Raw genomic sequence first — 42,607 nt, 5'->3', positions numbered from 1 at the left:
CAAGGAGTTGCATATAAGAATTTTAAAAATATTAATTTAATAATGTGGATAGATAATTTTCATATCTCAATTTATTATAGTAAATATGCAAGTAATAAAAGACATGTATTATCCTTAATATTACCTTTTATAATACTTACTATTATACCGCTATTTATCATAGCTTTTTTATATGATAGTATAGTTTTAGTTAGTATTGTCTCTGCTAATATATTAATTTCATCATTAGATTTATATAATTTGTATAGATTTATAAGATATAATAATGATAAATTTATTTTTAATGGCATTGATATTATAACTAAAGATAAGCATAAAGGCTTATCTAAACATTTTAAAGAAAATACTAAAAGTGAAGATACAAATATAGAACTTAATTTAGATTTAAATAAAATGGCTTAGAGAAAATACTCTAAGCCATTTTATTTAAGAATTTAAAACTTTATTTAAAGCAATTAATACACCAATTTTAGCATGATCAAATGTAAGCCCACCTTGAATATAAGCAATATAAGGTTCTCTAATAGGAGCATCTGCAGATAGTTCAATTGAAGAACCTTGTATAAATGCTCCAGCAGCCATTATTACTTCATCTTCATAACCTGGAGTTGGAATTGGAATACAATGAACAAATGAATCAATTGGTGATCCTTGTTGTATACCTTTAATAAATTCAATTAATTTTTCTTTGTTTCTAAATATAATCGTTTGAACTATATCTGTTCTTTTCTCTTTTGCAGCGGGTTTAGCTTCAAATCCAGCAAGTTCCATAACTCTTGCACAAAAAATAGAACTTTTTACAGCTTCAATAGTTACATGAGGAGCCAAGAAGAATCCTTGGAATAATGTTCTCATAACTCCAAGTGTGGCACCACATTCACCACCTATTCCTGGAACAGTTAATCTATATGAAGCATTATCAACATATTTCTGCTTACCTACTATATATCCACCAGTTGGAGAAATTCCTCCTCCTATATTTTTTATTAGAGAGCCGGCCATTAAGTCTGCACCAAAATCTGTAGGTTCTATTATATCTACAAATTCACCATAACAATTATCAACAAAAACTATTATATTTTCATTTAAGCTTTTAACTAATTCAATCACTTCTTTTATTTGATTAAGTTGAAGTGAACTTCTAGTACTATATCCAGTACTTCTTTGTATATGTACCATTTTTATTGATAAATCATTTAGTATAGCTTTTTTTATTTTTTCTAAATCAAAATATTTTTCATCTATTAAGTCAATCTCATTATACTTAATCCCGTATTCTATAAGAGATCCCATTCCAGTATCTTTACTTATTCCAATTACTCCGTGTAATGTATCATATGGTTGTCCTGATATTGCAAGTAATGTATCTCCAGGACGTAGATTACCAAATAAAGCGGTACCAATAGCATGAGTACCATTTACAAAGTGTGGTCTAACAATAGCAGCTTCAGTATTAAATACTCTTGCATATACTTTGTCTAAACCATCTCTACCCATATCATCATAAGCATATCCTGTAGTATTTGTAAAATGGCTATCACTTATTCTTTCATCTTGAAATGCAGAAAGAACTTTTAATTGATTATATTCCCTAATTTCATCTAACTTTTTAAATTCGTCTTCTACATCTTCTAAAGCTTTTTTATAAAGCTCAAATGCATTATTTTTTATATTATGTTTTTTTATAATTAATTCCTCTGTTGCTTTTAACATATTAGCCTCCTGTATAAATTAAACACAAAAATAAATAGGCAACAATGTGCCTATTTATTAAGCGTTATCTACGTCATTATTTGCAAATAGAATAGGTTTCGCTGGAGTTATTGTTGTAACAGCATGCTTATAGACTAACATTTGTTTACCATCACAATCTAACACAACTGTAAAACTGTCAAATCCTTTAACATATCCTTTTAGCTTATATCCATTTGTAAGATATACTTCTACTGAAATTTTATTTTTTCTTGCACCATTCAAAAAAATATCTTGCAAATTATTTTGTTGTTTATTCATAAGACACCTCCAAATTACCAATACACCTTAAATATATTATACAACTACTTCATATTAATGTCATTACTTATTTTCTCTACTATTTCCTCTTCTGTCATAATATCTTTATCTAGAAAAATCACTCTAGGATCTCTTCTAAACCAAGTTAATTGACGCTTAGCATAATTTCTTGATCCTTTTTTTATCATTTCAATAGCTTCATCTTTTTTAATCTTACCTTCAAGATAATATAACATCTCTTTATACCCAATACCTTGCATTGATTGCATAGATGAAGTATATCCCATTTGCTTTAATTTTATGCATTCTTCTTCTAGACCTCTATCTATCATGATATCTACCCTCTTATTTATTCTAGAATATAAATTTTCTCTATTCATTGTTAATACATAATAGTAAATATCATAATCAGATTTATAAAAATCATTTCCAGCATTAAATGAACTAAATGGTTTTCCAGTAAGCTTAAAAACTTCAAGAGCTCTTATAACTCTTTTTCTATTATTATAATGTATCTCCTTATAACTTATAGGATCTATATCTTTTAATAAATAATGTATATATTCATTTCCTTTTAAGTTAGCCTCATTTTCTAAGTAATTTCTATAATTCTCATCAATTTCAGCATCGGTAAAATCCATATTACAAGTTAATGCATTTATATAAAGACCAGTTCCCCCAGTAATTATAGGTAGTTTATTTTTATCCACAATTTTCTTTATAAATTTATCACCTAAATGTTTATAATCAGATACTGAAAATTTAACATTTGGATCTACTATATCAATCATATAGTGATTAATATCTTCCATCTCATCTTTAGTAATTTTAGCAGAACCTATATCCATGTATTTATATATTTGCATTGAATCTGCTGAAATAATTTCTCCATTCAATTTTTTTGAAAGCCTTATGGATAGAGCTGTTTTTCCTACAGCTGTAGGTCCACCTAAAACTAATATCTTTTTCTTTGTCATAAAAAATTTCATCCTTTTATTTTAAACTATTCTTCTAAATTTCTTCTCTAATTCAAAGTTTGTAAATTTTATTATTGTTGGCCTTCCATGCGGACAATGAAATGGATCTTCAATAAATCTTAAGTCTTCAATTAATTTAATCATTTCTCTTTCGTTTAAGAAATCATTTCCTTTTACAGCAGATTTACAGGCCATGGTTGCAATTTTATTATATTTTATATCAATTGTTTTTCCGCTTCCTAAACTTTTCAAATCATCTATAATACTTAAAAATAATGATTTAGAATCTAATTTACCTAAAAAGTAAGGAACTTCTTTTAATGCTAAAGTATTTCCACCAAAATAATCTATTTTAAATCCAGCATCACTAAAAACAGTGCTGTTCTCTTCATAAAAAGCTAATTCATCTACTGTTAATTCTATAATAGTAGGTACTAGTAAAGGTTGAACTACAATTGACCCATTTTTTATTGAATTCATATATTTTTCAAATAATATTTTTTCATGAGCTGCATGCTGATCAATTAAATATAATGTTTCATTAAATTCTCCTATAATATACGTCTTGTTAAATTGTCCTATTATCCTTAATGGCGGAAATTTTGCGATCCTTTCTACAGTAATAGAACTTTCTGTATCTGTATCTGTATTTATATCTATAGATACAGTAGGTTTTGAATATTCATGTTTTTCATATAATATATTCGAAGAACTATCATTAGTATCTATAGGAGAATGATTTGTATCATAGCTATATTCAATATTTATATTATCGTCATTTAAACTATGTATAGGAATATCTTTATTTATTAGTTTCTCTTTTAATTTATTAAGTTCTTCTTTCTGCTCAGTTATTGCTGCTGAATAGTCAAGGGAATCTCTATTTAACTTTTCATTTTTTTCAAATGAGTTAAATTTAATATTATCATCATTTATATTTAAATCCATTTCAAAGTTTTCTACTATTGTAGAGTTAGCAATTGTTTCTTCTGGTAATTTAAATTCATTAAATACATCTTCTTTAAGTGCTTTGTGCACTGCATCAAATACACATTTAAATATAGCTCTATCATCTTTAAATTTTATTTCTGCCTTAGTTGGATGTATATTAACGTCAACATATTCAGGATATACATTAATGAATAATACAAAGAAAGGAAACTTATTTACTGTACTAAAAGATTTAAATGCATTTTCTACCGCTGCAACTAGTGTTTTATTTTTTATATACCTTCCATTAACGAAGATACTTTGATTATTTCTAGAACCCCTAGCTATCTCTTCTTTCCCAATAAAACCATCTACTGAAATAAAATCTCTATCATTCTTAAAATAAATCAAATTATCGCTAATTTTTTTTCCATAAATAGCTCTTAGAACATCTTTTACATTTCCGTTTCCAAAAGTATTTACAACTTTTTTGCCATTATTAAATAGTTTAAAACTTATATCAGGGTTAGATATAGCTATTCTATTTATTATATCTGTAATAATAGATCCTTCTCTTGTAAAAGACTTTAAAAACTTTTTCCTTGCGGGTACATTAAAAAATAAGTCTTTAACTTCAATTGCAGTTCCATTATTAGTTCCACAATCAGTTTCTTTTAAAATTTCTCCACCTTCTATATATATTTCTCTACCAAATTCATTATCAGAAATCTTAGTTTTTAAATTAACTTTAGAAACAGAAGCAATAGAAGCTAAAGCTTCACCTCTAAATCCTAAAGTATTTATTGAAAATATATCTTCAACATTCTTTATTTTACTTGTTGCATGAGGAAGAAAAGCCTTCTTTATATCATCTGGATGTATGCCATCCCCATCATCGATTATTTTGATTAAGTTACAGCCACCTTCAATTATTTCAATAGTTATATTTTTAGCCCCAGCATCTATACTATTCTCTACTAATTCTTTTACAACAGAAGAAGGTCTTTCGACTACTTCTCCCGCTGCTATCTTATTTGCTGTATTATCATCAAGTAAATTTATTCTTTTCAAAGTTTATCAACCCCTATTTTAACTTCTTAGCATCACTAACTAATTTATAGAGTTTATTCATAGCTTCAAGAGGATTTAATTCTAAAATATCCACTTCTGAAAGCTCCTTTATAAGATTTTCTTTTTCCATGAAAGAGAAGTCAAGCTGCATATTGTCATTGTGAGTATTATTAATTTTTTCATTTACAATAGGTTCTTCTACTCTTTCTTCTTCAATTTTTTCAACTGCAATTTCTTTTTCATATTCTTTCTTTAATACTTCTTTAGTACTATTTTCATAAGTATTATTTCCTTCTAACTCATCCAATATTTCTTTTGCTCTATCTATTACTTCTTTTGGAAGACCAGCAAGTTTAGCAACTTCTATACCATATGATTGATCTGCTCCACCCTCAACAATTTTTCTTAAGAATATTATATTATCTTCTAGTTCTTTAACTGCAACAGAGTAATTTTTAACTCCTGATATTTTACCTTCAAGTTTTGTTAGTTCATGGTAATGAGTTGCAAATAATGTATTACATTTTAAATTATTATTTTTTGAAATATGTTCTATAACTGACCAAGCTATACTAAGTCCATCATATGTTGATGTACCTCTTCCAACTTCATCTAATAATACTAAGCTTTTGTGGGTCGCATTATTTAAAATATTTGATACTTCCCACATTTCAACCATAAATGTAGACTTTCCTCCTGCAAGATCATCAGAAGCACCTATTCTTGTAAAAATCTTATCGCATATTGATATATCTGCTTTCTTAGCTGGAATAAATGATCCTATTTGAGCCATTAATGTTATTAGTGCTACTTGTCTCATATAAGTTGATTTACCAGCCATATTAGGTCCAGTTATTAATAAAAGTCTATTATCATTACTATTTAGTAATGTATCATTAGAAACAAATTCACCTCTGCCGATTACTTTTTCTACAACAGGATGTCGTCCATCAGTTATTTTTATTAATCCATTCTCATTAATATTAGGTCTTACATAATCATTTTCTAAAGCAATGATTGATAAAGTTGATATTGAATCTAAGTTACCAATGATTCTTGCACTCTTTTTTAATTTTGATATTTTTTCAGATACAATGCTTCGTATATCTAAAAATAAATTATACTCAAGATTAACTAGCTTTTCTTCTGCACCTAAAATTTTATCTTCCATTTCTTTTAAGTCTTGAGTAATGTATCTTTCAGCATTCGCAAGAGTTTGCTTTCTTATATATCTACCTTCTGGTATTGATGAGTAATTAGCCTTTCTAATTTCAATATAGTAACCAAAGACTTTATTGTATCCAACCTTCAAAGATTTAATTCCAGTAATTTCTCTTTCTGAGTTTTCTAAAGATGCAATCCATTCTTTACCGTGAAGTTTTGCTTTTCTTAATTCATCAACTTCTTCTGAATAACCATCTTTAATTATATTTCCTTCTTTAATACTCATTGAAGGATCATCTAAAATAGCATTATATAATAATTCCTTTAAATCTTTTAATATATCTAACTCTTCATAGTATTCATTAAGCAAACTAGATTTACAATATCCCAAAGTTTCTTTTATATATGGTAATTTATCAAGTGAAGCTCTAAGAGAAACTAAATCTTTTCCATTAACATTTCCATTTGCTATCTTTCCTACAATTCTTTCTATATCATATATATCTTTAAGTGCAATTCTGATATCTTCATTTAGACTTATTGCATTATAAAGTTCTTCTACAGCATCTAGTCTATTTTCTATTTCAAACTTAGATATAAGAGGTTCATCTATCCATTTTCTTAAGACTCTTGCTCCCATTGAAGTACATGTTTTATCCATCACCCAAAGTAAAGAACCTTTTTTATTCTTCTCTCTTATATTTTCAGTAAGCTCTAAATTTCTTCTTGAGCTACCATCAATAGTCATATAATTAATTATATCGTATTTCTCAAGAAAATTTATATTTGCAAGACTCATTTTTTGTGTTTCATAAACATATTTGAGTAATATTTTACATGCTGTTTTACTGGCACTATCTAACTCTGAAAGTTCTGCTTCACTGAATTGTGATACTAATTCATCATCAGTAGTTCTAAAGCTAGATAAATCCTTTTTGGTTAATAATGCAGTTGTATAACTTGATAATTCATCTGTAAATTTATCAGTTATATTTATATCAACTATTATTTCTTTTGGATTAATTTTTGTTATCTCATCAAATAATGTACTTTTAATAGTAGTAAATGATGTTGTTTTAAATTCTCCAGTACTTATATCAGTTAATGCAATTCCAGTATCATTATTTTCTTCATATATAGCTAATAGATATGTATTAGAATTATTTTCACTATTGCTATCTACATATGTACCTGGTGTTATAACTTTAATTACATCTCTTTTTACTATACCTTTAGCTACACTTGGATCTTCAACTTGCTCGCAAATAGCTACTTTATAACCCTTAGCAACTAATCTTGATATATATCCTGAAGAGGCATGAAATGGTATACCACACATAGGTGCTCTTTCATCTAAACCACAATCTCTTCCTGTTAATACTAATTCAAGTTCCTTTGATGCAGTTTTAGCATCATCAAAGAACATTTCATAAAAATCCCCTAATCTAAAAAAGACTATACAATCTTTATAATTTTCCTTTATTTCAAAGTATTGTTTCATCATGGGAGTTAACGCCATACACTTTCACTTCCTTTAACTTTTTTATACTTAATCCTTTTAAAATCAAAGATTAGAGACACTTACCATATATTTCATATGGAATAAAATCCACTTATTTTAACGTTTTTTACTAATTATTTATGACGAATGACATAATTTGAGAAATCGTCATAAATAAGTACTGAATCAATGATATTTACTTATTTCTATAAGATTATAACATAATGAAGTATAACATAAAAATTTAATTGAATAAATAAAAGCACCTTTAAACATAGCATTTTCAAATTATTTTAGGTAAAAAACATATAGTATAATATATTTTCTTTTTATATTATATAGTAATATCTATTACTTATATTATATAGTAATATCTATTACTTATATTTATTTAACACCTAATTTATCTTGTTTTAATTATACTATAATTTAAAATTCTCTGTATAAATATATGAAGTGCGATTTTTAGATAATTTAAAGCTTTATATTCACTTATTGATATTTTAAAGTTATGTTATAGTGCAATTCCTCTTACTTCTAAAACAAATTTAGCCTAATTAATAATTTTAGATTGGTTAAACTATCTTGTAATAAAAAACAAGACAATACCTTAGATTCGTAGGTATTGTCTTAATCTAATGAAATTTTATGAGTTTTTATAAAACTCTATCAAAAAGTTTTAGTATATTTTCATTAGATAGATTACTAAATAATTTATTATTTAAAGAATCTTTTCCTATAAGATTCTCAATAAGTTCTCTTTTACGATCTTGAAGATTGATAATTTTTTCTTCAATAGTACCTTCAGAAACAAGTTTTATAACTTCAACAATATTTTCTTGACCAATTCTATGAGCTCTATCGGTAGCTTGCTCTTCTACAGCTGGATTCCACCAAGGATCAAAATGTATAACAACATCTGCACTTGTTAAATTTAATCCAGTACCGCCAGCCTTTAATGATATTAAGAATACCTTTGTATCATCTTTATTAAACCTATTAACCAATTCTTGTCTAGTAGATGATTTCGTAGATCCATCTAAATAATAATAAGATAACCCATCACTTTGCAACATCTCTTTAATTTTATTTAATACAGAAGTAAACTGAGAAAATACTAATATTTTATGTCCATCAGAAGTCATATCAATTAATAACTCCCTTAATGCAGATAATTTACCACTAGCACCTTTATAATCTTCCATTACAAGAGATGGATCTAAACAAATTTGTCTTAGTTTAGTTATATATGATAATATCTCAATCTTACTTGTATTAAGTTCATCATTTTTAACCTTATCTTCTATTATATCATTTATATATTTTGCATAAGATGCATATATCTTTTTTTGCTCTTTATCCATATCTACTTTGATTATCTTTTCAATTTTATCAGGCAATTCATTTAAAACATCCTTTTTACGCCTTCTTAAAATAAATGGGGATATTAATAATCTTAATTCGTTTAGTATAACTTCATCTTCATCTAGAGTTCTATTAAATTTAGAGTTGAAACTATCTTTATCATATAAGAAACCAGGCATAATAAAATCAAAAATAGACCATAACTCCATTAAATTATTTTCAATAGGGGTGCCTGTAAGTGCAAATCTATTGGTTGCATTAACTCTTTTACATGCTTTTGTATTTTTAGCTGAAAAATTTTTAATATATTGAGCTTCATCTAAAAAACAAAAATCAAATTCAATATTTTTATACAACTCATAATCTATTCTAAACAAGTTATATGTAGTTATTATTACATCATACTCTTTAATATTATTTAGAATTTCTAACCTTTTTTTCTTAGTATCATTTATAAGACCTACTTTAATACTTGGAGCAAACTTTAAGAACTCATCTCTCCAGTTATATATTAAAGAAGTTGGAGCTATAATTATTGACTTGCTTTTTTCTTTTGATAATATAAAGCTAATTGCTTGAAGAGTTTTACCTAATCCCATCTCATCTCCTAAAATTCCACCAAACCCAAGATCTGATAATTCTTTAAACCAATGCAACCCATAAACTTGATAGTTTCTTAGATTAGCATTTAATCCTTTTGGGATAATTGATTTTGATAGATTATTAGAAGACAATCTATTTGATATATCATTTAAAATAGAATTTCCTTTAAATACTCCAAATAAATCTGTTAACTTTTTATTTGCATATAAACTTTTTCCTTTTGTAAAAGCAATTGTATCATCAGAGAGTTTTTTATCATTTAAAGTATCAATTAATCTTAAAAATTCTTTTATTTGGATTTCTTCTAAATCTAAAAAATCTCCATTTTTTAATTTGTAATATTTTTTATTTTCTTTAAAACTTTTTAGTATGTTATAAAATTCTTCTTCTGATATATTTGATATTGAATATTTAAATTCAAAATAATCATTTTTGCCTCTGCGAACCTCAACTTCAAAATTTTTTTTATTAAGTTTTAGTACACCTTTAAAGCTTTCAGAATAGAATACTTCCCCTAATTCTTGCAGAATATGCACTTTGGTCTTAAAGAAATCAAATATAACATCATCATCACGCAAAAATGCAAAAAGCTTATTATCGATTTTTTCTATACCAATACTTTTTAAACTATTTATAACTTTAGTCTCATTTACAGTATCTCTATAAATATATACATCTTTAATTTCATCGAATATATTGAATTCATAATCACCATATTTAACATTTACTTTTAAAAAAATCATTTTATCTCTGTCAAAATAAAATTTAAATTTTACAGGAGTTGATACAATATTTTTAGTTATATTTTTATCAAGTATTACTGTATTAGATAAATCATTAATAGTAGGTATAAGGTCTTTATATACTCTATCTTTCTGGCTTTCTAAAAAAGTAATCTCATCTGTATTAATAAATGTGTTAATAAGTGGATATAATTTTTCACATTGCTTCATTGATGGTATATATATTATAGTATCATAAAGAAATACATCACCACTTCCTCCTAAATCTTCTGGAAGTCCTCTAGGAAGTATAAAAGAAATAAGATTATTTTTTTCTTTTAATTCTATAGGAAGAGGAATATCATCAACAATTATTTCACTCTCTATTTTTCTAGAATAAAAACCATTATTTAAAAATATTCTATTTTCCTTAATGATCTCAAAAAACATTCTTAACATACCTTTAGGTATCCAAATTTCCTTGCCATTAATATGTTTATCTTGACTTCGTTTAAAGTTATTTGAATTTACATCTATATCTTTTAACAATTCAATAAATTTAAAAAGCCGTACATCATTATAAGAAAATTTTTGTTTAGTTATGTCAAAAGTGAAATCTTTTCCATATGAAATAGGGATAGAATTATATTTATTTAAAAGAAACATATTTATATCTTTTAATAAGTACATTTTTGAATTCCTAGAATTTTTAAACCCAACTTTAAATTCAGCACCTATTTTATGAGACCAAGAATTTCTATTTATATAAACATCAATTTTTAATAAATCCTTATTATTGCATAATGAATCTAGCATAGTATTAGATTTATTACTATCTAATAATTTATTTAGCTCAAAGAAATTATTCTTTTTAAGGTTTTCTTTTAAAGTAGAATCATCTTCTAATTTTTCTAAAAATCTATAAAATGAAGCACAGAGATGTTTACAAGCATAGTTTTTAGATTTAAGCTCATTATTCTCAAAATCTCTGCATGTACATTTGATATTAATAACCTCATAAAGGTTTGAATCTATATTTATATTACAATTATATTTACTATAAAGGTCTTCTGAAATAACATTTGTACTTATATTTATCTCATTTATTGAGCTATTATATAAATAATCTATATTTTCAACTAGATCATTATTTAGCACCCTCATACCATCATTTATCTTTCGTGTAGTTACGCTTCTATTAAATCCTTCTATAAAATTTTGTTTTATCATTAAATTCACCTACATTTTTGAATATATACATAGAATAAATTAAAGTTAACTTATATGCAACCTATATACAATAAAAAGGATAGCTAAATAACTAAGCTATCCCTTATTTTAAATTTTTACAATAATTCTCCTACTAGTGAGAATGGCTGAGCTCTAACAATTTTTAAATTAATCAGTTGGCCTATTAGTAATTTATCACCTGCAAAATTAACTAATTTTCCATTTCTAGTTCTTCCCATTAATTTTGTTTCATCATTCTTACTTGGTCCTTCTACTAAAATTTCTACTATTTTCCCTTCATATTCCTTATTGCTTCTTATAACACCTTCATTAACAGCTTGTACAAGCTTATTAAATCTTTCATGTTTTACATCATCTGGAACTTGATTTTCCATTCTATCTGCAGGAGTATGATTTCTTCTTGAATAAATAAATGTATAAGCAGCATTATAACCTACTTCTTTAACTAATGATAATGTATCATTAAAGTCTTCTTCAGTTTCACCTGGAAAACCAACTATTATATCTGTAGTTATAGTTGCATTAGGTATCTCTTCTTTAATTTTATTAATTAAATACATATATCTTTCTCTATCATAATGTCTATTCATTTCTTTTAAAATTCTGTTTGATCCACTTTGAACTGGTAAATGAATTTGCTCGCAAAGTTTATCACATTCTTTTATAGCAGAAATTACATCTTCATTTAAATCCTTTGGATGTGAAGTCATAAATCTAACTCTTTCTAACCCATCTATCTCATTTATTAATCTAAGTAATTTTGCAAAGTCTATTGTTTCTTCTAAACCTTTTCCATATGAATTAACATTTTGCCCTAAAAGAGTTATTTCCTTATAACCTTTTGATACTAATTCTTTAATTTCTTTTATTATTTCTTCAGACTTTCTACTTCTTTCCCTGCCTCTTACATAAGGAACTATACAATATGTGCAAAAGTTATTGCAACCATACATTATTGTAACAAAAGCCTTAGTCCTATTTTCTCTATCTATTGGAATTCCTTCTATTATTTCAGTTTCTTTATTTAATATTTCTTTAACTTGAACACCTTCAGTTTTTACTCTATTAAGATATTCAGGGAATTTATATGAATTATGAGTACCAAAAATAATATCTACATATGGGAATGTTTTTAATACCTTATCGGCCATTCCTTCCTGTTGCATCATACATCCACATATTCCTATTATCAAATCTGGATTTTTCCTTTTGTATTTTTTCATCATACCTAGGTTTCCAAAAACCTTATTCTCCGCATTTTCTCTAACACAACATGTATTAAAAAGTACAATTGAAGCATCCTCAATACTTTCTGTTTTTGTATATCCTATTCTTTTTAACATTCCAGAAAGTTTTTCAGAATCTTCTTCATTCATTTGACATCCATATGTAGTGATAAAGAAATGTTTTCCTGTATTACTTTTCTTAGTATCTTTGTACTTTTTTATATCAAATTCCATTATATTTCCTCCGACTTATAAACATATTTATATTTTAAAATTACCTAATGTATTATAGCATAAAAAAATGAAGAAATAAAACATAGATAATATTAAATATTATCTATGTTTTATTTAGTTTTTACTTTAATATCTAAATTCTAATTAAAACTTTTATAGTTATATAAAGTAATAAATATTACGTATTATATATACTCTTATTATGCCTTTATCCATGTATTATAATATCCTATAAATTTAAAACCTATTTTAGTATAAAGATTTAGTGCCTTATAATTTGAACAGTCGACTCTTATATATAGTTCAGATATCTTTATGTCATAGGATAGCTTTATAAGATATTCTAATAGATATTTTCCATATCCCAATCCCCTATATTTTTTTAAAATACCAAAGTTAACTACCATATACATATTTTTATTATATACAATTTGTCCATATCCTATTTCTTTGTTGTTTAATAAGATAAAAATACATAAATCTTTTTTATAATACTTCTGACTTTCTTCATATTTAATATCTTTTATATGAAGTGGTTCTCTTCCCGTATCATTAAAAATCTCATTTTGTATTTTACATCGTAACTCCTCATCAGTATTAGGTATAAAGGTTCTAAATGAAATATTAGTATTATTTGATATTTTTATTTTAGAATATAAATCATATTTTAATAATTTCGTTATTCTACTCTTACTAAAACAATTGTTAATAAGAATCTCTTTTGTTATTTCATCTTCATAAGTTTGATAAGCTATAATTTTATTTTCAAATTTTTTTATATTATCTATATTCACTAATTTTACGAACTCATTTTTTATATATAAATCATTAATAACAATAGTATCTAGAGAAGATTGTTCAAAATATATATAACCTATATATTGATTATCAAATAGTATCATTATTATTTGATTTTTATAAAACATTCTTTTTATGAAGTTTAAATCATTATAAAGTGAAATTATATTACATCTATATTTATTTATATAAAAAAACTCATTTACTAACGTTGTAAGATTAGAGAAATTTTTATTATTTAATTTCTCATAATGTACCATATAAGAATACCCACCTCATAAATTATTATTTTAAAATAACCCCTAAAATAGGGGTTATAATATATTAAACATCTTTCATGCTTAAACTTATTCTTTTATTTTCTTCATCTACAGCTAATATTTTAGCTTTTATTTCATCACCTATTTTTAGGACATCACTTGGGTTATTAATTCTATCATGACTTATTTTAGATATGTGAACAAGTCCGTCTAAGCCAGGCTCTAATTCGACAAATGCTCCAAAATCATTTATTCTAACAACTTTACCTAGTACAACTGAGCCTTCAGGATATTTATCTGAAGCATTTTTCCAAGGTTCAGGAGTAAGTTCTTTAATGCTAAGTGACAATTTTTTATTTTCTTTATCTAGTTCAATAACCTTAACATCAATTATATCTCCACTCTTTAGATAATCTTCAGCCTTTTTCACATGATTCCATGATATTTGTGATAAATGAATTAATCCATCTACACCATTAACCTCTGCAAATGCTCCAAAATTAGTAAATCTTTTTACTTCAGCCTTTACTATATCGCCTACTTTTAAAGCACCTAAAACTTGTTGCTCATTAATCTCCTTTGCCTCTTCTTGAATAATTCTTCTTGAAGCTACAACTCTTGAAGGATTTTCTTTATTAAAGTCTATTAGTTTAACAACTAAAGTTTGACCTTTATATTCATCTTTATTATTAACAAATCTCATATCTATTTGTGATGCAGGAACAAATATTCTTATTCCATTATAATAACCTACTAGCCCTTTTTCTTTTATTTCAGAAATTTTTAGTTCAAAAGTTTCACCACTATTAAATAGTTTTTCAAGTGAAGAGACTATTTCTTCTTTTTCATATTCTAATCTAGATAAAACAACAAATCCATTCTCATTGTTGAGTTTAATTACTTTAGCTTTTATTGTATCACCAACATTAAGATTTGAAGCATATTCACTAGGATCAACCTTTGCAGTTAATTCTCTAAAAGGGATTATACCATCAGATTTATAACCAATAAGTGATACAACAACTTCATCTCTAGCTATAGATAATATCTCTCCTTCTATTTCATCCCCAATGTGGAATCTTTTGTCCATTTCATTCATTAATTTTAATTGTTCATCATTTTTAATGTTTTCACCTTGCATAATATCAATAACCTCCCTAATTATCCAATCTGGTGTTGAAGCACCAGCTGTAATACCAATCTTTTTAAAGTTTTTATTTATAAATTCACCTGTTAATTCCAATGAATTTTCAATATGAATAGTATTCTCACAATTTGCTTTAGATATTTCATAAAGCTTTGTTGTATTTGAACTATGTTTACCACCTATAACAATCATAGCATCTACTTGCTTAGATAACTCATATGCACTTTTTTGTCTTACCTCTGTAGCTGAGCATATTGTATTAAATGATAGAAGTTCATCTGTCATAGTAGCTAAATTATTAATAGTATTATTCCAGTTTTCTTCTTTTTCTGTAGTTTGTGATACTACACATATTTTATCAGAAATTTTTGTATCAAATTCTCCATTTGGTGTAATTGTCGCTTTATTATTGCACCATCCATTTATTCCAATAACTTCTGGATGATCTTTATCACCCAATATAACTATGTTATACTCATCACCTGAATATTTTTCAACTTTCTTTTGTATATTAGTTACAAATGGGCAAGTTGCATCTATAACTTCAAGCCCTCTATACTTAAGATTTTCAACAACGTCCTTTGGAACCCCATGTGACCTTATTACAATAACATCACCATTTACTAATTCATCTATATTATTATAGTCTATTGAATAAATATCATTTTCTTCTAAATACTTAACAACATCACTATTATGAATAAGTGGCCCTAAAGTATAAATTTTTTTCCCATACTGATTTTTTATATCAATAGACTTTTCTACTGCCCTTTGTACACCAAAACAGAAACCAGCATTTTCTGCTAATATTACTTTTCTCATAATTGTACTCCTAATATAATACTAATTAATTTTAGATTTTATAAACTCATTTATTTTTTTTGTGACTTGTTCAATATTTAGGCCAGTTGTATCAATCTCAACGGCATCATCAGCTTTTCTTAACGGATCTATAGCTCTTGTACTATCTTCATGATCTCTTCTTATTATATCTTTTAATATTTCATCATAAGAACATTCTATATTTCTATTTACTAATTCCGCATATCTTCTCTCTGCTCTTTCTTCTGGAGTTGCAGTTAAGAAAATTTTAAAGTTTGAATCCTTTAATACAACTGTTCCTATATCTCTACCATCCATTATAACATTATATTTATTTGACATATCTCTTTGTAATTTTACAAGCATTTTTCTAACTTCTGGTATTGAGGCGTATGCAGAAACTATTGAACTAATCTCTGGCATGGTTATTTTTTCTTGTATATTCTCACCATTTAAAATTAAATCATCGTTTTCAAAATGCATTTCCATATTTAATATTAAGTTGCAGATTTCTGAAATATTTTCTGCTTTCAAGTTATTTTCTGATGCTTTTAAAGCAACAGCTCTATACATAGCACCAGTATTTATATACATTAAATCAAATTCTTTCGCTACAAGTTTAGCTATTGTACTTTTTCCGGCTCCCGCTGGACCATCTATTGCAACTGATAATTTCAAATTATTTTCCACCTTTCTAAATAACAACTATAAGTATCATTATATAATTATATTCTTTTTATAACAAGCATTTTAGATACTACTTCCAGCTACATATCCAGTAGATAATGCTATTTGAACATTATATCCACCAGTAAAAGCATCAACATCTATTACTTCTCCTGCAAAAGATAAATTATTTATAATTTTACTTCTCATTGTTGAAGGATCTATCTCTTTTGTATCTATGCCTCCAGCTGTAACAATAGCCTCTTCTAAAGGTCTTAGTCCTTTTACTGTAAGTTTAAAGTTTTTTATTAAATGAACTAAATTTTTTCTTTCTTCCTTAGTTATTTCGTTAACCTTTTTATTTCCATCAATTTTTGATAGATTTATAATTATAGGTAAAATCTTTTTTGGTAATAAATCATCTAAAGAATTTTTAAAATCTTTATTTATGTATTTTTTAAAATCTTTTTGTATTCTTAAATCTAAAGATTTTATATCTAGAGCGGGCTTTAAATCAATTACTACTTCATAATTTTTATTATTTTTGATAAATCTACTTCCACTTAAAACTAGTGGTCCTGATATACCAAAATGAGTAAAGAGCATTTCGCCAAAATCTTTAAATATCTTTTTATTATTCTCATATATAGATAGCTCAATATTTCTAAGAGATAGACCCATTAGATCTTTTACTATTTCATCCTTTATCTCTATTGGAACAAGTGATGGTTTTAATTCTTTTATTTTATGGCCAAGTTCTTTAGCAAATTTTTGACCTTCTCCTCTAGAACCTGTAAGGGGATATGAAGCACCACCTGTACATATTATAAAGTGCTCTCCTTCGATTATATTACTATTATTTATTTCAACTCCAGTTATTTTATTACAATTTTTTATTATTCTAGTTACTTTACTATTAAACATTATTTTTATATTACATTTTGTCATAGCTTTTGATAAACCTTTAATAATATCTGAAGATTTATCAGAGTTTGGAAAAACTCTTCCTCCCCTTTCAGCCTTTAACTTAATGCCTTCATTCTCAAAGAAGTTAATTGTATCTTCATTAGTAAAAGTATACAAAGAACTATATAAAAAATAAGGATTTCCAGGAATATAGTTAAAAAATTCTGAAATATCTTTACTATTAGTTACATTACATCTTCCTTTACCTGTAATAAATAACTTTTTTCCTAATCTATCGTTTCCTTCTAATAAAATCACTTCATTATTTTCACTTGCAGTTATTGCTGCCATCATTCCTGCTGGTCCAGCTCCTATAACTACTACTCTATTCATTTAATCAGCTCCTTAATTAATCGCTAAAACAATTGTACTACACTACAAAAAAAAGTTAACTAAAATAACATATTGTTATTTAGATTTTTTGTTTATATTATATAAATATATTTATAAATTGAACTTTTTTATATAACAAATGACTCTATGAATATTCATAAAGTCATTTGTTATATAAATATATTAATTTCTAAAAAAGTCTATATAAAATACTATGGACTAGTCATCATTTTCACCTATAGTTTTATTATTTATTTGGTATATATTATAGTCCTGCCAAATTGCTTCTAAAGAACCAAATGTATTTGCAATATTCTCTTTCTCTCTCATTCCAACTGCTATAATTAAAGCATTAACTAATGATAATGGAGCAACAAGGGAATCTACAAATGATGCCATATTACTCTGCGCAATTAATGCTAAATCAGCTTTAGATGCCAATGGAGAAATTAAACTATCAGTTAATGCAACTACTTTAGCTCCTTTTGATTTTGAGAAATCTAATGCATCGATTGTTTTTGAAGCATATCTTGGGAACCCTATACCAATTACTAAGTCTCCTTCTTTAACATTTATAATCTGTTCAAATATATCTGAAATTCCATAGCTTACAGTTCTAACATTTTGAAGAATTATATTTAAATAAAATCCTAAAAATTCTGCAATAGCTGTTGAACTTCTTAGTCCTAATATGTAAATGTTATTAGCTTTAAATATTTCATTTACAACTTCCTCAAATACATTAGGATTAATCTTTTCAAGGGTTGCTCTTATATTTTCAATATCTGCTTTTAAAACTCCCTTTAGTGCATCACTATCAGATACATATTCATTAGAAAGCTCCAATCTTTGTACAGTAGTAAGTTTATTTTTAATTAATTCTTGAAGAGCTTTCTGAAGTTTTGGATATCCACTAAAGCCTAACTCGTTAGCAAATCTTACAACTGTAGATTCTGAAACTCCTACAGACGTTCCTAATTTTGCAGCTGTCATAAAAGCAGCCTTATCATAATTATTTAATATATACTCTGCTATTAGCTTTTGACCCTTACTTAATCTTTGAAATTTAATCTGAATTAATCTCATTAAATCTTTATTATCATTAAAATCTTTATCCATTATTATCTACCTACTTTACAATCTTTTGCAATAACAATTTTATCACTTAATGATAGATTTTTCAATAAAAATTTCATATTTTATATATTTAAAATACAGTTTTTTATTTTTGTATCAATTAAATTACTACAATATTAATAAATTTATATTTAACTATTTTTTTCGATAACTACAAGCAATGGTGCCATTTTGCTCCTGTTTAAAAATTGATGGATCATAACTCCATATTCTTTTTTTGATATTTTTTCTAGAAAATTCAATATGCAAGATTGTTCTTTTTTACCTTCATCATGACCAATATAAATGCATATTGTCATAATTCCACCTGGATTAAGAATCTCTAATCCAGTTTTTATACTTTCTAGTGACGTATTATGTTTTGTTGTTATTTCCTTTGAAGCCCCAGGTAAAAAACCTAGATTATACATAATACAGTCAACATTCTCAGTTATATAATTATTAAATTTATGATGTGAATCACAAATTACCGTAACATTATCTTTATTTTTATCACTATATTTTATACAAGCTTGCTCTTGCACGTCAAAAGAATATACTTTATTAAAATTTAAAGATAAAAAGTCAGTGTCATAGCCATTTCCTAATGTACCATCAATTGCTACATTCTTACTTTTTAAATAATTATTAATTATATTATGTGATAATTCACTAATATCACCTACATAATTAAACATTTAAAATCCTCCTTAACATATATCATGTATTAAACCATGAAATAAGTATTTATTATAAAGAATTAATATAATTAAGTTCATCTTTTGTTAATTCTCTATATTCACCTTTTTTTAAATATCCAAGTTTAATATTCCCTACAGAAATTCTCTTTAAGCTTACTACATTATGATTGAATGCCGAACACATTTTTCTTATTTGCCTATTTTTTCCTTCGTGTATAGTTATTTCTACTGTAGAATTATTATTTTCAAAAGAGATTTCTTTAATTTCACAGTTAGCGGTTACATATCCACCAATATCTACTCCATTCATGAATAAATCCATTTCTTTTTGAGTAAACCTTCCTTTTACAACTGCTATGTATTTCTTTTTAATTTTCACTCTTGGATGAATTATTTTATTATAAATGTCTCCATCATTTGTTAAAAGTAATAAACCTGAACTATCATAATCAAGTCTTCCTATTGGAAATACTCTTTCATTAATATTAATTAGATCCATAATGGTTTTTCTTCCTTTTTCATCATTAAGAGATGTTATATACCCTTCAGGTTTATACAACAGTAAATATACCTTTTTTTCTTCTGGTACAATTATTTTATCATTATATTCTACAACATCTACATTTGGAGTTACTTTTATACCTAATTCTTTTACACATAAACCATTTACTTTAACTTTTCCTTCAGTAATTAATAATTCACATTTCCTTCTAGATGCTACTCCGCACTTTGCCATATATTTTTGCAATCTTTCTTCCATGTATAATCCTCCAATATTGTATTTCTTCTATGATTATATATATTAATTTAAGTTTTTACAATAATATAAGTTATATACAGAGCATCATTTCATAAATATATGAATTAATAATTTAATATGTAAATATAAAAACTTAGGTAAAAAACCTAAGTTTTTATATTTTAAAAGAAGCACCCACGACTTAAAATTAATATCCATAGTAATGGTACGCCGCCAAATCCACAACCACAATTACCAAATCCACCATTATTAAATCCCCCGCAGCCGCAGTTGCCAAATCCACGATTATTAAATCCTCCACAACCACAATTATTATTACAACAACAATTGTTACGTCCACATCTTCTTGACATGTTGATCAGCTCCTTATCTTTGGTTATTATATACTATTCATAATATATATAATTGTGTTATTTATTTATAATCATTTACGAGTATATGTAACTAAAGTATAATATAGTTAAGTACTTATTAGGAGGGATAATAATGGATAAAAGGAATCGTATTGTAGCACCAAGAAATGTTGTAAATACAAAAATGTTATACATGTTATATATTCTTAAGGAGCTATCAAAAGGTGAAGTAGTATTTGGAAATAAAATTCTAACTGATTTTAAAGATATGTTTGATTCGACTACTATGCCATTTCCAGTTTCATCAAGTACTGTATATGAAAGCTTATATGAACTTGAAGAAAGAGAATATGTAGTTTCAAAATGGAGTGGTGAGGATATATCAAATAAAAGAAGTAAAAAAGTATATTCAATAACTGACAGAGGAGTTTCTTATTTAAATTCAAACTTAAGTGATTATATTTTAAATTTAGATAAGACAAAATCTACTCTAGATAAATTAAAACAAATGTTATTAAAATAAAAGAAGAGGTTCATAAGGAATATTGCTTATGAACCTCTTCTTTTATTTTATAAACTTGGATATAATCCTGTTTATAATTATATTAGAAATAAGTATAAATATTATTTCTATAAAAATAAATGATGAGATATATTTTTTATTATAAAAATAATTATGCATAAAAATTTCATGTATAATATATGATCCATACGCCCCTATCGCGATAGATGCAAAGAATGTTATTATATATTTAACGTTTTTAAATACAAAGAAATTAGATATACTTTCTATTCTAACCTTTTTATTTAGTAATTTAACTATAAATAAAATACCAAATGATATTAATAGAATTAAAAAACTAATAAATATAGTTATTTTATTATTATCTGCTAAATAATATAAATAGCTATCATTTTGAACTTCATATTGAAAATAGTTTAAATATGATAGAAAAATATCTTTAATACGAATTATATATGTATATATATTATTACTAACTAGATTTGTATTAAAAATTATTTCTATATTAATAATTGTAAAAGTAATCAAAGATACAGGTATCAATACTATTGAAATTATTGTAACAAAAGAATTTGAAAATAGTCTATCTATAAGAAGCGAATATGCAATCGTTAATATACCTAAAACCAATAACTTAAAAGAATCTTTAAATAGAACTTCATAATAATTAGAACAATAGTACAAAACATCACTTTGTTTATATCTAATACATATAGTCAAATAAATATATATAATTATAAATAATACAACTATTCCTATATTACACAAAAAATTATTCCAGAAGATTTCATTTCTAGTATAGGGCCCACTACTGATTACTATCATTTTACTTCTTTTTTTAAGTCCATTTCCAGCAATATATACTAGTATTATTAAGCAAATGAATACAGCTATTGAAAGTAAATCAATTAAAATAAATTTATCACTATTAAATAAAGCTATTCTACTTTTAAAATCTATAATCTTATGGTTGCAAATATTTAAATAAGAATAGCTAGTCCATATAAATGTTGCTAATATTATTGCCCATTTAGTTGTATAAAACCATTGATAAATTAAACTTTTTTTAATTATATTTTTCATCTATACTCCCCTCTTCAACTTGATAAATAAACATATCCTCTAAAGTTAAGTTTATTTCTTCTATGAATATGGGATTTAGTTTATTTAATTTTTCTATAAAGATATCATTGTAGTCTTTAGTGATTAATGTAAAAACTCTACCTATTTTTTTAATAGCGAATACTTCATTAAATTCTAAGAAATCTTCTTCATATATTGGTTTATTAAATGCTACTTGTATCTTTTTTACTTTAGAATTTAAATTCTCAAGACTATCATTATACAAAATCTCACAATTATTTATAATAACTATATCATCACATATATTTTCTAATTCATTTAAATGATGTGAGCTTAATATTATAGTTGAATTATTTTCCTTCGCTTCATTTTTTAATAAATTAAAAAATTTCTTTTTAAAGATAACATCTAGTCCTGAGGTTGGCTCGTCAAGTATTAAATATTTAGCACCTATAGAAAATGCAAACATAATATTTACACGCATTTTCATACCTTTTGATAATTGGAATATTTTTTTATCCAAAGGTATTTTAAATAATTTATTTATCTCTAAAAATTTATCTTCATTAAAATTCTTATATGCAAGTTTATAATATTTTTTTATATCTTTTATTTTAAAGCTAGAAAAGAATGTATTTTCATCTTGTACATAACCTATAGATTCTTTTACTTTTGAATTATCAAAAACATCTATACCATCATATAATATATTTCCTTCTAATGGTTTGTATATACCAGTTAAACAATTTATAAGAGTTGTTTTACCTGCTCCGTTTGGTCCAATTAATCCAACTATTCTTCCTTCATTACAAGTAAAACTTATGTTTTTAAGTATTGATTTATCATCTATACTCATTGAAACATTTCTAATCTCTATCAATTTATCACCTCATTATTAGAATCATCTGAATTTAACTCATTAAACCAAAATAAATCAAATACATAACTTCCCTCTTCTTTTATTACAATAGCGTCAAGGGTTATTGGTATTTTTACTTTGTCAATTACTGAACTTTTTCCATTTGTATAATCATAATTATAAGTTATTCCGTATCCTTTAAATCTAAAGGGAATAATTTCAGTAGATATCTTATAATTATTTATTTTACTAGCTTTATTTATATATTCATTTATTATAGTTTCTTTTTGAGCATCAGATAATTTTATATTCTCTTTTAATTCAACTTTATCATAATTATTTCCTGAATAGGATAGTCTTTTTCTTTTAGATATACAATCATAAAGAGTTTGAGTATCTACATTATTAAATCTATCATCCTGAACACGTAAAAGGCTATTATCAAAAGATTCTATTAAAGAATTTACAGAATAGAATTTATGTTTAGGATTTAATTCTGTTGGCTTTACTATAATTAGTGTTGTTACTATAGTTAGTAAACCTATTAATATTATTATTTTTGATTTTTTCACTCCCCCATCACTCCTATACATAAGAATTTTACATATTTTTCTATAAGTTGTCAATTTATTATTCCTTATATATTTTAAATATTTCTTAATAAATTCAATTGATTTTTTCTTTTATTATATTTTCTTCTGTACATAATTTGTTAAGTGTATTCAATAAATCTTTATATCCATTTTTGATATACTCATTATTACATAAATTTTCATAGGAGATTGTATCAATATTTAAATTCAAAATTTTATTTACATTTCCACCATATATTTTTTCTAATATTGCATAGAACCCCCTTATGACTTCATAATTTTTCTCTTGTGTACCCTTATTATATTTTAATACATCGTAATTTACTTTCTCAATTATTCCATATAATTGATACAAATAACTTAATTCTCTTATATTATATCTATCACTTAAAGTAGAAACTGCACATGAATAATTTTTATTTATTGGTATAGGATAAATATACTTTATATCATTGCTTTTTGATACTATTCGTATACTTTGATATATAGAAGTGCATATATCTAATCTTATAACATTTGCATTTGCACAAAGTTCTTTAATCTTAAATCGTTCTTCATATTTTCTATTATCAGCTATAATATCATGTTCTTCTTTCATTTTTCTTTTGTGCATCTTATTATTTATAAGCCAACTAAACAAGGCTCCTAGTGCTGAGCCAGCTAAAATTGATAATGCCGAAATTATAGATGTAATTACTGGAATAGGCATATATATCCCTCCTTTTTTATATTAAATTTATTATTAGCAACTTTAACTTTTTTATTACAGTATAAAAAAAGCTAGTTATAAAAACTAGCTTAAAAATACTCTTCTTCAATTTTTTTCTTATAACATTCCATTGAACAATATACTTCTCCTTCAATTTCATCAATGTAATTTTGATCTTCAATTAACTTTCCACAATAATGACAAAATATATTATCCTTATTAAATTCATGTTCATGAATTATATCACAATCTATTAGGTTCTTTAAATACTTCTTATATAACATGAAATCCCCCATATAAACTATTACTTAATATATGTTTATTCAAGTAAAATTAAAATATTTTCAATATGGAAATTAAAAACTCAATATTAGCTTCATCATTATCTTCTCTTACATTAATTAAAAAAACTATATTATATAAAAGCAACTTAATTAAATTAATAACTTCTTTTTTAGTTGTTCTTTTAAAATCTTGTAAGTCTAGCTCATTTACAAACTCATATAAACGAATAAGTATAGTTTCTTTTATTATCTTATTTTGATTTAATATTTCAGTTCCTAATCCTTTTCTTTCCTTGATATCAGCATATAAGACATTAATAAACTTTATTGTCTTAAGCTCATTTATTTCTTCTTTAATTAACTCTCTTTTTAATTTATCAAAAGTATTATTCCAGCTTTTTTCTAAGACTTTTAAGAATAAATCACGTTTATTTCCATAATAATTATATAGTGTACCTACTGCAACATCACATTCTTTTGCTATAGCTTTAATATCAACATTATCATAACCGCTATCAGTAAATAATTGCCAAGCAACATTAAATATTTTTTCATCTAGATTCTTTATAATTTTTGGCAATAGACTTCCCCCTTTTATTTATAATACACTTATAGTAAAACATGTTAATAAGTAAATCAACATGTTTAATACAACTTTAATTAAAAACTAATTTTTATATTCTTAAACTTTTATAATATAATTATATTTACTAAAAAATGAGCCTATAAATATAGGCTCATTAATAAAACTTTTTTATATTATTAAGTACTTATAATATTTTTATTTAATATTAATTCAATTTTAAAATCATCAAAGTACATTATTAAATATTTTTTCAACTTGACTTACTTTATATCTACTTACTGGAATAGTTTCATTATTATATAATGTAATAATATTCTTTCTATATTCTTTAATATACTTCTTATTTACTAAATATCCTCTATGAACTTCTATGAATCCATCTTCTTCTAATACTTCTACAAATTTATTAAATTTTATACTATTTGAATAATATATTTCATTTTTTGTATGTATCCTTATCTTTCTATTTTCAATATCAAAATATAATACTTCATTTTTATTTAAGTTTAAGAAACCATCTTTTATTTTAAATGAAATTATACTATTTTCTTTTTTATAATAATCTAAAAAATCTTCTATTACTTCTTCAATTTCATCATTTATTCTATTTTTTCTAACGAATCTAAATGGTCTAAATTTAAAGCTTCTATATACACATTTATCAAATGATGTTACAAAAACAAGTTCAGCATTATTATCTATATTTTTTATTCTTTCAGCAACTTGTAAACCATTTATATTAGGCATGCATATATCTAAAAATATTATGTTATAAAAATTTTTTTTATATGTTTGCATAAAACTTAAGCTATCTGAATACTTTTCAATATTTATATCAACTTGAAATTTTTTAAATATATTATATACTTGTTTTTCGAATATATTTAAAAAATTATAGTCATCATCACAAATGGCAATATTGATCATCTTTATGTCATCCCCCTTTTTTTAATTTTATCATATTATTGGAATCAACTCTTATTAACTTGACTTTTTTTAATATTTGTTCATATACTTAAATTAAAATTTTCTTTTATTAGCTTATTATTTTTTAAATTAAAAGGTATAATAAAAACAGTTGTAAAATATGGAGTGATATATATGATAGTAGAAAACAAATTAATTATTTTAAGTTTAATAGCTTTATTTTTAGCTCAATTTTTAAAAATACCTTTTGGATACATAGTAACAAAAAAAATAGATTTTAATAGATTATTTGAAACAGGAGGAATGCCAAGCTCGCATTCAGCTTTTATAGTTTCACTAACTGTAGGAATAGGTAGAACAAGTGGATTTGAATCTCCTATCTTTGCTCTTTCATTTGTATTTGCATCAATTGTAATGTATGATGCAATGGGCATTAGAAGAGCTGCCGGTGAACATGCTAAACTATTAAATTTAATATTATCAACAGATAATAAATTCAAATTTGATCATACAAAATTAAAAGAGTTATTAGGCCATACTCCATTTGAAGTTCTAGGCGGAATACTATTAGGAATAATCGTAGGATGTTTTTTCCCATTATAAAAGAGTAGATAATAAATTTATTATCTACTCTTTCTTTCTTGAAAATATAATGTGCTTAAATTATAACTATCATCTAATGCATTATGTTGTGATCCCTCAAATAAACTACCATATCTTAAAACTGCATTTTTTAAAGATAATGAATCATCTAACTTTAATATATCCTTACATAATACTTCTTGATAGTCAATATTATAATTAAGAATATAATTAACAATTTCAATGTTCTCTTTTGTTCTATTATTATCATTTTTTAAAACTGCAATATCATTTCCACCCCAATATAAAAACAGTTTATCATTATTTCCACACCATAATTCAAATTCCTTAAAAACATTCTCAAAACTTTTAGCTTTATCTATTTCTTCTTGTTTTAAAGAAGTTATTTCTATACATTTATCTGTTAATTTATGTATTTTTTTAGGTTTTATACATCTATAAAATTTAGCGATTATTTCACCATTTAATGTTGTTTTTACAGCTCCTATACTTATTATTTCTACATCATTAAAATTCACAACGCAATTCATTTCAAAATCAAAAAATATAAGTTCTTTTGTTTTAATAAGATACTTATTTAATTTTAATAATGTACTATTTCTTTTTATAAGCTTTCTATATTCCTTTCCAGCTTTTTTGCATCTAATATATAACGCCATTGAAGGTCTTTTTTCTTTGCTTATTATTTTTCTTACATTATTTATTTCTATACATTTATAATTATAAAACTTATCTAAAAAGAACTGTATATATTCATACTCTTCATCATAAGAAAAACTTTTCTTATTTATTTTATTAACTACATCTTTTTTATCAGTAAAAAAGATAATATTTCTATCTATTTCTATTTCGTTTAAAGAAATAAGAGAAAGTATGTTTTTACAAATATAGTGCAGTCCATGATAGTATGCTATTTTATAAGATTCTTCTTTTAATCTTTTCTTTATTTTTATTAAAACTTTATTATTATTAGGATCTTTAATAATATACTGTAATATAAAATTATTACTTTCCCCTTCTATATAATAATAAGCCTCTATTAAATCATTAAATTTATATTTAATGATAAGATTTTGAGGTGTTCTTATGAATAAATTAAGTAAAAAAATACTAACAATACTAATAATAATCATAATAATTATTATATCACTTTTTATTACATATAAAGTTAGCTTTGAACCTAAAGTTCAAGTAACTTCAATTAATTCTGAAGTTCAAGTTGATACTAAAAATCTACTTGGAAAATTTATTCCAAAGAATGTAGATTTAAATTTATCAGGTATTAAATTAGAATCATCAGCATCATTTAGTGAAGAGGAGATAACTAATTTAATTATTACTTTTATTAAAGATAATTCTATACAATCTGATAAATTAAAAGGTCTACAGACTGTAATTAATAATGATCACTTACTATTATATATTAATTTTGACTATAAAGGAATTCCCCTTCAAGCAGTTATAAATTTTACTATTTCAGCTGAAAATAATAGTGCAGTTCTTCATTATAATTATGGAAAAGTAGGATTTATTAATATTCCTAAATCATATATATTTGATCATATAAAAGATAACTCTATAATATCTAAGGAAGAGGCGAATAACGATATTTTTATATCTCTATATAAAAATTATGGTATTTCTATAAAAGAAGCAAATTTAAATGACTCTAAATTAAATTTTAAGTTTCAATTGAAATTTAATTTCTAAAATAAAAAGACACATATTTATATATGTGTCTTTTTCAAACATATATGCTTATTGGAATGATTTGATAAGGATTGTCTGTAATTTTTACTCTAGGACATTTAGGTGGCGTAATTCCTATCTTATATAGACAGTCAAATGCAGGTATACATTTATATAACATCTCTTCATAAAAATCTTGTTGACCTGTCTTTCTTAAAAAGTGGATGTTATCATTATTACAACATTTTTTAACTATTTTTCCGACTATGTTACAATTACAATCTATATTATCTAATTTATTAGTATTATTATTTAAAAAATAATTATTATTTATTGTTAATACTATCTCCTTATTTTGGCACCTTAATATTAGATCACTTGTATTATTTAGATGTAATCTGGATTGAACATCGTTTAAGAATTTATCTATTATATTAAAATCTAAGCAGTCAATATCTGCTGAGAGTTCATTTAACTTATCACATCCAAAACAATTTATAATAGTCTTCAGTGAATCTACATATTCACTTAAAGACTCACTGCATATCTTTCCATTCACTTGTACATAATCACCTTCATTTACATTACCCGAGCATACATCACTTAAGGTTTTTAGTTCTCCTTTATCTTGTAGGCTGGTTACTATGTTTCTATGAAAAGTAAACATAGTAAAAATTCTTTTTTCCTCTTCCTCTATCCTAACAAATCCTCGTTCTTCTATGGTGCTATCATTATCACATCCATAAGTATATGTACTTGCATCTGAATTAGTATAGCCTTTATATCCCTCTCTTTTATCTTTACTATATCTATCTTCACAAAAATTTGTCTCTTTACTCTCATTGTGTAATTTACCACTTAATGTTCTATCGCATGTTATTCTCTTAGTTAAAACCTCAATAAAGCCTTCTGCTATCAAGGAAGATAATCCTTTTATTAATAATTCATCTAAATAAAGAAGAAAATTCAAAAATATACCCCTCCATTCATATTACTCTTCTTATATATCTATGAATTTATATCAAATATTATTAAAATTAACATAAGTAAAAAATAGAATAAATCTATAAATTACTATGTTCTTGTTTAAGCTAAATATATAATTTTAAAATAGTTCTATAAAGAATTGTGATCAATTTTGTAATAAGGAACGTGCTTAGAATAGGTATTAAGAAATAAAATCTATAAATATAAATGTATCTTTTTGAAAATCTATTGACATAAATATTTTTATATAAAAAAAGTAGGATTAAATCCTACTTTTTACTTTATCTTATTTATAGCTTTAATAAGCCATGATCCAATTTTTTGATTTGTCCATAATGGTAAACTATATTCAATACAAAGACTTGCTTCTTCTAAGCTCCCTTTTTTATATGAACTTATTTCGCCATCAATAGTTGGTATATTTCCAACTAAGCATTCTATAAAATATGAATTATGTTTTAATGCCTTTTTTAAAGATTTTCTCGCGTTTTTTCTATCATTCTTATAATAGTAATATAATACTTTTGCATATTTAAAAAATATGCAATCCTCTTCATTGTATTTTTGAAGAATTGTATTAGCAAATTCATAATCTTTATTTATTAATGCTCTAAAAACTATAGAATGTCTTACATTTCTTGAATCATATTCATCTAGTTCTAGTAGCTCTTTTTCTATTCTAAAACTTTCTTCATAGTTTCCTAATGCAAATTCATAGTTAGATAATGTTGATAATATAGTTAAATAGAAATCACCTTCTGCAGATATTCCTATTTGCCCTTTATATTCATTAAAATATTCTTTTCCAAGCTTATCATTTAGCATTACAGCACATTTTCTAAGTTCTATAGCTCCTTTTTCTACGTCATCTATATTTAATGCTTTATCAAATAAATCAATAACACTATCTTCACTATCACAACAAGATGAACATTTAGATTTATTATCTTTTACTTTCCACTCTTTAGATGTCTTGTCTATATTTAATAGTTTTCTAATTTCTCTTGACTTACTTCCAATGGTTCCTTCTGAAACTTCAAAAAAATCTGCTAACTCATCCATTCTTAGACCTCTTTTATTAAGAGTGTCATTAACAAAGAAAATTGAATGTACTATTCCAGCAGACCATGTATTACTTTTACCTCTTGATAGTTTATTGTCTTCATTATTAGCTAATACTTCAATTAATTTAGCACATATTTCTGAATATTCATCATCTAATACTTTACTGCAAAAATTATTTATATTATTTATTATTTCTTCTACCCGAACGTTTAGTTCATCTGGTACATTTACAATGTATTTCATTTACTCCTCCTAAGTAATAATTTTAGACTTTCTTTTAAATCACATTTTAATATTATAACGTAAAATTTTGTTCTAAACAAATATTATATAAAATTTTATAATATTTCAAGATCTTTTATTCCAAAACTTTGATATATATTACATTTCTACTTTTACTTCATGTAACAATTTTTTTCATGTTTGAACAAATTATTACCTCCTAAACTTTTACTGAGTCGCTAATTATTAGCCTTATTTATATAAACTATAAACTTTACCAACTCAAAATACTAAGTTAAATATTAAAAATAACGTAAATAAAGAACTAGTAGTATAAATACTACTAGTTCTTTATGATCATAAATTAATTTTCATTTGACTTATTATATTCATCAGATAGTTGTTGTAATATTGGCTTTTGAGGAGTTATCCAGCATTTGCATATAGCTAATTCTGTAAGTGCTGTATGTCCTGCAACCATTTGTCCTAATCCATTAGAATAAATCATTCTTAATTCTGGATTACTACTTGTTAATGTTGCATTTAAATACATTTCTGATCCTTCTTTTGCTGCTGTAAGCATAGTCATAGAGATAATATCATTATTTATATCTTTCTTTTCTTTTATCAAATTAGAAATTATATTAGACATTTATTGTTCCCCCTTTGATATTATATCTTCATTTTCTTTAATAAAACCTTTAAGTGCTTTTATTCTTCCTTCTGCGGCTAATACACTTGCTTCTGCTTGTCTTTTAAGATCTTCATCTGTTATTAATAAATTTATAGCTTTTTGAGCTATAACTGCATCATTTTCCATCTTTAATATACCGGTTAAAGATAGAATCTCTACTTGAGAAATTTTTTTCATACTTATATCCTCCATACATAATATATTTTACAGTTTTATATTATGTAAATTTTAATGCAAATAAACTTCCAATTTATACAATATTTTATAATAGTTATCCAAATACTTTAGAAGTAAAATAGAAATTTTAATGTATAATGATAAAATTTTTACTATTAATTTTATTATTATTATTTTGCAGTTAAATACTTATTAGATATTTTTTTACATATAAATTTTTATTATACGAAAATATAACAAAAAGGATGAATTATTCAATCCGTCCTTTTTATTATAAATATTATTTAATTATTTTTTGTTCAGTGAAAGTATTTCTATTATCTATATTTTCACTAAAGCTCTTTACTTTTGAATTTGATAAATTTCCAGTAGTTTCTTTATTTTTTTTGTTTTTACCCATGTTTATCACCTTCCTTTTCATTAGTATAATACCATAATTTACTATTTATTTATTATTTTTATAGTATTTCTTTTTTATAGATTATTTAAATAAACTTACTTTATGTAACTTGCTGTTATTTTGTATTTTAACTTTTAATTTAGCAGTACACATTAGTAGCTTTTTATAGATCTCTTCATAAAAATTTTCAGCTACTTTAAATTTATATTCTATATACTAGCTATTAACTACTTCTCCACCATTAATATGTATTGTTTCTCCTGTTATAAATGAAGCACCTTCACTAGCTAAAAATACATATGCTTCAGCTAACTCTACAGGTTGAGCAGGTCTTTTCAAAGGCACCTTAGATCCAAATTTTTGATAATCACTCTTTTTAAATGAAGCTGGTATTAAAGGTGTCCACACTGGACCTGGTGCAACAGCATTTACACGTATCCCCATATCTGCCAAGTTTAATGCTAGACTCCTTGTAAAAGAAGTTAATGCACCTTTTGTTGATGAGTAATCAATTAGTGTTTTATTTCCATGATATGCTGTAATTGAAGTTGTATTTATAATACAATTTCCCTCTTTCATATATGGTAAAACAGCCTTAGTCATATAAAATGCTGAAAAAATATTAGTTTTAAAAGTTCTTATCAACTGTTCTGAAGTAATTTGTATTATAGAATCAGCAGCATGTTGTTCTGCTGCATTATTAACGAGTATGTCAATAGTTCCAAACTTTTCTATAGTTTTTTTTACAACTTCTTCGCAAAAATCTTCTTCTCCTAGATCACCTTCTATAGTTATTCCTTCGCAGTTCTCTGCTTTGATTAATTCTAAAGTTTTATTAGCATCTTTGGATTCATTTAAATATACTATTACAATTTTAGCTCCTTCTCTTGCAAAAGCTAAACTAACAGCCCTACCAATACCACTATCTCCACCTGTAATTATAGCTACTTTATTTTTTAATCTTTTTCCATCATTTATGTAACTGTTTAGAGAATATATAGGCAATGGATTCATATTTTCTTCTATACCAGGCTGAGTCAATTCATCTTGATTACTAAAATCATTAGGAAATTCATTTTTTATCATAAAGATCACCTCAATAAAAATAAGTTACTTTATTATTTTCTCTTATATGTGATTTAATATTCATAACTAAGTTGCTCTAATTTTCTTTATTAAAACATAAATCTATATTAAATAAGATCTAGTATATATACTTATTAATAACAAAAAAATCTACGTGAGTTCACATAGATTTTCATTTTTATAAATGTTCTATCATTTATTATTCTGAAATAACTTTATTAAATAATCCTATTCTATCTAATATACTTCCCATAATTATGAATATAATTGAACTAGAAACACCTTGTACTATATCTAAACTAGCTGCTGAAAATCCTAAAAACATATTACCAACAAATATACCATTTACAATAGAGTATCCTATGTAAGTTATAAAGATAGCTAATATTGAAGCTATTATATTTCTTTTACATAATATTTTTTCACTTTTATTTGTAAATGCTAATACTAGCAAAGGTTTTATTATCATAGTTGGAATAACCCAAACTACTGCACCTGATAGAAAGTCTGATAATCCACCTCCTATAATTGCTGTCATTATAGCATATCGTTTTGGTAAAAATACTGCTGCTAGAAAAATAAAAACATCTCCTAAGTGAATATATCCTCCATTTAATCCTGTTGGTATATGTAAAAAGAATGTTGTCATAATAACAATAAATGCAGTGAATAAAGCTGTTTTTATTAATACTTTTATATTATAATTCATCTAGTAAAACCTCCTTTAGAATACCTTCAAATTGAATTCCATATCTAGGATCTGTTGAAACATTTATTGTTTTATCAAGAGCTTTTGAAATAAATTTAGAAGCTTTTTTAATAGATACTTTTATATTAAATCCTTTTAAAATATATCCAGTTATTAATGAAGTAAATATATCTCCTGTTCCGCTATAAGAGCAATTATAATATGGGGATTTTTCTAAATGAAACTCATCTGTATCTTTACTATATAGTATATTAAAGATACTATTATCTACTATAACTCCTGTTATTACTACATAGCTAGGACCAAGTTTTGAAAGAGATTTAGCTATAGACTTTACTTTATTTATATCTATATTATTTATATTAATTTCTTTAAAATTATTTTCTGCTAATATTATAGCTTCTGTTATATTTGGAGTTATTATATCAGCCATACATACTAATTCTTTAATTTTATTACATAACGATACTGTATATGTATTATACATATCCCCATTATCCCCCATTACTGGATCAACTATAACTATAGCTTTATTGTTGAATCTTATTAATTTCTCTATCATCTCTATTTGCTCCTCAGAGCCTAAAAAACCTGTATATATTGCATCAAAATATTCATTACTTCTTTGCCAGATTTCTAATGTATCCTTCATACTATCACTCAAATCATAAAATGAAAATTCATCAAATCCTGTTTGATTTGATAATACAGCTGTAGGCAATGGACACGCTTCTATATTTAAAACTGAAAGCAGAGGCAGTGCAACTGCTAAAGAACATTTTCCTATTCCTGATAAATCATTTATTATGGCTACTCTCTTTTGTCTGTTCATTCTAATCTTCTCCTATAAAATATTTATTAACTATGGTATCATACTATTTATATATTTCATAATGTACCGGTACATTATTCTGTATCACATGTTACTGAAATTTTATTATAAATCTTATATAATAAAATAAATTAATAAAACTTAGGAGGAATTTATTATGAGTTGTGGATGTTCATCTTTAGGAAATGATGGAAAAGGAGTTGCAGACTTAGTTAGAGGTAAAGGATTTGAAAATATGCCAACAAAAGTTAATCATACTATAGTTTGCTCATGTGGTGATACTTTTGTTATGGATAAATTAGTATGTAAATGTCCTAAATGTAATATGACTTATACTGTAACACCTTGTAGTTCAGATAATAAAGAAAATATAAAAGCTTGCGGAATTGATTATTAATAAAAAATAACCTGTATAAATGCAGGTTATTTTTTATTATAATTTAGCAATAACTCTTCTTTTTTTATTTTTGATTTTATGGCGGATAAATATAATAATTATTATTAAAAGTACTATTATATTTGAATATTTCTTTAATAATATAGTTATTAATTCAAAATTATCTCCTAAAAAATAACCTATAAGAATCAAGACTGTATTCCAAAAAGCAATTCCAATAGATGAGTATGCTATAAATGTTAAGTAATTTAATTTTTGTGCTCCAGCAAGTATGGAAACATATGTTCTTGTTATTGGAACAACTCTAGCTATAAGTACAGCTATTTTTCCATATCTATTAAACCATCTATTCAAAGAATTAATTACTCTTCTAGTTTTAGGAAATTTCAGTTTGCTATAATTTAATAACGGCCCTCCTCCAATAAATCCTACAAAATAACATATGGTTGAGCCTATTATTCCTGCTAAAATTGAAGTTATAACAACTAATAAATAGTTTAATTCACCTTTATAAACTAACATACCTATTAGAGGTAATAATATCTCACTTGACATAGGAAAACATGCATATTCTAAAGCTACAACTATTAATATCCCAATATATCCCATAGATTCTGTAAATGTTATTAACCAATCTATAATTTCACTCATTTATTATTCACACACCTTACTAGTTATATATTTAAATAATACTCAATAAAATGTGCTTTTATTACGAAAAAGAACCAGTGGTATTGATTCTTCTTCATGATAAATAATTATTCAATTGAAATGCTAGATATCTTATTGGCTTTATCTTTTTCATTTAAATTCGTAGTATATGTTTTATTTACTATATTATAAGTCTTATTTTCAGTTATTTTTTCATTAGATTTATTAAAATATGCTATACTACCACAATTAGACTCTAACCTCGTACGGGTTTCTATTATTTCTTTATTGTTGATATTAATTTTACAATATGATATTCCATATAAACTGTTATTTACATATCCAGCCCAGATATTTTCACCTACTGAATCTAATGTTCCAATTACAGAAATTTCTTTATCATCATATCCTTTATAATTATAATTTAATTTATTAAATTTTACTATTTCTAATGATAATAAATTTGTATCATTTATTTTAGAATATGAGTTATTATTAAATTCAGTTATTTTTATTTTATTCCAATTATTATAATTACCAGAAACACTTGTATCCTTATCATTTACATGAATTAGTAAATTTGAAATACAAATTCCAAACAATATTGCCAAAATTATTATTATTAATGTTTTTGTTATATTATTTTTCATTCTCGCCACCCTTTATTTTAACTTATAAATATATATTTTCCATAAATTATATATTTATTCTTTTATAATAAAATATAATATATATTACATTTATTTCTATTTATAGGAGGAATTATTAAAAAAGTGTAGAATTAAATTAATATACAAAAGAGAAGTTATTGGGTCATTACAAAAAGAAAGGGTTGATATTATGAATATCATTGAAATGAAAAAAATTTGTAACAAAAGAAACTGTGTTGAAAGAGTTATTTACACTCATCTGGTGGAAGAGAAAAATATTACTGACTTACTAATCAATTTTTTAAATTATTGCAAAGTAAAAAATCTTAACTCTTTAAAAAGTCTTGATTCTGATTCATTTAGTATCATATCTACTTACGCAATATACACAGAAGTACTAAGTAAATACGTAAGAAGAGAAAATGTTATTTACCAAAATATGAAACAAATACTGAATATGCTTGATACTAGCAAAGATAGTATCAGAGATTTTATTAATGGTACTTTAGAAGAAGAAAAGCTAATTAGCAATTTAAATAAATTTATTTGTTTTGCAGGAATATCGGATAAATTTAATGCTGAATTTTTAAAATATTGTAAAGATAATATAACTAATCTTAATTATATTTTAGAAGAGTCAAAGTAAATTTATAAGAGGGTATACTTTTGTATACCCTCTTTTATTATTATTTTCACTATTAATTTTTATATAATATGTGAATTATTTTAATTAAATTTTAACAATAGAATATAATTAGGTATATTCTATTGTTTTTGTTAAAATATCCTAGTAATATATACATTGAAATACCTAATATATTAATAAGTATATAATTCGGTGGTGTATAATGCTTCCGAATTTTTATTTTGCCTATACTGAAGGGAAGTGTAAATATAAAAAATTTCAAGTTAAAGTTAATAGTTATTATTTTATTCTTAATTTCATCAGTTTTATTATACAAACTATACTTATATGAAATTGATAAAGTAGAATCTGAAAATAAAACTATCAGTATTAAAAATAGCATTAAATTATTAGAAGAAAAAAGAGGTAACCCAGAAGTCTTTTTAGTAAATAAAGATACTCTTCTTAATGAATCTTATAAACCATCTGATATAGTAGAAAGCAAATTGCCGTTTTTATCATACATAACCACTACTAAATTAAATAAAAATGTTGCTATTAAAGCCCATGAGATGTTTGATGCTGCTAAAAAAGATGGAATTTATTTAATGGGAGCATCTGGATTTAGAGCACATAATGTACAAGTTATTCTTTTTAATTCTAATGTAAAGAAAAAAGGTATTACTGAAACTTTAAAGTACTCGGCTCCTCCTGGTGCAAGTGAGCATGAAACTGGATTTTCAATGGATATAGTAAGTACAGAATTTGAAGATTTAAATTTTAAGTTTGAAAACACAAAGTCTTTTAAATGGCTTATAAATAACTGTTATAAGTATGGATTTATATTAAGATATCCAAAAGATAAAGTTTCAATAACAAAATATGCATACGAACCTTGGCATTATAGATATGTTGGGAAAATTGCTGCTGAAGATATAATGAAAAACAATTTATGTCTGGAAGAATATTTATCTAAATTAGATGATGAAATTACTTCTTTAAAAAATAAATTAAATAACAAAGGATAAGAGTGATATTAATGAGTAAGCATTCGAAAAAATATTTAACATCTAGAAATTTTATCTTTTCATTTGGAATTATAATTATGTTAGGATTATCATTTTATGGAATTTATAATATATTCTATAAAAATAAAACCAAAAACTTTGAAGTTAAGCTTAATAAAAATGAAAAACTATATACGATAACTTCTGTAGGGAATATGATGACTCATGATGCACAAATTGCAGGTGCAAAAAGAGATGATGGTACTTATAGTTTCGATAAAAGCTTTGAATATGTGAAAAATTATATAAAAGATTCAAATTTAAGTATAGGAGTATTTGAAGGAAATGTTAACAGTGGGAAACCTGAAGGATATCCTACCTTTAATTCCCCAAATGAATTCTTAGAAGCTTTGAAAAATACAGGCTTTGATGTAATAAATTATGCATCTAATCATGTAATTGATCAAGGTACGAAAGGATTAAAAAGTACTATGAAAAAAAGTACTAATGATGGATTAATTAATCTTGGAGTAAAAGTTAATAAAGATGATAAAAACTATATAATTTATGATATTGATGGACATAAAGTTGGATTATTTGCTTATACTTATAGGACTGGTGCAAATTCTATAAATAGTATTCCAATACCAAATGAAATAAAACCACTAGTAAATTCATTCAGTTATGATGATCTTCCTAGTCTTTACAAAAGTATTCAGTCATCTATAGATGATATGAAAAAAGAAGGAGTTGAGTTTATTATAGGTTCTTTCCATTGGGGTGATGAGTACAGTACTAAAGTTAATAAGTCACAAAAGGAAATTGCAAATAAGATGAATGAAATGGGTGTAGATATCGTACTTGGAAGCCACCCTCATGTTATTGAACCATATGAAATAATTACAAATAACAATCACTCAACATTTGTAATATATTCACAAGGTAACTTCTTATCAAATCAATGTTATGAAGAAATTAAAAACTCTCTAACTGAAGATGGTCTATTAATTAGATTTACATTAGGATTAAAGAAAAATAAATTATATTTAGATAAGTATACAATTATTCCAACTTGGGTATACAGAAGACCTAAAGGAAATGGTCTATATACCCACATGATTGTTCCTGTCGAAGCTGCTATAAAAGATAAGACTAAATTTAATCTTCCTGATAATGCTTATATTAGAGCTGAGCGTTCTCTTAATAGTACAAAAGATATTTTAGGAAATGATTTCGTTGGTACTAAATCATTTCCTAATTAAACATAAAAAAGACCATATTATATGGTCTTTTTTATGTTTAATTAGCCTTACTATCATTTTTATTAAAGTAATATAATGCTAAACTACATCCTATTGAAGCTGCTATAATAAATACAAATAATTCCATAATAATATTATCTCCTAAAAATTAATACTTTTTAATAATTATATGTGTCATAATTTTTATTATGTTTATTTTTTATTGTATTTAGGAAACCAATTAATATGAAAGTGGTTCATGTAAATTCTAGTGGTATATTACGTAATAAAACCTACTCTTGTTAAAATAAGATTACGTTCTCAGCCAAATTAAATAATAAAAGGAACCATCCATAATGGATACATCAAGCTAAAATGGATGTAGTTTTATTCACTAAATTTTAAGCTTTTATATGTTATTTAATTCCTGTGCTACCAAAGCCTCCCCTACTATCATTTCCAAAGCTATCTTTTTCATTAATTATTAATTCTGGCATAGCTTTATTTATTTTCATTTGACATACTCTATCATATAAAGCAATTTCTCCATCTCTTAATGCATAACAAGGATAATAGTATATATCCTTATCTCCTATATAAGTATCGTCTCCTACTCCATAGTGATTAGTTTGAATCAATCCATAATTTTTAAAAGTGGAACTTCTAGGTACAATATTAATTTCATACCCTTTTGGTTGATTTAAAGATATTCCTAAGCATAGCATCATAGAATCTCCTTCCTTATACTTTAAAACTCCATCTTTAAAATCTTCTTCTGTTAATTTTATTCCATTTTTCTTTCCACCAATAATCACTCTAAGGTCTATCCAATTCCCTTTATCTATTTTCTCTAATTTAGGCATATTCTTATCATGATAAATTATATCTAAATTAATTGGTTTGTTTAATTCTTCTTGTATCATCTCTCTGATTATTTCCTTATTTATCATATGTATCCATCCCCTTTAAATTGTAAATATATTATATTATAACTTGATTATATAATTGTTATCAAATATAAGTTTTTAATAATTGTAATTTATTTTTCTTATTTAATAATTATTTACGACTATTTCTTTTAAGCTATTATATCAAATATTAAAATAAAAGAGCCTAATAGGCTCTTTTATTAATTATTAAATTCTATTAGTTGATAAATTATTTTTTACTCTTTATACTACATGACTCTTCCAGGTATTATTGCGTCTAATATACCAATTATTAAAGCTGCTATTAATGCTCCTATTATAGATGAACTCATATGTGGAACTAAAAATTGTGTTAAATATATTATTATAGCTGCTACAATAAATCCTTTTATGCCTTTTCCAAAAGGTGATGCATCAACACCCATAAATAACTCTATTACATAATCTACAATACTAATTATAACTGCTGCTAATACAACTGACCAAAACCCATCAATAGTGAATCCTGGTGTTAAAAATGCTGTTACTCCTAAAACAATAGTAAATAAAATTAATCTTACAATCCACTTAAAAAAATGATTTGTGTTTGTGTGATTTTTTTCTTCTACTTTACTGTGTCCCATTTAAATTCCTCCTTATATAAAGTTTTATTATCATATATATTTTTCTCTACTAATAAAAAAATATACTATGGAATAATTGATAACTTATGCACTAAACTAGATAATTTTCCGCTTCAAATCATTGTAATATTTATATTTTTTAATTTTATCAACTTACTTTATTTTTATAAATATTATAAAAACCCCACTTAAAATGTTATTTTAAGTGGGGTTAATTCGTTAGCAAAGTCTTTGTTCAAATATATTATCAAGATTAAGCTTTTTAATTTTACCTTTTATTTCGTTAATATCTATAGTATATAATCCTTGTTCTTTCATTCTCTTAAAATATTCAGAACCTGCAAATGTATATCTATTCTTTCTACCTTCTCTACTATTTGATTTTTCATTTGCAAATGCAATTATATCTCCTATTGCTAGACTTCTTGGCATTATTAAGAGTGGCATACCCATAACTTGTCTTACAGCATTATGACCTGCTAAACTTCCGGTACATATGGCTTCTGTATGACCAACAAAAAGCCCTGATTTTTCTCCTCCACATAATAGATTCGAAACACCATCTACTCTCATATCATTACTTCTAGGAGCTACAGAAAGATATCTAATAGAATTGCCTTTGCTTCCAGCATAAGGATCAACATATTTTGCTTTCTCTAATCCTTTTATTTTTCTAAGTTTCTTTAATGGATAATAAGTAGTCATTAATTTAGCATGTGCAGTGTGAACAAAAGAACAACATTCAACCAAATATTCGAATCAAAAAAAATATCTTTGCTGTCAATATACTCTGATAAAACTATAGGTGATAAAATAAAGCTTTTAAGACTTAAAAGTGGACTATCATATAATGAATTTGCTAAAAAGGCTAATGTAGGAATTATGACTATATATATATATATGGGAATCTAATCAGCGTATACCGAATAAACAATATTTATATAAATTAATAAGTAATTTAAATTTACCTAAATATTATTTTAATATATACATAAAAAAATCCTAGTAGAATTTCTAGGCTTTTTACTATAACTTTTTTCCGCAAGAAGAAGCTAATTTACTTTCACACATTCTACAGAAAATATAATTTTGTTCTAAATTACTATTATCAATAATTTTTGCTGTTATATCTAATCAAAGTTTTAGTATAGATGCTCTTATATTTTTCTAAAACAACATACTCATTTTCATATGTAACTTTAACTTCTTTATTAATCCTCCCAGTATTCTAGTACTTATGTTTTTCTTTATGCTGGGTGCTTTTACTACTACTTTCATATTTCTTCCCCTTTATTTAATATAAGAATATTTTAAGCATGTAGTATATTTCTACTAATAAACAAAGGGTGATTTTTCATAAAATCACCCTTTATAAATGCATTAAAAGTTAGGTCACTCGGCGTTTGCGTCTGCATGGGTTGAAGCGGCTTTCATAGATCTGTATTGGTTGTTGTAGGCACTCTTCGACTTTGGTCGC

The 42,607-nt window shown here is 24.8% G+C and carries 42 protein-coding genes and 1 pseudogene; 8 read left to right on the top strand and 35 right to left on the bottom strand.

Annotated elements, in window-relative coordinates; genetic code table 11:
- The coding region (locus JOC62_RS16075; RefSeq protein WP_204596314.1) for a DUF3267 domain-containing protein at window positions 1-402 on the top strand (402 nt) is incomplete at its 5' end.
- A gap of 24 nt (window positions 403-426) precedes the next feature.
- Here the strand turns inward: JOC62_RS16075 and JOC62_RS16070 are convergent.
- The 15 genes from JOC62_RS16070 to JOC62_RS16000 all read right to left on the bottom strand — a co-directional run bounded on the left by JOC62_RS16070 (window position 427) and on the right by JOC62_RS16000 (window position 20,979).
- Window positions 427-1,713: a methionine gamma-lyase family protein gene (locus JOC62_RS16070; RefSeq protein WP_204596313.1), complete on the bottom strand. Its 1,287-nt coding sequence runs from the start codon at window positions 1,711-1,713 to the stop codon at window positions 427-429.
- Window positions 1,714-1,770: 57 nt separating this feature from the next.
- Complete coding sequence (gene hfq / locus JOC62_RS16065) at window positions 1,771-2,013, bottom strand: RNA chaperone Hfq (RefSeq protein ID WP_204596312.1); 243 nt, start codon at window positions 2,011-2,013, stop codon at window positions 1,771-1,773.
- Window positions 2,014-2,057: 44 nt separating this feature from the next.
- A complete protein-coding gene (gene miaA, locus JOC62_RS16060) occupies window positions 2,058-2,990 on the bottom strand; it encodes a tRNA (adenosine(37)-N6)-dimethylallyltransferase MiaA (protein WP_204596311.1) in 933 nt (310 codons plus the stop codon).
- Window positions 2,991-3,011: 21 nt separating this feature from the next.
- Complete coding sequence (mutL, locus tag JOC62_RS16055; RefSeq protein ID WP_204596310.1) at window positions 3,012-4,991, bottom strand: DNA mismatch repair endonuclease MutL; 1,980 nt, start codon at window positions 4,989-4,991, stop codon at window positions 3,012-3,014.
- Window positions 4,992-5,004: 13 nt separating this feature from the next.
- A complete protein-coding gene (gene mutS / locus JOC62_RS16050; RefSeq protein ID WP_204596307.1) occupies window positions 5,005-7,674 on the bottom strand; it encodes a DNA mismatch repair protein MutS in 2,670 nt (889 codons plus the stop codon).
- 638 nt (window positions 7,675-8,312) lie between these two features.
- On the bottom strand, window positions 8,313-11,576 hold the full coding sequence (locus JOC62_RS16045) for a DEAD/DEAH box helicase (RefSeq protein ID WP_204596306.1): 3,264 nt from the start codon (window positions 11,574-11,576) through the stop codon (window positions 8,313-8,315).
- A 116-nt stretch (window positions 11,577-11,692) separates the two neighbouring features.
- A complete protein-coding gene (miaB, locus tag JOC62_RS16040; protein ID WP_204596305.1) occupies window positions 11,693-13,057 on the bottom strand; it encodes a tRNA (N6-isopentenyl adenosine(37)-C2)-methylthiotransferase MiaB in 1,365 nt (454 codons plus the stop codon).
- 200 nt (window positions 13,058-13,257) lie between these two features.
- Entirely contained in the window at window positions 13,258-14,115 is an 858-nt protein-coding gene (locus JOC62_RS16035; protein ID WP_204596304.1) for a GNAT family N-acetyltransferase, read from the bottom strand.
- A 64-nt stretch (window positions 14,116-14,179) separates the two neighbouring features.
- Window positions 14,180-16,084 (bottom strand): bifunctional 4-hydroxy-3-methylbut-2-enyl diphosphate reductase/30S ribosomal protein S1, encoded by a 1,905-nt coding sequence (locus JOC62_RS16030; protein ID WP_204596303.1) that lies wholly within the window; start codon window positions 16,082-16,084, stop codon window positions 14,180-14,182.
- 21 nt (window positions 16,085-16,105) lie between these two features.
- Complete coding sequence (gene cmk / locus JOC62_RS16025) at window positions 16,106-16,762, bottom strand: (d)CMP kinase (RefSeq protein WP_204596302.1); 657 nt, start codon at window positions 16,760-16,762, stop codon at window positions 16,106-16,108.
- A gap of 72 nt (window positions 16,763-16,834) precedes the next feature.
- Complete coding sequence (locus tag JOC62_RS16020) at window positions 16,835-18,049, bottom strand: BaiN/RdsA family NAD(P)/FAD-dependent oxidoreductase (protein WP_204596301.1); 1,215 nt, start codon at window positions 18,047-18,049, stop codon at window positions 16,835-16,837.
- A 219-nt stretch (window positions 18,050-18,268) separates the two neighbouring features.
- A complete protein-coding gene (locus tag JOC62_RS16015; RefSeq protein ID WP_204596300.1) occupies window positions 18,269-19,168 on the bottom strand; it encodes a MurR/RpiR family transcriptional regulator in 900 nt (299 codons plus the stop codon).
- Between the two features lie 149 nt (window positions 19,169-19,317).
- Window positions 19,318-19,863, bottom strand: a complete 546-nt coding sequence (gene mnmM, locus JOC62_RS16010) for a tRNA 5-(aminomethyl)-2-thiouridylate-methyltransferase MnmM (protein ID WP_204596299.1) — start codon at window positions 19,861-19,863, stop codon at window positions 19,318-19,320.
- A gap of 52 nt (window positions 19,864-19,915) precedes the next feature.
- Window positions 19,916-20,626 (bottom strand): pseudouridine synthase, encoded by a 711-nt coding sequence (locus tag JOC62_RS16005; protein WP_204596298.1) that lies wholly within the window; start codon window positions 20,624-20,626, stop codon window positions 19,916-19,918.
- 161 nt (window positions 20,627-20,787) lie between these two features.
- A complete protein-coding gene (locus tag JOC62_RS16000) occupies window positions 20,788-20,979 on the bottom strand; it encodes a hypothetical protein (protein ID WP_204596297.1) in 192 nt (63 codons plus the stop codon).
- 133 nt (window positions 20,980-21,112) lie between these two features.
- On the opposite strand from JOC62_RS16000, the gene JOC62_RS15995 reads away from it, so the two are divergent.
- Entirely contained in the window at window positions 21,113-21,502 is a 390-nt protein-coding gene (locus JOC62_RS15995; protein ID WP_204596296.1) for a PadR family transcriptional regulator, read from the top strand.
- A gap of 42 nt (window positions 21,503-21,544) precedes the next feature.
- Here the strand turns inward: JOC62_RS15995 and JOC62_RS15990 are convergent, their stop codons facing one another.
- From JOC62_RS15990 to JOC62_RS15960, 7 genes are all read right to left on the bottom strand, one after another.
- Window positions 21,545-22,585 (bottom strand): hypothetical protein, encoded by a 1,041-nt coding sequence (locus JOC62_RS15990; protein ID WP_204596295.1) that lies wholly within the window; start codon window positions 22,583-22,585, stop codon window positions 21,545-21,547.
- On the bottom strand, window positions 22,569-23,465 hold the full coding sequence (locus JOC62_RS15985; RefSeq protein ID WP_204596294.1) for an ABC transporter ATP-binding protein: 897 nt from the start codon (window positions 23,463-23,465) through the stop codon (window positions 22,569-22,571). Before JOC62_RS15985 ends, JOC62_RS15990 begins: the two co-directional genes overlap by 17 nt.
- Entirely contained in the window at window positions 23,462-24,016 is a 555-nt protein-coding gene (locus tag JOC62_RS15980) for a hypothetical protein (RefSeq protein WP_204596293.1), read from the bottom strand. The genes JOC62_RS15985 and JOC62_RS15980 overlap by 4 nt, the downstream gene beginning before the upstream one ends.
- 94 nt (window positions 24,017-24,110) lie before the next feature.
- Window positions 24,111-24,746, bottom strand: coding sequence for a hypothetical protein (locus tag JOC62_RS15975; RefSeq protein ID WP_204596292.1), 636 nt, complete (start codon window positions 24,744-24,746; stop codon window positions 24,111-24,113).
- An 89-nt stretch (window positions 24,747-24,835) separates the two neighbouring features.
- Complete coding sequence (locus JOC62_RS15970; protein ID WP_204596291.1) at window positions 24,836-25,030, bottom strand: hypothetical protein; 195 nt, start codon at window positions 25,028-25,030, stop codon at window positions 24,836-24,838.
- A 49-nt stretch (window positions 25,031-25,079) separates the two neighbouring features.
- On the bottom strand, window positions 25,080-25,610 hold the full coding sequence (locus tag JOC62_RS15965; protein ID WP_204596290.1) for a TetR/AcrR family transcriptional regulator: 531 nt from the start codon (window positions 25,608-25,610) through the stop codon (window positions 25,080-25,082).
- A gap of 231 nt (window positions 25,611-25,841) precedes the next feature.
- Window positions 25,842-26,543, bottom strand: coding sequence for a LytR/AlgR family response regulator transcription factor (locus tag JOC62_RS15960; protein ID WP_204596289.1), 702 nt, complete (start codon window positions 26,541-26,543; stop codon window positions 25,842-25,844).
- Window positions 26,544-26,717: 174 nt separating this feature from the next.
- Here JOC62_RS15960 and JOC62_RS15955 point away from each other — a divergent pair, with 174 nt between their 5' ends.
- Window positions 26,718-27,146: a divergent PAP2 family protein gene (locus tag JOC62_RS15955; RefSeq protein WP_204596288.1), complete on the top strand. Its 429-nt coding sequence runs from the start codon at window positions 26,718-26,720 to the stop codon at window positions 27,144-27,146.
- 20 nt (window positions 27,147-27,166) lie between these two features.
- On the opposite strand, the gene JOC62_RS15950 is transcribed toward JOC62_RS15955, so the two are convergent.
- The gene (locus JOC62_RS15950; protein WP_204596287.1) at window positions 27,167-28,279 is read right to left on the bottom strand and encodes a 3'-5' exonuclease; all 1,113 of its coding nucleotides are present in this window, start codon (window positions 28,277-28,279) and stop codon (window positions 27,167-27,169) included.
- On the opposite strand from JOC62_RS15950, the gene JOC62_RS15945 reads away from it, so the two are divergent.
- A complete protein-coding gene (locus tag JOC62_RS15945; RefSeq protein WP_204596286.1) occupies window positions 28,233-28,856 on the top strand; it encodes a hypothetical protein in 624 nt (207 codons plus the stop codon). The two genes, JOC62_RS15950 and JOC62_RS15945, sit on opposite strands and share 47 nt — an antisense overlap.
- 34 nt (window positions 28,857-28,890) lie before the next feature.
- Here the strand turns inward: JOC62_RS15945 and JOC62_RS15940 are convergent, their stop codons facing one another.
- The 7 genes from JOC62_RS15940 to JOC62_RS15910 all read right to left on the bottom strand — a co-directional run bounded on the left by JOC62_RS15940 (window position 28,891) and on the right by JOC62_RS15910 (window position 35,007).
- On the bottom strand, window positions 28,891-29,805 hold the full coding sequence (locus JOC62_RS15940; RefSeq protein WP_204596285.1) for a hypothetical protein: 915 nt from the start codon (window positions 29,803-29,805) through the stop codon (window positions 28,891-28,893).
- Window positions 29,806-30,098: 293 nt separating this feature from the next.
- Entirely contained in the window at window positions 30,099-31,130 is a 1,032-nt protein-coding gene (locus JOC62_RS15935; RefSeq protein ID WP_204596284.1) for a DUF6398 domain-containing protein, read from the bottom strand.
- A 343-nt stretch (window positions 31,131-31,473) separates the two neighbouring features.
- On the bottom strand, window positions 31,474-31,761 hold the full coding sequence (locus tag JOC62_RS15930) for a spore coat protein (protein ID WP_204596283.1): 288 nt from the start codon (window positions 31,759-31,761) through the stop codon (window positions 31,474-31,476).
- Entirely contained in the window at window positions 31,762-31,980 is a 219-nt protein-coding gene (locus JOC62_RS15925; protein ID WP_204596282.1) for a hypothetical protein, read from the bottom strand.
- 616 nt (window positions 31,981-32,596) lie between these two features.
- Window positions 32,597-33,466 (bottom strand): glucose 1-dehydrogenase, encoded by an 870-nt coding sequence (locus JOC62_RS15920; RefSeq protein WP_204596281.1) that lies wholly within the window; start codon window positions 33,464-33,466, stop codon window positions 32,597-32,599.
- Window positions 33,467-33,665: 199 nt separating this feature from the next.
- Window positions 33,666-34,175 carry a TIGR04002 family protein gene (locus JOC62_RS15915; protein ID WP_204596280.1) on the bottom strand — a complete coding sequence of 170 codons (510 nt, stop codon included), beginning with the start codon at window positions 34,173-34,175 and terminating at the stop codon, window positions 33,666-33,668.
- Window positions 34,165-35,007 (bottom strand): pyridoxamine kinase, encoded by an 843-nt coding sequence (locus JOC62_RS15910; RefSeq protein WP_204596279.1) that lies wholly within the window; start codon window positions 35,005-35,007, stop codon window positions 34,165-34,167. Before JOC62_RS15910 ends, JOC62_RS15915 begins: the two co-directional genes overlap by 11 nt.
- A gap of 157 nt (window positions 35,008-35,164) precedes the next feature.
- Here JOC62_RS15910 and JOC62_RS15905 point away from each other — a divergent pair, with 157 nt between their 5' ends.
- Window positions 35,165-35,404 carry a hypothetical protein gene (locus tag JOC62_RS15905; RefSeq protein WP_204596278.1) on the top strand — a complete coding sequence of 80 codons (240 nt, stop codon included), beginning with the start codon at window positions 35,165-35,167 and terminating at the stop codon, window positions 35,402-35,404.
- Window positions 35,405-35,440: 36 nt separating this feature from the next.
- On the opposite strand, the gene JOC62_RS15900 is transcribed toward JOC62_RS15905, so the two are convergent.
- Together JOC62_RS15900 and JOC62_RS15895 are read right to left on the bottom strand one after the other, a co-directional pair.
- Entirely contained in the window at window positions 35,441-36,055 is a 615-nt protein-coding gene (locus JOC62_RS15900) for a DedA family protein (protein WP_204596277.1), read from the bottom strand.
- A gap of 107 nt (window positions 36,056-36,162) precedes the next feature.
- A complete protein-coding gene (locus tag JOC62_RS15895; protein ID WP_204596276.1) occupies window positions 36,163-36,705 on the bottom strand; it encodes a hypothetical protein in 543 nt (180 codons plus the stop codon).
- Window positions 36,706-36,895: 190 nt separating this feature from the next.
- On the opposite strand from JOC62_RS15895, the gene JOC62_RS15890 reads away from it, so the two are divergent.
- The 3 genes from JOC62_RS15890 (at window position 36,896) to JOC62_RS15880 (ending at window position 39,599) form a co-directional block, all read left to right on the top strand.
- Complete coding sequence (locus tag JOC62_RS15890) at window positions 36,896-37,351, top strand: hypothetical protein (RefSeq protein ID WP_204596275.1); 456 nt, start codon at window positions 36,896-36,898, stop codon at window positions 37,349-37,351.
- A 221-nt stretch (window positions 37,352-37,572) separates the two neighbouring features.
- Window positions 37,573-38,358: a M15 family metallopeptidase gene (locus tag JOC62_RS15885; RefSeq protein ID WP_204596274.1), complete on the top strand. Its 786-nt coding sequence runs from the start codon at window positions 37,573-37,575 to the stop codon at window positions 38,356-38,358.
- 11 nt (window positions 38,359-38,369) lie between these two features.
- On the top strand, window positions 38,370-39,599 hold the full coding sequence (locus tag JOC62_RS15880; protein WP_204596273.1) for a CapA family protein: 1,230 nt from the start codon (window positions 38,370-38,372) through the stop codon (window positions 39,597-39,599).
- A 395-nt stretch (window positions 39,600-39,994) separates the two neighbouring features.
- On the opposite strand, the gene JOC62_RS15875 is transcribed toward JOC62_RS15880, so the two are convergent.
- The 3 genes and pseudogenes from JOC62_RS15875 to JOC62_RS15865 all read right to left on the bottom strand — a co-directional run.
- On the bottom strand, window positions 39,995-40,528 hold the full coding sequence (locus tag JOC62_RS15875; RefSeq protein ID WP_243425094.1) for a deoxyuridine 5'-triphosphate nucleotidohydrolase: 534 nt from the start codon (window positions 40,526-40,528) through the stop codon (window positions 39,995-39,997).
- A 227-nt stretch (window positions 40,529-40,755) separates the two neighbouring features.
- The gene (locus JOC62_RS15870; RefSeq protein WP_204596272.1) at window positions 40,756-41,130 is read right to left on the bottom strand and encodes a phage holin family protein; all 375 of its coding nucleotides are present in this window, start codon (window positions 41,128-41,130) and stop codon (window positions 40,756-40,758) included.
- Window positions 41,131-41,349: 219 nt separating this feature from the next.
- Window positions 41,350-41,853: pseudogene (locus JOC62_RS15865) on the bottom strand (FAD-dependent oxidoreductase); the annotation flags it as partial.
- Window positions 41,854-42,607: the final 754 nt, after the last annotated feature.

This window comes from Clostridium sardiniense, assembly GCF_016907995.1.
GTDB classification, from domain to species: Bacteria; Bacillota; Clostridia; order Clostridiales; family Clostridiaceae; genus Clostridium; species Clostridium sardiniense.
Note: the sequence above shows the minus strand (reverse complement) of the source record. Positions and strands in the feature narration are given on the sequence as shown.

Coding starts and splice junctions, on each gene's coding strand:
- JOC62_RS16070 (WP_204596313.1), bottom strand. CDS start 1,713: ATGTTAAAAGCAACAGAGGAATTAATTATAAAAAAACATAATATAAAA.
- hfq (WP_204596312.1), bottom strand. CDS start 2,013: ATGAATAAACAACAAAATAATTTGCAAGATATTTTTTTGAATGGTGCA.
- miaA (WP_204596311.1), bottom strand. CDS start 2,990: ATGACAAAGAAAAAGATATTAGTTTTAGGTGGACCTACAGCTGTAGGA.
- mutS (WP_204596307.1), bottom strand. CDS start 7,674: ATGGCGTTAACTCCCATGATGAAACAATACTTTGAAATAAAGGAAAAT.
- JOC62_RS16045 (WP_204596306.1), bottom strand. CDS start 11,576: ATGATAAAACAAAATTTTATAGAAGGATTTAATAGAAGCGTAACTACA.
- miaB (WP_204596305.1), bottom strand. CDS start 13,057: ATGGAATTTGATATAAAAAAGTACAAAGATACTAAGAAAAGTAATACA.
- JOC62_RS16035 (WP_204596304.1), bottom strand. CDS start 14,115: ATGGTACATTATGAGAAATTAAATAATAAAAATTTCTCTAATCTTACA.
- JOC62_RS16030 (WP_204596303.1), bottom strand. CDS start 16,084: ATGAGAAAAGTAATATTAGCAGAAAATGCTGGTTTCTGTTTTGGTGTA.
- JOC62_RS16020 (WP_204596301.1), bottom strand. CDS start 18,049: ATGAATAGAGTAGTAGTTATAGGAGCTGGACCAGCAGGAATGATGGCA.
- JOC62_RS16015 (WP_204596300.1), bottom strand. CDS start 19,168: ATGGATAAAGATTTTAATGATAATAAAGATTTAATGAGATTAATTCAG.
- mnmM (WP_204596299.1), bottom strand. CDS start 19,863: ATGTTTAATTATGTAGGTGATATTAGTGAATTATCACATAATATAATT.
- JOC62_RS16005 (WP_204596298.1), bottom strand. CDS start 20,626: ATGGAAGAAAGATTGCAAAAATATATGGCAAAGTGCGGAGTAGCATCT.
- JOC62_RS16000 (WP_204596297.1), bottom strand. CDS start 20,979: ATGTCAAGAAGATGTGGACGTAACAATTGTTGTTGTAATAATAATTGT.
- JOC62_RS15995 (WP_204596296.1), top strand. CDS start 21,113: ATGGATAAAAGGAATCGTATTGTAGCACCAAGAAATGTTGTAAATACA.
- JOC62_RS15990 (WP_204596295.1), bottom strand. CDS start 22,585: ATGAAAAATATAATTAAAAAAAGTTTAATTTATCAATGGTTTTATACA.
- JOC62_RS15975 (WP_204596292.1), bottom strand. CDS start 24,746: ATGCCTATTCCAGTAATTACATCTATAATTTCGGCATTATCAATTTTA.
- JOC62_RS15970 (WP_204596291.1), bottom strand. CDS start 25,030: ATGTTATATAAGAAGTATTTAAAGAACCTAATAGATTGTGATATAATT.
- JOC62_RS15960 (WP_204596289.1), bottom strand. CDS start 26,543: ATGATCAATATTGCCATTTGTGATGATGACTATAATTTTTTAAATATA.
- JOC62_RS15955 (WP_204596288.1), top strand. CDS start 26,718: ATGATAGTAGAAAACAAATTAATTATTTTAAGTTTAATAGCTTTATTT.
- JOC62_RS15945 (WP_204596286.1), top strand. CDS start 28,233: ATGAATAAATTAAGTAAAAAAATACTAACAATACTAATAATAATCATA.
- JOC62_RS15950 (WP_204596287.1), bottom strand. CDS start 28,279: ATGATTATTATTAGTATTGTTAGTATTTTTTTACTTAATTTATTCATA.
- JOC62_RS15935 (WP_204596284.1), bottom strand. CDS start 31,130: ATGAAATACATTGTAAATGTACCAGATGAACTAAACGTTCGGGTAGAA.
- JOC62_RS15930 (WP_204596283.1), bottom strand. CDS start 31,761: ATGTCTAATATAATTTCTAATTTGATAAAAGAAAAGAAAGATATAAAT.
- JOC62_RS15925 (WP_204596282.1), bottom strand. CDS start 31,980: ATGAAAAAAATTTCTCAAGTAGAGATTCTATCTTTAACCGGTATATTA.
- JOC62_RS15920 (WP_204596281.1), bottom strand. CDS start 33,466: ATGATAAAAAATGAATTTCCTAATGATTTTAGTAATCAAGATGAATTG.
- JOC62_RS15915 (WP_204596280.1), bottom strand. CDS start 34,175: ATGAATTATAATATAAAAGTATTAATAAAAACAGCTTTATTCACTGCA.
- JOC62_RS15910 (WP_204596279.1), bottom strand. CDS start 35,007: ATGAACAGACAAAAGAGAGTAGCCATAATAAATGATTTATCAGGAATA.
- JOC62_RS15905 (WP_204596278.1), top strand. CDS start 35,165: ATGAGTTGTGGATGTTCATCTTTAGGAAATGATGGAAAAGGAGTTGCA.
- JOC62_RS15900 (WP_204596277.1), bottom strand. CDS start 36,055: ATGAGTGAAATTATAGATTGGTTAATAACATTTACAGAATCTATGGGA.
- JOC62_RS15895 (WP_204596276.1), bottom strand. CDS start 36,705: ATGAAAAATAATATAACAAAAACATTAATAATAATAATTTTGGCAATA.
- JOC62_RS15890 (WP_204596275.1), top strand. CDS start 36,896: ATGAATATCATTGAAATGAAAAAAATTTGTAACAAAAGAAACTGTGTT.
- JOC62_RS15880 (WP_204596273.1), top strand. CDS start 38,370: ATGAGTAAGCATTCGAAAAAATATTTAACATCTAGAAATTTTATCTTT.
- JOC62_RS15875 (WP_243425094.1), bottom strand. CDS start 40,528: ATGATAAATAAGGAAATAATCAGAGAGATGATACAAGAAGAATTAAAC.
- JOC62_RS15870 (WP_204596272.1), bottom strand. CDS start 41,130: ATGGGACACAGTAAAGTAGAAGAAAAAAATCACACAAACACAAATCAT.